Raw genomic sequence first — 57,671 nt, forward strand, 5'->3', positions numbered from 1 at the left:
GGTACTCCATTAGGGAATTGACTGTTTCAGTGATTATTATGTGCAGCGGACAGTTTAAAATAGATGGAGAATTTTGACTTACGGAACACGCTTATAGGAAATGGATAGAGGAGAGGCTGTGACATAAGTCTCTCTGTTTTGTGTGCGAATGGGTAAAATTTTGCTTGTGACAAACACGTCTTTAATGCACAAAAAAACAGGATATCAAAGGATCAAAGTCGATCATTGACATTCTGCTTCATTACAAACTCTTTAATTGTATATTATATATTGGCTTGAAGAATTTCTCTTCCATGTGAACCATCGTCAGCGGCTATTAAACTTACTTCCTTATACTCACCGCTATTTGTTACGATCACGAATGTTGATGTGTCATAACCAGCCTCTTCTATCCCGTTGAGATCAAATTGAATTAAGAGCTGTCCGGCTTTAACAGTCTCGCCTTGTTTGACTTTGGCGAAGAAATGTTTTCCATTCAGTTTTACCGTATCAATGCCGATATGAATTAGTAGCTCTGTACCATTTTTTGAGGTAATACCAATTGCATGATTTGTTTTGAATAACATAGTAATAGTACCATCGAATGGTGCATAAACTTTGCCATTTGTTGGGTAGATAACCATTCCTTGGCCCATTGAACCAGATGCAAATGCTGGATCATTAGCTTCCGCAATATCGGCAACATGTCCGTCTAAAGGTTGCAGCACGACTTCATTTGATAGTTCCTTTGCATTTCCAACTTGGTCGGTGCTGACTTTAGTGCTTTCGACTTCATCGATACCGATTACCAAAGTAACAATCAGCGCAACTGCGAAACAAATAACTAAGCCGATTATATAAGAGACGAAGGTACTGCCGACAAAGGCTGGTAAGGTTGTTAAACCACCGAAAACAAATGCAAAGGCTTTAACATGCAGGCCTCCGATGAACGCACCACCAACTGCACCGCCAATAACAGCTCCGATTAGAGGTTTTTTGTACTTAACACCAATACCATAAATAGCAGGTTCTGTGATACCAGCGAAGAAGATAGAGAGCAATGCAGATATTGAATAGGCTTTCATTTTAGTGTCCTTGGTTCTGAAAAATGTGCGAGAGTAGCTCCAGCCATTCCGAAGTTAGCGGCTGCAGTCAAAGGAACGATAAAGTCATAACCTAACTTACTAATGTTCTGGATCATTACGGGGTTGACAGCCCATTGTAACCCGAAAATCACAAACAGGTTCCAAGCTCCGCCGACAATCGCACCAGCAATCCAACCATTTGAGTTCATCAAGATATTAATTCCATTGGAGATCCATTCGCCTAAGTAGACACCGAAAGGTCCAAACGCCCCTGCTGTTAACGGAACCATGATAAACAGTGATAGTAGGGGGACAAAAAGCAATTGCAAGCTTTCAGGTATATATCTTTTGAGATAACGTTCAACATAAGAAAGACACCAGATAGATAAAATTGCAGGAATTACAGTTGAGGTGTAGGACATCGTTACAATCGGGATACCAAAGAAATGAGTGATGACACCGTTACCATGATTTCCCATGATTTGGGTGAATTCAGGCATAATTAAGGCACCCATCACGGCAGCAGCAACATATTTGTTAACCTTAAATTTTTCTGCGGAGGTAATTGCTAGAAGAACTGGTAGAAAGTAGAAAACAGCGGTTGAAGCTGCTGTCAGTATATGATAAGTTCCTGATGATTCTGGCAGCCAACCAATTTGGTTTAATAAGAGAACGACACCTCGCAGTACACCTGAACCTGCAAGCAAGGGAAGCAGGGGGGTAAAGATACCTGCTACAACATCTAAAAAGCCTGATATCAGGCCATGCTGATTTTTTTCGTGGTCGTCATTTTGATCTGTTTCCTGATTTAATTGTGTTCCAGCAAGTAATTGATCATATACGTCAGCTACAGCTGGACCAATGATTACTTGAAATTGGCCTCCATTTTCAACAACACTGATTACACCGTTTAAATCTTCGATTTCAGCTTTATTCTTGTTTGCAATCTGATCATCTTTTAATAACATTCTTAACCGTGTAGCACAGTGAGATATACCTTGGATATTTTTTTCGCCACCAACTAAGTCTAATATTTTTTTGCCAAGTGGTTTCTCATTGTTCATAAGTGATCACCCTTTCATCGATTTGAGCAAACGATTTCTCAAAACAAGTCTAGCATGTGATCATATTTACGTCAATATAATATTTTTGGGGTTTAAAAAACTTGAATTAAGGTATTTGACGAGATAAAAAATAGATGCTATAGTTTTATTTGAGCAAACGATTTCTCAAATATAGAATTTAAGAGGTTGATGAAAATGGAGCGTTTAATTTGTCCTTCACTAATGTGTGCAGATTTCGCAAATATCAAAGTTGAGCTTCAGAACTTAGAAAGGGCCCATGTGGATGTTTTTCATATGGACGTTATGGATGGTAATTTCGTTCCAAACATGGCACTGGGATTGGAAGACTACCAAACTGTCAGAAAATTATCCTCTGTTCCAATGGATGTTCACTTGATGGTTCAAGATCCACGAAGATTTATTCATATGTTTTATAATGCTGGTGCTGATATTATTTATATCCATCCCGAAGCAGATCAGGTACCCACTAGCACTTTGCTAGAAATTAAGGAGTTGGGAATGCACCCAGGGATTGCAATTAATCCAGGCACTTCGATTGAGTCAATTAAGGAGCTTTTGCCATTAGTTGATTATGTATTGGTCATGACTGTAAACCCTGGATTCGCTGGACAGAAATTCTTGGATTTTGTAATTCCAAAAATTAAGAGATTAGCTGATCAAAAGGACAAAGATTCTTTTAAATTAATGGTTGATGGTGCAATCTCACCGTCAAAAATTGAGCAACTGTCTAATTTAGGTGTTGATGGTTTTATTGTTGGAACTTCTTCTTTGTTTGGAAAAAATAAATCCTACAAAGATATTGTTAGTGAATTAAAGGGGGAATAAAGTGATGGGAAAAACAAAAATTGCTTTTGGATCTGATCATGTTGGTTTGGAATTAAAGCCAACAATTATGGAATATGTGCAATCTCTCGGTTATGAAGTTCATGATTTTGGCGCATATACAGATGAACGTACTGATTATCCGATTTATGGGAAAAAAGTGGGACAGGAGGTTGCGTCTGGCAAATATGATTTGGGAATTGTTATTTGCGGAACGGGGATCGGAATATCTCTTTCTGCAAATAAAGTACCTGGTATTCGTGCGGCAAGTGTGAGTGAACCATACTCAGCACAATTGTCACGGCGGCATAACAATTCGAATGTTCTTGCATTAGGTTCAAGGGTCGTTGGATCAGAGCTCGCGAAGATGATTGTCAAAGCTTGGCTTGATGCTGAATTTGAAGGCGGACGGCATCAACGCAGAATTGACGAATTAGCTGCAGAAGATGAGCACAACGAGCAAAAATTTGATAGAATTGTACACGATGACAGTGGTAAATATTCTGATCAAAATTAATTTAGGCTTGTTTAGTTTCATACGTGGTATTCCACTCTCATTGATATAAAATATGATCATTTTGGGAGTAGACTATGGGCAAGAAAATGTCAATCAAAGAAATCGCAAAATTAAGTGGAGTGTCTGTCTCAACCGTATCTAGAGTTATTAATGATAATGGTCGTTTTTCGGAAGATACGCGGCAACGTGTTTTGAAAACGATCAAAAAATACAATTATCAGACTAACACCCTTGCTAAGGGCTTGAGAATGAGAAGATCGAACACGATTGGGATCATTGTACCGGATCTATCGAACACATTCTTCTCCTCATTAGTTGAAAAAATGGAGAATCAGTTTTTTCGAAAAATTATTCCACGATTATCTGTGATACGGGAAGAAACTCTGATAAGGAAGAGGCATATATTCGAATGCTGGAGGCAAAACTGACAGATGGGTTAATCGTAATTTCTGGTAAGAAAACCTTTGATACGAATATTCTTAGCCGCCCGATGCCTGTTGTTTGCATTGATAGAAAACCTAAAGGAAAAAAAACGCTTTTTGTTAGTTCAAATCATTATCAAGGTGCGGTAATCGCAACAACCGAGTTGCTCAAAGCAGGAACTCAGCCAACTCTTTTCAAAGTATCTAGGAATTCTTCTTCTATTTTGGATAGAATACGCGGCTTTAAGGATACAATGAAAAAAATGGGGGCGGAGCTGCATAATAGTTCAATTATTAGCTTAAGCTCTGATTATCGTGCAGGCTCAGATGATAGAAGATTGGAGATTAGAAATAAATTACGCAAGTTGATAAATGCAGATAAATTACCGCTAGGAATTTTTGCGACAAGCGATACACTAGCTGCAGACATTATGATTGCAGCTAGAGATCTGCATCTTAGCATTCCTGGGGATTTAAAGATTATTGGTTTCGATGATGCTCCAATTTCTAGGTATTGTTATCCCCAATTAACAACGATTCGTCAGGATATTTCACAGATTGCAAGTCAGGCTAGCCAGCATTTAATAAATGCAATTAACAACACAGATGATGATGCGGAGGATTCTGAGGACACTATTATAGATGTTCAGTTAGTTGAAAGATCCACTGTTTAATGCTAATTAAACGCGCAAAAGCTACTTAACTTAAATAGCTCCATTGGAAAAAGATGTGCTTTTTCTGATGGAGCTATTCCAATGTTAAGCGTAACAGCCTGACTTATGGAACACGCTTATACGAAATGAACATAGGAGCTGGATCAAAAATTATTTTTGATCCAGCTCCTATGAGTTTGTGAAGTATTCAGGTACGCTATTAAAATAAATAGCTTAATATAACCATCTTTACTGTGGGTATGTTTACAATGCACACAATGTCCGTTGGGATGCTCCTCTAATGATGAAGTTCTAACGGCCGAAGGTTTAGTCTTGGTAACCTATGCTTTCAGCTAATCTTTTTAATGCATTTAGATTCTGCTTGAAAGAATGTTTTGCGATCGGAGCCAGTATCCCTGTTGGCAGTGGCAAGGATGGTTGGTCCGTAAGCAGCAAAGTCTGTTCAACAATGGTTTTACGATCCGTGGCGGTTATCTTGAAGAGAGCATCATATGCTAAACGTCCGCCAGTACTATGGTAGGTAATGCTATCAGCAGTCGTGGCAATAGTCAGAACTTCCTGCTGGTTGAGGGCAGAGGAATCACGCTTGATCTCAAAGCGATTATGGTCTGCGTTAACGACCTGAATTTCCGGCACCCATTCAAGCAAGTGCTGTGGATTTTTGAGAATGTTTTGAATAACCTCTGGTGCAGTGTTGATAGTGATTAGGTTCGTAAATAATTCTTTCATAATGATGTAACTCCTTTCAGTTGATGATCTAAGCATAGTTGAAAGAAGTTGCTGGCAAAAATAAGAATTCTTATATTTTAGAACTTGGTAAAAATCTTTTCAGCGAAGAGGTCCTTAAAAACAGCAGACCTTTGCTCAGCTTCAGCTTTTTTGTTGGTGTCATCCATTTTTTGAGCTGCTTTAGCCATCAAATAGTAACTATTTGCAAGCATATAGTGTGAGTCATGAGCTGTAATGAAATCGATGCCCGTTATTAATTGCTGCACACATTTTCTGTAGTTCTGATTTTGATAAGCAGAGAATGCACACAAGTAATAGAGAATGTTGAGATTAGGCGCATAAGGCGCATTTTTCAATTCAGCAAATCCTTGCTGATATAAGCGCTCACTTTCTTTTTGCATGCCAGTGCTGCTTTTGAAAAATGCCAGACTGGCTAAACAAAGGCGATCGAGCGTACTCAGAGGTGTTCCGCTTTTATGGTCTGCCAATGCAATTTGGAGATCTTTATAGGCATTTTCAATTTGACGTGAGGCTTGAAATTCTGCTATGGCTAAATAATAGTAATATGACTGCGTTTGTGCAGGGGTTTCAATGGCAGACAGTATGGCAGACGACTGTAAAAATAGCAGCATTTCAGTATAACGATGCTCGTTGCACAACACCTCTAATCTGCTATTAAGATCTGCCTTCGTTGAAACAGCGTAATTTTGCGCTAAGCTCAAGCTTTCAAGGCTGAGTGCTAGTCGTTGGCAAAGTGCGATGACTAGCTCAACGTTTGGACTGTATTTATCATGCTCAATACTTGAAAGCATTGCTTGGGAACAGATACCTGCGCTGACTTCTTTTTGGGTCAACCGCTGTCGTTTACGTGTGTCCAATAATATTTTTCCAATAGTTGTTTCCGTTTGAATCACCACCAAGATCTTTTTGACTATTATAACAGTTCAAGTAAGGTAAAAATAAACACTTAGAATTTAAGTTTAACAAATATGTTTCAATAAGCTATTTGTTGTATAGCTCAAACCACTTAAAGTCTGCGACCGCTGTTGCACTTTTCCTTCTTCAGGGCGTTGTAACCTGCAATATATGCAGAGATTTCAGATATACGTCCGTCAGAAAATTTGTTGATTAAAGCAGTTGTTTTTGCGGGATAGTGACGAAATGTGCGGTTACTATTGTAATCTTGGACGGCTTGTTGATAGCCAAGACAGTAATCGCTGCGGGTATCCCGTTGTTCTTGGCCTGTGCTATAAGTTTTAGGACGATAGTATTCAGGGTGTTCCTTAGATGAATAAAAGTTTCCTTGCTCGTAATTTTCTTTTATAAAATCATGCAGTTGCTGTAGCATTGCTTTACCTCGCTTTCTTGATCAGCTTGAACCAAAGTATTCCAATGAAGGGAAGAGTTGTAAGACAAAATGAAATGAAGAACTTTGTCAATTCGGTACCAATTGGAGCATGTGCAAGCAAATGTGTGCCGATGGAGTATAGATAATAACCCGGGAATACTTTTTGAATAGCAGTTATAAAATGTTCGAAACTATTATTAGCGAATGTGCTGAATGGTACAATAAAGAGCGCGGAAATAAACATCAGCGGTGCACCGGCAGCATCCAGCACTGCACTTTCCATGGTCAGACCTAAGACGAAACCGATAATACTGTAATAGATACCAAAAGCAATCAAAAGAATTAGTGAAATCAATAATGCGGCATTCAAGCTGAGTGTTCCAAGTGCTAGCCCCACAAGAACGATGATTGCCATAATCATACCGTTTAGAACTAACTGTGTAATAAGCTGATCGACCATAAAATGCCAGATTGAATAGTGGGAGAGGTTGGCTTTAAGCCGATAGAAACGGCTGCTATTACTGATACGCTTGCTGAAAGTTACGATCGAATTTCCTGTGATCCCCATTAGACAAGCAACCAGAAACCAGATATATTTTGTTGTTAACGGAATCTGCTGATCTGTGTTCGTGAGTTTGAGCATGAATAAGTACCAGAAGCATGGAATTAGAATTGTAAAGAAAAAGAAGCGCCGATTGCGTAAAACTTGTTTTAGTTGAATCCATCTGATCATTGTATTTGTGCCTCCCCATCATTATATTGCCGATACCATTGTTCAATGGTTTGATTGTGACTGTGAATCGTGTCAACAGCAACATCCTGTGCTATTTTGCCGTCTTTTAGCAATAAGACACGTGAAAAATATTTGTCGATTTGGTTGAAATCATGCGTGATCGTGATAACACAGCCCCCGATGTGGTCTAAGTAGCGCCAGAAAAAATCGATTGAACTCAGATCCATGCCGACAGTTGGTTCGTCTAACAGCAACAGCTTAGATTCACGCAAAAGGGCGAGCAATAATGACAAACGCCGTTTTTGACCGCCAGATAACTTACTGACATAGGTATTTTTTTGTTTTTCTAAACGAAATTTGCTGATCATTTGTGCAATGAATGCTTTAGAATAAACCTGATCGATCAACGCGGCGAGTTGAACATGCTCAATTACTTTCAGATCGCCCATCAGCACATCTTCTTGAGGCATAACGTTTAAACTATCTGTATTATTGACATGACTTGTGATGCTGCCGCTGTCTGGCGTCAGTTCGCCATAGATCATTTTGGCAAGCGTTGATTTACCTGCACCGTTGCTTCCAAGCAATGCGATCCGGTCTTTACCATAGATATTCAAGGTGATACCATTCAAAACAGGCTGCGTGAATGATTTCTTTAAATCACTAATTTTAATTATTAGATCGTTAAGGTTTTCCTTGCCTAAGAGCAAGAAATCCAAATCAACGCCTAGAATTTCGGATAAAGTGATCAATTTATCGATCCCAGGTTCCGTTTCACCATTTTCCCACTTTGAAATAGATTGGCGTGAGACATAGAGTTTACGTGCGAGATCATTTTGCGACAGATTTTTACGCCGGCGCAATGTTATTAATTGGTGCGAAAAGATATTTTGCATACTATGTATTAACCTCCTGTTGAGTACTTAATTTATTATCCATTAAAATAGTTCTAAGTAAATATATCTTCAGGCCACTTATAGATGCTGAGTACGCAACGTGAGGTTGCATTGTTGATTTAGCAGCTCTAGGAAACGCTAACTAACTAAACGGCAAGATGATAAAAATAGACCTAAGTAGGTAAATAGAAAGAATCCTTGAGCTAAATGTTTTTCTTGAATAGGAAACAATGTATCAGTAGTTTGGAAATTAACCACATATTCCAGATATAGTCTGGGTTTGAATATGGGCAATTTTGTGGTAAGCCCAATTTAGTATATGCCGTGCAGCTTAAAATAGATGAGGACCACAGTTTAATAAAGCAAAAAGCAGTGATTTGAAAATAACAACTTGACAAACTATTTAGCAGAAGCTAGAATTTTAAATCAGTGAGAGAATAATAATGTGATGCGATGAAAAGATGAGTAGCTGCTAAAATTATGCTAAGAAAACTCATGTGTTGCTGAAAATGAGTGATAGTTAAGTGGTGAAAATGGTCTTGGAGCTGTACGTTTTCGAGCCATAGTGTAAGAAAATGTTGTTTGGTACCCATTAATGTACCAGAGTACAGTACTTGTTGCTATACTCTCAGAGTTGTCTAATGCAAGTTAGGCAAATAAAAAGGTGGTACCGCGACCAGTTCTGTTCGCCCTTGGAATTTTACTTATTCCAAGGGCTTTTTTTGCATTAAAAACAAAGGAGAGATTTTGATGACAAACGCAACTAGTGTTAAAAAATATCCAAGCAGGTATGATATTGCAGGTAGCTTTTTAAGACCAGAAAGATTAAAACAAGCACGTGCAGCCTTTCAACAAGGTAATCTCGAACGTGCGAAACTGACTGCTATTGAGGATGAAGAAATAAAGCGAATTGTTGCTAAACAAGTTGAATTAGGGTTAAGAGATGTAACTGATGGTGAGTTTAGACGCAGTTGGTGGCACTTAGACTTTTTTGATGGTTTAAATGGTGCAAAGTTTTTTGAACCGGATCATGGTTTTGTTTTTAACGGGCAAGAGACCAGAAGAGGCGGCATTAAGATCGAAAATAAGCTTACCTATAATCCTGAGCATCCTTTTTTTGCAGGTTTTGAACATCTCAACAGCATTGTGCCCGATGGAGTAGTCGCGAAGCAGACGATTCCGAGTCCTTCTGTTTTCTTCCCCAATAAAGATGCCGAAATTTATGATGAATATTATCATTATGATTTAGAGGCGTTTTTAGCTGATGAGATCGAGGTCTACAAACAGACAGTGCAGCATTTCTATGATCTGGGCTGTCGTTATCTCCAAATCGACGACACTTCATGGGGAATGTGGGCAAGTTTTTCAAAAAATGTTATTAATCCTGAATTAAAGCCATTATGTGAGGCAGCAGTCAAAGCAATAAATGCCATTGCAGATAATAAACCAGATGATTTAGTGCTAACAATGCATGTTTGCCGTGGCAATTACGATTCAAATTGGGCAGGTGCTGGTGCTTACGATCCAGTAGCAGATTATTTGGCGCAACTGCATATTGACGGTTATTTCTTGGAATACGATGATGAACGTTCAGGTGGGTTTGAACCTTTAAAGAAAATCGCTGCTAATGGGCGCTCGCAACGAGTAGTCCTCGGACTGGTTACTACCAAGAAAGCAGAGCTTGAAGATAAAGCTTTATTAAAAGAAAGAATTGCTGCTGCAAGTCAATATGTTCCACTGGATAGTTTGTGTCTGTCCCCCCAGTGCGGTTTTGCTTCGACTGAAGAAGGAAATCACCTGACAGAAGATGATCAATGGAAAAAATACAATTAATTGTTGAGACAGCAAAAGAAGTTTGGTCCGATTAAGTGAACAGGGATGTTTTTGGTAATTATTCTAAATTGAGGAACTTTTAAGGTGTTTTAGGCGCTTCTCTTTTATTTCGTATAAACGTGTTCCATAAGTCAAAATTCTCCGTCTAGCTTCGAATTACTCATAGCAAAGTGCTCGCTATGTTCGTAATTTCGAGTTAGTACTAAAATTTTCCCGACTTTGTACTGCCTTAAAAAAGTTGGTTGGAGCATAGAATGGTTGCAGACACACCTATAGGCTCAAGCCGCTTTACTCGTCATTTTATGAATTGAATGACATAATATAGGTGCCAAACGATGAAGTATGAACAATACAGAGGTATAGAGGAGGAATTCTATGTCGATTTTGACTGATACATTTACTTTAAATAATGGTGTAAAGATTCCCAAGGTTGGGTTTGGTACCTGGCAGATCCCAGATGGGAAACAAACATATAATGCGGTCGCAGCTGCTCTGAAGGCAGGTTACCGGCATATTGATACTGCGAAGGTTTATCGCAATGAAAAAAGTGTGGGGAAAGCCATTCGCGATTCGGGTATTAAACGTGAAGATATTTTTCTGACATCCAAGCTGCCCGCTGAAACGAAGACATATGATGGTGCAATCGCGGATTTTCGCTCAACGATGGAGACGCTTAATGCTGGCTATCTTGATTTATATCTAGTCCACGCTCCATGGCCATGGGCTGAAAAGGGCGCTAACTATGATAAGGAAAACGTTGAGGTTTGGAAGGCAATGCAGGATATCTATGCTAGTGGCAAGGTCAGAGCAATCGGTGTTTCTAACTTTAATGTACACGACCTGCAAAATATTTTGGCACGGGCTGAGGTTAAACCGGCAGTTGATCAGATTCGTTACTTTGTTGGCTATACTGAGCCAGAGATAACCAAGTTTGCCAAGGAAAATGATATCTTAGTTGAAGCATACTCACCACTAGCGACCGGCGGTATTCTGCAAAACGCAGCTATCAAGAAAATTGCGGCTAAATATAATGTCAGTGTGGCACAGTTGGCGATCAAATTCGTGTTGCAAAATGACGTTCTGCCACTGCCAAAAGCTGCACACGAAGAGCATATCAAGAATAACGCTGAATTGGACTTTACGATTTCAGCAGAAGATCAGCAGAAGCTAAATGATTTAACTGGAACTGACTAGCTGGTCTGGAAATTGATATAAAATGTTCCATTGCGTTACAGATTTTGTGTATACGAGTTTAAACAAAAAAGTGACTATTGCAATACAACATGTAGAAGTTGAATTGAAGGACTGAGCCAGATGAAATGGTAACCAGTCCTTTTTGTTTTCACTAAAACAACATTTTTGACACTGCTTAGGGTAAACGCTATCCTAGGCATAAGATTCAAGAAAACAGTCAACTTGCCGGTAAGTATAAAAAAGGGGAGATACCGAGATAATTCTCGACTTTTCAATAGTTGAAACTGTCAGCTCAGGTATATGAGGGTATTTTTTTATAAAAGCTTCTATATATTAGTGTGAATGAGATAGACCATGCATCGCAGAAGGGAAGGGGCGTGCGGTAAGATGGAGACGCAACTGGACTATTTTTTAAGACTGATCGAGGCAGTAGCATGCGGTGGGCTAGTTGGTTATGAACGACAGCTCCGTTTAAAATCAGCGGGTATTAGGACACATATGCTGATTGCTCTTGGTGCAGCGTTGATGATGATAATTTCCAAGTATGCTTTTTTTGATGTGTTGGCTTACTCACAGGTTGATCTAGATCCTTCAAGGGTGGCATCTCAGGTTGTCAGCAGCATTGGATTTATCGGAGTTGGGGCGATTTTAACTTATCGCCATGGAATTGAGGGCCTTACTACTTCAGCAAGTATCTGGTGCGTGACGGCTATTGGACTAGCTATCGGAGCGGGTATGCATTTATTAGGATTTTTCGCGACATTATTGATTTTAGCGGTTCAAGTATTATTGCATCATCGCCATTTCTTAGATGGCCTGCCGGGGGCATTGGAAGGACGATTGATCGTACACCTAAAGGGAGATACAGCTATGATGGAAAGGATTGTCAATGAATTGGCAAACCAGAAAGTCAAGAAGCTCCAAGCAATCGTCTTAGCCTATGACTCTGAGAATCTGATCTTCAAACTAAATTTTGTTATTCAAAAAGAAGAAGAATTAAGCTTCATCGTTACCTTTCTTAGCCAATATAAACAGATTACAGAAGTAGAGAATGTAAAGACGCTATGAGGAGCGAAGCCGGAAGCTTGCGGCAGTTTCAAGAAGTGGTGGCAGAATAAAAAACACCAACCGTCATAAGAGGTGCTTTACCGGTTAGGTGCTATTTGTGCTGTTCTACGTTTGCAATATGTGGTTAATGCCCGAGAGTGGCTAGTTACTTATAGACTCCTATTGCTCATTAACTAAGCATTTTTGTGTTTGTAGATCAAGTACAGCGCATATCCGATCAGGCCGAAGAGAATTGGACCGACGATCTCGAGGAATAGATCCCAGTACTGGTTAGCTGAGATAGAGGAAACGACGGTCGCACCAATACCAACAAGCAGCAGAATGTCTGTTAGTCCAACAACCAAGTAGGTCAGCGTACTGCTCTTAAAGAAGATAAAGTCCTTCTTGAGCGGATTTTTGTACTTGTAAAGAGCAAAAGCCGTTACTAGGAAGAGGTATGGCAAGGTTGATGAGATATTATCCATCAAGGTCAACACGTTATAGAAACTGACAGCAGTCTTGCCGCCAAATGAAGTCAATGCCAGCAAGATTGAAACAATAACTGCTTGGCTCCACATGGCATTGGCAGGCATCTGATGACGGTTGAGCTTAGTCAGTGAACGCGGCCATAACGCCTTAGGTGTTCCAAGGATAAATGATTTGATCGGCATGAAGGCGATTACGAAAAAGGAACCGCAGTAGCTCAACAGCATCATGAAAGCCGCAAAGCGTGCACACCAGAAACTGAAGGTTGGAGCCAAGCTATCCAGTCCCAGAGAGACTGCCAGTGTATAACCGAGATTACTCATCAGAACATAAGTCGTATTGCCAAGGTTGACAGAAGAATCACTGAAAGTCTTGCTCCAATTCGCTGAAAAGCCCCACATAAAAATGAAGAGGGCATAGACGGCGGTGATTGCAAGAGTTCCTAAGCCCATTGCAATTGCAAAGTTCTTTTTGGCATTCCGCATGCGATCAGAAACACCGCCCAGGGCTTCGATCCCGGCGTAGGCGTAAACCGCGAAGATAACAAAAGAAACTGTCTGACTCAGTGACTGGTAGTTTTTCCGCGGAGAAACGAAGAGGCTGCGCGGTAGGTGAACAGGTTGCGCCAGTTCAAAATGATTCGCAACGAGTACAACCAGACTGACGACGAAGAAAAAGACAGTGATCGCAACGGCTGCTAGCCCACCGATCGCTGCTAGATGAACGACTTTACCAAGACCTCTAGTTGATATAAAAGTAATCGTGCAGAAGAAGAGGATGCTGATCAGACCCAGTGTTGTCGTCGAATCAAGGTTAAGAAGGTGCCATTGACCAGTTCGATCAGCACCGGAAAGCGTTGTTGACAGCATGATCCAGATCTTAGAAACAGTCGAAACAATTAGAATAATCCACGAAGCGATCCAGACGAAACCGCCAATGAAGGCCCACTTAGTGCCTAGAGAATTTTGCAGCCATGAATAAACGCCGCCAGCTTCATGATGCAGCGCAGAACCGAATTCGGCGAACATCAGGGAAGAAGGAACGAAGAAGAGCAGTGCGGCAAGAATATACCAGATGATACCGGCATAGCCCATTGTGTAGTATGCGATCGAAGTATTGTCGAAGGCAAAGGTTGATGTGAAGATCATCAGCATCATGCTTAGCAGGGTCACTTGCTGCGTCGGAGTTGCTTTTTTTGTCAAAGGATCCACCTCATTATAAAAATAATAGCTTGATTAGAAGAAAGAACGTAAAAATCACCGTTTTTTCATTATCATGCTCAAATTTTACACTAACTAGATGCATAAATAAACTTTATTTTTAAAATAAATGCCTTTTAAGCGTTTAAAAATTTAAAAAATGTATAGCTATAAACAAACTCTAATTAGTTAATGCTCCAAACATACGAAAAATCTGCAGCAAAATGTCACTTTACTACAGATTCTTCGCTGTACTTTTGGTAGTTCTGATCAAGCCGATAATGACTTGCTAGCAGCTGAGTCATCTGCGGCAAAAATGATTTTTGCTTTTCGTTGAACACCAGTACGCCAATTGTAGACACTTTGGCGTGAAACACCGTGCATTTTCGCGATCTGCGTAATTGGACGCATAAAAAGGAAACTTTCCCGTAGATATTTGGCTTCATTTTCTGTGCATTCTTGTAAGAGACGCTCGTAGAGTTCGCAGTTCACAGTTTCTTCTTCCGTATCACGGGTCGCGGGATCAGCCAAGTCGAAACTGAGCGGTGCATCACTCTCATCGTTAAGCATGCTATCCATACTTTGGCAGTTAGAACGATGCTGCTGTTCCTTGCGCAGCATGTCTAATAGACGCCAACGAATTCGTTGGTATGCGAAAAGCATTAGATCGTGTTCATTCTCCATGGTTGGGTGACGTTTCTGGTACGCAAGGTAGGCCTCAACGAAGATAATGCGGCTTTCTTGCAAAAAATCTTGATATTGGGGATGAAGCGGGGTGAGATGAAGTCGTTTAAAGACACCATAAATCAAGCGTTCCCGTTCATCGGATAGTAGAAATTCAAATGCAGCTGTTGTTGTCACAAGCATATCCTCCAGTATAGTTTATCGTATTTTTTAGGTTAGATTCGGGCCCTGAATCATTTTCAGGGTATAATAATGAGCAACAGGATAAAACACGTAGAGAAAGCGATTGAATTGTTAGAAAAAAAGTGTAAATACAAAAAATATTATTAGCTAATAATTTATATTTATTGTATAATGTAAGCGCACTCAAAAAATTGAAGGAAGTGACATCAGAATGGGGCAAGAAGTTAAATGGTTAGATGCAAGTAAGATCGAAGATGTTATTGCGCTAGGACAATTCGACGAGGACATCGAGATGAGGGCAGATAGTACACTGCTTATTCTGGATTGCCAGCAGTCTAAAATAAAGAATGTCAAATCAATTATTTTTGACATTAATAAGGGAATTTGCTTGTCTAAATATGAGACAAAGAAGCTGGTTAACCGGTTTGTCGAGAAGAATCCGGTAACCTTCGCGTTTAACCGGGCATTAATGCAGTTTGTGGGAAACAAGGGTGTGATGCCATATGTGTATGGTAGGGTTATGCTGATACCGCTGACAGGAGTAACACAGCGTTCTACTAACTGGTTTTTTGTGAACAATGTTTCAAGCTATACTTTCGATAGCATTGCCGGCAAGATCATCCTTAACTGCGAGAAGGTCTTCAATGAGCCGTATAAGATTGCTGTTAAAACCAAACCATCTTTTTGCAAGCGTGTGATCACGGCTGCGCAGACCTTGCATGACCTTGAACACGAGGTGTCCCTGCAACTTATTGTTGACCACTGTTCTGATTCCCCACAAGCAGCGGCTCACTATACCATGGATGTAAATCACGCAATCGTCGCTAAAATGCTCAAGCTCAGAGAGATCTACCATAAGCAGTTTGTTAGGTGCATGCTACAGACGCAAGAGTACGCTGATCCGTCAGACGATCTGGTTGATGAGGTCTATAATGATGTAATAAGAAAATTCGGCAGGTTAACGTAAAAAGTAAAATAATAACTATAGTAAGGAAAAGGGAGCTGACCAAAAGGTAAATTTTGGTCAGCTTCCCTCTTTTACTCCGTATAAACGTGTTCCATAAATCAGTCCCTAAATAGAGGATATTTGAGCAAGAGGGGATAATATTAAACTATGTTTCCTGATAAATTTTGCCGCTTTACTGTTAAGCTCTGATGATGGTATTTTAGAATGATTTAAATTAAATTTTCTTTTATTTAAAAAAGTGGTAGAATCAACCTGTGTGTTTGAAATAATTGATGATTAATTTTAGTTTGGAGTGAGTTTTTCTTGGCAAAAGATGAAATTAGAAGACATCACCATCATCATAAAAAAGGAAAGCGCAAGGTATGGAAGTATATCATAGCCTTTCTGCTTATCTTTTTTGCGGTTGATGCGGTGATTATATTCAAGATGTACAGTGATGCAAAACAAGCAGTTGATACAACCTATAAGAAGGTAAAACACGATAGCGGACGTGATAATGCAAAAAACATTAAAGAAGGCAAGCCGTTTTCGATTTTACTTTTAGGAACCGATACTGGAGAATACGGTCGTACATATAGGGGACGGTCAGATAGTATCATGGTGGCGATTGTTAACCCCAAGACCGAGACAACAACCTTAGCAAGTATTCCACGAGATACTAAAGTTGCAATTCCGGGGCATGGCTTCAATAATAAGCTCAACGCTGCCTATGCCTACGATGGGGTTAGTGGAGCTATGAGCATTATTCAAAGTTACTTGAATGTGCCAATCGACCACTATATTGAGATGAATATGGGTGGCCTAGTACAGCTCTCATCAGCATTGGGGAAAATTAAGGTCAATAATGACTTAGACTTCACTAACTTGGGTGTGCATTTCCCTAAGGGAGAAATTACAATCGATAAGGATAACATTCTAGCCTTTACACGGATGCGACATGAAGATCCACGAGGCGATTATGGACGCCAAAAACGCCAACGTGAGGTCCTAGCTGGATTGGTTAAGAAGATCACAACTGTGAATGGTGTAATGAAGTACCAAGACATATTGTCCGCACTTTCAAGCAACATGAAGACAGATATTACCTTTGACCAGATGAAGACGATCGCAAGTAAGTATCGCCAAGCAGATAATGTTAAACAGCTTCAGTTACAGGGGGACAGCCAGATGATTGATGGTGTTTCTTACGAAGTTGTTCCCCAGGCTAATCTTAACAAGGTTTCGGCACAACTGCGTGCAGCATTGGAGTTGAAGAATTAGAGTTTACACAATAGCATAAATGTTAGTCGATGGAGTGCTACTTGATGGTGGCACTCTTTTTTAATTTTATCCAATTAATTATAGGCTTATTTTAGAAGGTATTTACACGGCAGAAATGTTTTTGTGAATAAAATTTAATATTACTGAACTGTGTAAGTTTACAGTTTTCGATACATATTATATTGTGGTATAGTGTTTTTTTTGCACTTAAAACAGGGTTAAAGAGTCCAAGGTTGATTTTTTTAATGATAATTGTATAATTTTTTGTTAAAAAGGGTATTTAAATAAAAAGATTGAACGTGTATAATCAGAACTGTATTGTTGTTTAATGTATAAAAATTAATCTTTGGGGGAGCAGTGCTTATGCAGAGAGGTCAACTTGATGAATACCAGACCATTCATTTAGACCGTGACCGAATTGATCACAGGTATATTTATCGGTCGCTAAAACGTATCGTGGATTTTTTTTTCAGCCTCGGTGGTTTGATACTTCTTTTGCCTTTGTTCTTGATAGTAGCATTGTTGATCAAGTTAGAAGATCATGGGGCTATTTTTTATAAGCAGAAGAGGCTGGGTCGTGGTGGTAAAGTCTTTTATATGTATAAATTCCGCTCAATGTGTATGGATGCTGAAGAAAAACTTGCGGAATTAAAAAAATATAACGAAGTAGAAGGCGCCATGTTTAAGATGAAGCATGATCCTCGTGTTACAAGAATTGGCCGTTTTATCAGAAAAACTAGTATAGATGAGCTGCCACAGTTGTGTAACGTTTTAATGGGTCACATGAGTTTGGTGGGACCGCGCCCGCCTCTACCCAATGAAGTTGCTCAGTACAGTGATTATGATAAGCAGCGTCTTTATGTTACTCCAGGCTGCACGGGCTTGTGGCAAGTAAGTGGGCGTAATGAAGTAGGCTTTAATGAGATGGTAACACTGGATCTCAAGTATATTCAAAAAAGTAACTTATTATATGATTTTGCAATTATTTTAAAAACCATTAAAATTATGATTGTACCTAATGGAGCATATTAAAACAGATATAGGTACGACCAAATTTAAAATTGCAGTTTTAAAAATAAAGGCTAATAAAAAAGGATGTGAATAGGTCTAGTATTGAAGATATGAGTTTTAATATTTTAGTTGAAGGGGTAAATTAATGATTGAGCAAAATAATAATGAAACACTGATTGATATTCGACAGTTAGGGAGGCTGTTACGCAAAAATATTATTAGCCTAATTATGTGGATGGTGGCTGGGGTGCTGGTGTCGCTTATAGTTTCGTTTGTGTTTATGTCACCCAAATATAGCGCCACAACTGATCTTTTAGTTAGTCAAAAAGTCAATAATGAGCAAATTCAGTTTAATATACAACAGGCTGATTTGCAGGCAATTAATACGTATAAAGATGTGCTAAAAAAAGATGTAATATTGTCACCGGTTTTAAGAGAAATTCGGCGTAATAATAATTATAGTGGAGATTTAGAAGACTTAGCCAAAGCTATTTCAATTGAAAATCAAACTAATTCTCAGGTTATAAGCATAAGTGTTACTGACAAAAATGCTTATACTGCTGCAGATATTGCTAACACAGTGGGAGATGTTTTTAGCAAAAAAATAAAAAAAATGATGAAAGTTGATAATGTAGCAGTTGTTACTAAGGCTACTGTTGATACTGAACCTGTTTCTCCTAATAAAAAAATTAATACATTAGTTGGATTGCTTTTAGGTCTAATTATAGGTGTAGCTATTATTGTCGTTCGCAGTTTACTTGATACAACAGTGAAAGATGAAAAATACTTAACTGATGAGATTGGGTTAGTTAGTTTGGGAACGATTAGCCATATGAGTAAAAAAACAAACAGACACGCTGTTAGTGTTTTGTCTAGTGGTAGTAAAGTTGCACCTCGTAGACGCGTTTAAAGGAGAAAACGGATGAGATTTTTTACTAAGAAGAAAAAGAAATTATCAAATGATTCCATGGAAAATGGAGTTCATATGATTGCAGCAGCAGATCCTAGCTCAGTCATATCAGAACAGTTTAAGACGATTCGTACCAATATTCAATTTTCTAATGCAGATAAGACTTATAAGTCTTTAATGATGACATCTAGTTTTGCTTCTGAAGGTAAATCGACAGTTGCAGCAAATTTGGCTGTTACATTTGCAAATCAAGGATTAAAGACACTTTTGGTTGATGCAGATATGCGACGACCGACAATTAATGCAACATTTAGTATTGCAAATCCTAAGGGCCTGACGAATTATTTGACCGATCGTGATTTTGATATTAATGAAGCGATATATGAGACATCGACCGATAATTTATATGTTATGCCAAGTGGTCCTGTTCCTCCCAATCCTGCGGAATTACTCAATTCAAAAAGGATGGATGTTTTAATTGATTCTTTAGAAAAACAGTTAGACCTTGTAATTTATGATGCTCCGCCAGTTCTTTCTGTAACAGATGCTCAGGTTCTCTCCACCAAAGTGGATGGAACGATTTTAGTAGTTCGTCAAAATGTTGCTGAGAAGGAAGCAGTTCGAAGGACTGTAGAACTATTGAGACATGTCAAAGCCAATATCGTAGGTGTACTTTTGAATGATACCGAAATTTCAGGAGGAAACGGTTATTACGGGTATTATGGTTACGGGTATTATGGAAAAAATGAAAAAAAATCATAAATATGTTTTTTAGAGTATTACTTTGGAAAGGAAAATTAAAATGAAGAGAGTTATTACTTATGGAACGTTTGATTTATTACATTATGGTCATATAAATTTGCTCAAAAGAGCAAAAAGCTTAGGGGACTATTTGGTAGTCGTACTCTCCTCTGATGAATTTAATTGGGAAAAGAAACAAAAGAAGTGTTATTTTTCATATGATCAAAGAAAATTATTACTTGAGTCGATAAGGTATGTTGATATTGTTATACCTGAAATAAGTTGGGATCAAAAGAGGGAAGATGTTCATAAATACAATATCGATACATTTGTTATGGGAGATGATTGGAAAGGAAAGTTTGATTTTCTAAAAGAAGAGGGCGTTGAAGTTACCTATCTACCAAGAACACCAGAAATCAGTACAACTCAAATAAAAAAGGATTTGAAACAGAGGAATTTGATTTAATGCAAAAAAAAAGAATTGAATATTTCATAAAACACAATAGCCTTTTAAAAAAAATGTATATTTTTGTTGGAAGTTTGCTTTTGAGGTTATTAGGCATTTTTGTCAGCACAGATAAAAATTTAGTTTTAATCGTTTCAAATTTAGGGAAAAATTTCAAAGGAAATAGTCCTTATGAAATTTACAAACATACAAAAGAGAATTCTAATTTACAACATTTGAATTTTGTGTGGGCTTTTGATAGTAAACAAATAGAAAAAAATCCTGAAATTAAATCTGTAAGGATAGATTCAATCAAATATTTTTTAACTAGTTTAAAAGCAAAATATTGGATAACAGATGTTAACATAGAGAGAAGTCTAAATTATAAAAAGAAAGCTACGATTTATTTGAATACGTGGCATGGTGTGGCTTTAAAGAAGATAGGTAATGATGACAAAAATTCAGGGAGATATGATTATTCGGGCATAAACTATTTGTGTGTTTCTGGGAGACATGATGAAAAAGTATACACGTCCGCTTTGAATGCTAGCTCAAGATCTTTTCTTGAGGTAGGAATGCCAAGAAATGATAGAATTTATCATGCGACAAAAGAAGAAAAAGATGCATTGAAAAGAAAATTCAAAATAGATTCTAATAAAAAGATTATTTTATATGCTCCAACTTGGCGAGACAGCAGAGATAGTGGAAAAGATTATGATTTTGAAGTACCAATTAATTTTGAAAAATGGCAAAAGTTATTAGGCGAAGATTTTGTTGTCTTTATGAGAGCTCATGATAGAACTAGTAAGTTATTAAATGTTAAGTTTAATAACTTTGTGAGAGATTTTTCTGAGTATGAAGATTTAAATGATTTATTGATAGTTGCGGATTTATTAATTACAGATTATTCATCCATACTTTTTGATTATTCTATTCTTTTAAAACCGTTTATATGCTACTGTTACGACTATGAAGAATATTCGAAAAAAAGAGGCTTTTATTTTGATCCTAAAGCAGTATATCCAGATGGCGTAATGGAAAGTGAAGAAGAAGTTTTGAGCGAAGTAGGGAAAATTAACTATGAAACCAAAAGTGAAAGTGCAAATTATGTAAGAGATAAATTTATGGAATTTACCAAAGGAAATGCTACTGAACAATGTACAAAAGTCTTATTTGGAGGAGAATCTGATTGAATTTAGAAAAAAATGTTCTAGCAATTGTTGTAACGTATAATAGAAAAAAGTTGCTTAAGGAGTGCCTTACCAACTTGTTTTCTCAAAAATATGATTGTGATGTATTGGTAGTGGATAATTGTAGTACTGACGGAACAAAACAGTATATCAGAGATTTTTTAGAAAATAAAAAGTTAACGTATGTTAATACGGGAGCAAATTTAGGAGGGGCAGGTGGATTCAATTTTGCTTTAAAGTATGCTTCTGATTTGAATTATGAATACTTTTGGATTATGGATGATGATACCATGCCACCTAAAGATTGTTTATCAAATTTAATAAATGCAGCAAATGACTTAAAAAATGATTTTGGATTTCTATGCAGTTATGCTAAATTTACGGATGGAAACGCATGTTTAATGAATGTTCCACTGATTTCGGATGATTGGTACAATGGAAATAATATACATAATTCATTGATAAAAGTTAAAAAGGCTACATTTGTATCGTTCTTCTTAAAAAAAGAAATCGTTGAAAAAGTTGGATTACCAATCAAAGACTTTTTTATATGGGGTGATGATTCTGAATACACTCAAAGAATATCAAGAAAAACTGATAAGTGCTATATGGTTTTAAACAGTTTGGTTACCCATAAAATGAAAAGCAATAAACAGGGTGACTTTAAAGCATTTTTGGGAGAAGAAGGAGAAAGAGAAAAAAGATTCTTCTTTTCAGTTAGAAATAGGTTCTTTATAGCTCGGCAAAAGGGTGGAAAGGAAGTTTGTATAACATTGTGCAAAACATTGACTATGTTAATGTTAGTACCATTTTTAGCTAAAAGTCATCGAGTAAATAAGCAATTGATAATTCTAAAAGGAATTACTAAAGGAATGAATTTTAACCCTAAGATTGAGTTTTTGGGGAAAGCAAAATGAATTATTAGAAAGGGAAAAAAATGGTAAAGCTGAAGTTAAATCTTTTTTCTACTCTGGAATACTTAGTATCTTTTTTTATAATTTTGGAATGTCGCTCAGTATATTACCTATCAATAGGTAATTCAAAAAAGATTATCATCGTTATGCTATTAGTTTCTGTATCTATATTATGCTTTTTTACAGTGCTTAGGCCGGACTTTCATGTTGATTTAAAAGAAACAATCTTTCTGTCTTTTTGGAATTTATATATGTTTGTTTATATTGTTGTTTCTGGCGGAGAGATTAAACAAGTGATTTTAAGATACTGCTTGTTTTTCTCTTTAATGTATGTTTATTTTTATTATTGGAAAATTGAGCACTCAAAGGATTTTTTAAAAAGATACTCGAATATAGTTACTATCATCGCAATTATTTCTTTAGTGTTTTGGTTTTTTGGTTCGTTACTTAACTATTTAGAGCCAAGTGGCATTGTCAATATATATTGGGGGAAAGATATTGTAGTATCGAATTATCACTACGTATACTTTCAATGGCAAAATGATGCGGTGCTTTTTGGCAAAACTTTTTATAGAAATATTGGAATTTTCTCAGAAGCACCTATGTATGTAATTCACCTTTCTATTGCGTTTATGAGTAGTCTTTTCAGTAAAGAAAGAAACACATTCAAGTTGTGTGTATTATTCATAACTATGATTACTACCTTTTCTACTGCAGGGATAATAATAATTTTGCTTATGATAATTTTAAAAAGAGCAAAAAAGTCTATAAAAAATTTTTTGTGGACAAGAAGGGAAAAATCTTGATTTTTTCGATGCCACTAATGCTAGCGATTCTTATTTTTATTGTCAAAGAATTAGTTTCGAACAAGCTGGCGACTAATTCTGGATTTAGTCGGTTAAATGATTTTTATTCGGGATTCATGGCATGGAAAGATCATCCCATTTTTGGAGCAGGCTATGGTGACATAACATCCAGACTTAAATATGTAAGTTCATTCAGATTGGCAAGAGCTGAGACTGGTTTTACCAATTCTCCCTTTGAGGTTTTAGATGAGGGGGGAATATACTTATTTCTACCATTTTTTATGTCGTTTGTTTTTTGTTTAAGATATGGGCTAAAGAAGCATAACTATGAAGTTATTTGCTTTTTGGTGGGATTAACGTTTATATTTGTTGTTTGCATTTTTTCACGGACTTTTTTGATTCTTACTTTCTTAGCTGCTTCACATGCTCTCTTTGGTATAAAAAAAGATTAAATGTGTTTTTTTAAATCAATATACATTAAAGGGTATAGCAATCTATAAAGCTTGTAAGAAAATATCTCTCACTGAGTAATTAATAACACTTCAGTTGATAATTAATTTGTGGAAAATTTATATTTAATTTCGTTGGGATACTAGGGCGAGGAGCTTTTATGCAAATTGTTAAAAACTATCTTTACAATGTCAGTTACAATTTATTAGCAATAATTTTACCGATTTTTACGATACCGTATATTACTAGAGTATTGAATCCACGAGAGGTTGGGATAAATTCGGCTACTAATTCTGTCATTACATATTTTTTGTTGGCAGGAACTTTAGGAATTACTATTTATGGTAATCGGGAAATAGCTACTAAAAGAGATGATCACACAGCAAGATCACAGACTTTTTGGGAAATAGAATTTTTGCAAATTACTACTATTGCCGTCTCTTATATAGCTTTCTTGCTATATTTATCGCTCCAGCATGAGTTTCGCATCTATTTCTTTTATCAGTCTTTTTGGATTATCGCGGGAGCTTTTGATATTTCCTGGTTTTTTATGGGAATGGAAAACTTTAAAAAGACAGTGGTCAGAAATATGTTGGTTAAAGTAATATCAGCTTGTTTGATTTTTACCTGTGTGAAATCACCAGATGATTTAGGGATTTATATACTGATTCTTTCTCTTTCTCAATTGATTGGAAATATAACACTCTGGCCGTATTTACCTAAGTTCATAAGGAAACCGATTTTTAGCAAATTGCATCCTTTACGGCATTTGCGTCCGACTTTGACATTATTTATCCCACAAGTTGCTATTTTGATTTATGTTTCTTTGAATAAAACGATGCTTTGGAAGCTTGATTCTGTCACTGCGTCAGGTTTCTATGACTATACTGATAAGATCACTAAGATAGCTCTTTCAGTTGTTACTTCTTTAGGAACCGTTTTATTACCTCGTATGTCGCATCTATATGGGAAGAAACAGTTTGATAAGATCAAATCTTACTTAATTAATTCTTCAAGTGCAATGTTGTTTATGGGGACTGCGTTAGCATTTGGTATTAGTGCAATTTCAAATAGTATTGTACATAAATTCTTGACGGTCAAATACCAACCGGTGGGAACACTGCTCATGATAGAAGCACCTGTCTTGATATTGATAGCTCTTAGCAATTTGGTTGGGCAGCAGTATCTACTTCCATTAAGAAGAACTAAGCAGTATACCAAATCGGTTACTTTAGGAGCTGTTACGAATATTGTGTTGAATATACCGTTGATATTATTGTTAGGCGTTAAAGGCTCAATGATATCTACGGTTGTCTCCGAGGCTGTTGTCACAGGTTATCAGTTGTGGGTTATCCGCAATGACATAGATGTCATACGTTTGTTTGATGGCTTTTATAAATATGTAATAGCGGGTGTTTGCATGTTCGCAATAGTTTTCTATTTGGACAATTATTTAGTTCCAAGTTATCCGCATATGGCGCTTGAGATTCTAATAGGGGCTGTTGTTTATTGTTTAGTTAATTTTATTTTGAGAACGCCAGTAGTCAAACTGGCAAAAGAATTTTTGGCGACAAGGTAAGTTGTTGTTATTAAAAATATGGGGTGAAGAAATGAAAAATTATTTAGTAGTAGGTGCGGGTTTATTCGGAGCAACATTTGCTTATGAAGCGGCTAAACGCGGACATCAAGTTAAAGTAATTGAGAAAAGGGATCATATTGCTGGTAATATCTATACTAAGGAAGTTTCTGGTATTCAGGTTCACCAATACGGCGCACATATTTTTCATACTAATAAAAAGGAAATCTGGGACTATGTTCATCAGTTTGCGGAATTCAACCGTTATACCAATACGCCAGTTGCTAATTATCATGGTGAAATCTACAACTTACCATTCAATATGAATACCTTTAATAAGTTATGGGGCGTGGTGACACCGCAAGAAGCGCTAGCGAAGATTGATGAACAGCGAGCAGTGCTAAAAGGAAAGAAACCAGAAAACTTAGAAGAGCAGGCTATTTCTCTAGTTGGAACTGATATCTATCAGAAGTTGATCAAGGACTACACTGAAAAACAATGGGGACGATCAGCTAAAGATTTACCTTCTTTCATTATTCGACGTTTACCAGTGCGTTTAACGTATGACAATAACTACTTCAATGATCCTTATCAAGGGATACCTATTGGTGGATACACGCAAATCGTTGAGAAAATGCTCGCTAGTGACTTGATCACAGTTGAAACTAATACAGACTTTTTTGAACATCAGGCTGAGTATTTGAAGAATTATGACGAAGTAGTATTTACTGGTATGATTGATCAATACTTTGACTACCGTTATGGAGAGTTGGAGTATCGCAGTTTGAGTTTTGAAACTGAGGAGCTGCAACAAGATAATTATCAAGGCAACGCGGTTGTCAATTATACTGATGCGCAAACTAAGTTTACAAGAATTATTGAACACAAGCACTTTGAGTTTGGTAAGGGTGACAAGAACAAGACCATTATTACACGTGAATATCCTAAAACATGGCATCGTGGTGATGAGCCTTACTACCCAGTTAATAATTCTGAAAACAATGCGTTGTACAAGAAATATAAAAAGCTTGCTGATGCTGATGCTAGCAACGTGATCTTCGGTGGTCGTTTAGGTCAATACCGCTATTACAATATGGATCAAGTTATTGGAGCAGCATTAGTTACGGTTAAGAATGTCCTGGACTAAGAGGGAAGATATACTGATTCTCTAATCAATGAGGAGTCTGATTATTAATTGGGCTCCTTTTTTGGTGTTTTGTAATGGGATTTAATACATTCAAAGATTTGTTTTTTCTTATCAGGCTATTGAAGAAATGTTTCGTTGTATATATGTAAAAAAATAGTATTGATGTTATTTTTCACCAATACTAAAGATGTTTGGCCTATATCATAATATGAAAAATCAACTAGATTCTAAAAAAAGCTTTGATTAACAATGCAAACAATATCCAAAAAGCAAGACTTGGTAACAGACTGTATTTTATTCCTCTAAATAATGCCATGTTCAAGACCCCCTTGCTTGAATACAGTATAGCGTTAATGTGTAATCTTTTGACAAAGACATGGTAAAGGTTGTGTAAACTTTAAAATATAGAAAGAATTATTTTTGTAATTATATAAAAGCTCAGGCTAAGACAGCTAGATTTGGTCTAGATAGTGGACTTTAGGAAGGAAAACTATTAAGTAAAAGCAAAGAATATAAAGAAACTCTTTAGATCATCATTGAAAGTCGATTTTTAAGTTGTATCATTAATATATAACAGTATTTGGAGGTAATAAGGAATGAAAACTTGTCCAAAATGTCTTTCAAAGATGAAAGACGACGTTAATTTCTGTACTAATTGCGGTACGAAGTTAACTGATATTGAATCACAAGTGACAGTAGAGGCTGATGCTGCACAACAAAAAACGCAAGGCAACAGTAATACTTCGCAGGGAAATGCTGCTAAGCAAGCCACCGCAGTCGATACACAAGCCATCCAAAGTGCACTCCAGGGCTATTGGTCATGGCTGCTTGGATCATGGAAAAGTCCTTTTAAAGCCCAGAAGACGACAAAATACGCTGGTATACTAACTTTGTTTTTAGAAAGTTTGTTTTTTACTTTAGGTATTGGTCATGGAGCGCAAAAAGCAGCTTCTGCAGCAACGAATGCAGCTAATGACTTTTTAGGAGCTTTTTCCAACTCTAATTCATCAACTTACAATTCAACATATTCTGTTGGTTTTGGTTTTTACTTTGCCATTATTTTAATAATTCTGGTTGCGGCTGTAGCAATGATCGGAATCGCTTTTTTGATTCATCGCGCAGTTGGCGGATCTGCAGTAACTGAAACATTTATTGATTATTTGAATCGCCTAGCGCATTACAGCAGTTCGATCTTACTTTTGACTTTTGTATTTTTCTTAATTGCTGTATCTGGGACAGTTGGTTTGGTGTCAATGTTGGTTATCAGCATACTTCTTCTTTTAATTTCACTTGTCTGGACTATAACGATTATCTGTGGAGTCGTTCAGCTTGAGAACGGAGGCCAGTTGGATAGGATTTATGGAGCTGTTATTACTGGCGCTATCTGTATGCTTATTGAAGGAATTGCAGTTTCCTTGGTAATCTCCAAATTAGGTGATACAGCCGGTTCTTTCATCTCGTCAATGTTCAGAGGAGGTTTATAGATGGCTGAAGAGATGTTTTGTCCCAATTGTGGAACAAAAGTTAAAACAGGCGAAGCGTTTTGTCCCAACTGTGGTTATAAGTTAAGTTCAACAGCTAAATCAGCTGCATCTAGTGAAAGAAATGAAGACACATCTGCAACTTCTGTTGAATCTGAGCAGTCTTTACAGCGCAGCACAGCGGCTCAGCCACAAAGGCCGCTTAATAAACCCTTGATTATCGCTGTTGTTGCGGTCATTGTGGTTTTGGTAGGTGGTTATTTAGGATTAAAAGACTACTATCAACCGCAAAAGCAGCTTGATCGAATTATTTCAGCTATGGGAAATACAGATGCGAATGTGGCAAAGTATGTCAAAACTGATGATCCAACATTGCAACATAAATTATCAGAAAAGAGTTTAAAGCCCACGCAGAAGTACTTCGAAAGTAATAGACAAGATTTAGCTGACTTAAAGAGTTCGCTTCAAAAGGAAAATGCGTATGATAACAGTACCTATTCGATTGAACAGAGCGGTAATGCGTGGTTGTTTTTCCCACGCTACAAGTTGAACATCAAGGCAGCTTATGTAACCTTGTCTAGTAACCATAATGGTGTAGCATTCTATCAAGATGGCAAGAAGATATGGACAACAACAAGTGACAGCTCAACTAAAAAAGTTGGGCCGCTCTTTCCCGGTAAATATACTTTTAAATCTGTTGGAAAGATCGCTGGAAGAAAGCTGGGCAACACTTCAACCAATGTTTTGACCTCTGGCACACAGAACGTATCTTTGAAGTTGAGGATAGCAACGTTCACTGTCAAGGGACGTCAAGGAGCAGATGTTTATCTAAATGGTAAGAAGGCAGGTACGCTCAATAACGAAGGAAAACTGAAATTTAAGGACTATCCAATCAGTAACGACCTGAAGGCTTCAATTGCGATTCCAGTTTCGGGTCAAACTTTGAGGTCGAAATCAGTCGATGTTAACGCTAAATTGATGTATGGGGAAACCACTATTACTCCCGCCTTCAAGGGCGTGGTATCCAAGTCGGATGCAGAAGAATTATTGGAAAGTGCTTTTTCAGGAACTCAGTCTGGCACTGAAGATTCATCAACTGCTGAACTGTTTGATGGACAGGAAAGCAATTCAAGTTATAATGATTTGTTGAAGTTCTTTGATTCCTTTAAGACTAATGACAATATCGATGATTATACAGCTGAGGTTTCAAAAGTAAACTCAGTTACGCCAGCAGGCAAAAACAAGGCAACCGTTTCTTACTCAGTTAAGTATACCTTTAATAATAGCGGTGATGCTGGAGACTCGACAAAGGTTCAGCAATTTACCTATCCTAATGCAGAAATCATCAAGCAAGGCGATGACTATAAAATTAAGACAATTGGTGTTACTAAGTCGGCTGACTGGGAGAAAAATTATTCCAATGATGATTAAGTAAAACATAAGTTTTGAAAATTAGTTAAAGAATATTGAAAGCAAAGCTTGCAAATATGACTTTATCTAATAGTTATGATATATTTGACTCGTGTTATATAACATGTGAACAGCACTACAGGCTAGGCTATGATAACGCCTAGTCTTTTTTATTTTGTGTTCATCAAAGCAGGGGAAAGTCTGCCAATATTTGTTAGTTTTTGATAATAACTACAGCTTTTAGGAAAAATTTTATTGCAGATCAAGTTCTAAATAAGGCTGGGTACTATAGTTATAAAGAGCAGAGAATATTATGTATGAACCCGCATTTTAAGATGGAGCAACCTTTTTTTGATAGTCAGTAGTCAACCAATCTAAAAATATCAAAAAAACATTGAACGTAATTATTGCTTAATAGCTCTGACTAAGTTTTAGATGCTGTTAGACAATAATTATATATAAGAGACATTTTAAAAAATAGATAGTATTAAAAAGTCACAGCTTATTCGTAGAGAATAGTATCTTAGTTGGTGCAATGAAAAAAATCTCGCCTCACTACATGTATGGGGGGGGTAGGCTATCTATGAAATCGTCGTTTTTTTAATAAAATTGTTCTAATTTTTTGCATTATTTTTTTAGGCGCGCTTAATACTACACCATATATTTTTAGAAAAAGATTTTATTTCTTTAGGAGATAAGGTCTTTTTTTGTATATAAAAGTTATATTGTAAGGCTTTTTTTATTTAGCATATTATATGGATCACTTTTTATATTTGTTTGTTTATTCTGTTTAAATGTGTATAATAATAATCGTAAATAGTTACTATTAACTTTTTATATTTTATTATCGGGAGTGATGTGGAATATTTTACATTTAGGTGTCTTTGAAAATTTTTATTATGTTTTGGAAAATAAATAGTCTATTTTAGTGCTTTTGATCAGGAGGGGGTTTAGTTTGGTTAATTATTTGATTACCGGTGGTGCTGGGTTCATTGGTTCCAATTTAGCAGCTGAGGTTGTTAAGCGAGGCGGTAAGGTGTCACTAGTCGATGATTTGTCAATGGGAAAAGAAGAAAATATAATTCATTTGAATAAAAAAAGAGTCACTTTTTACAAGAAATCTATTACTGATCATGATTTTATGACTAATCTGCTTATTAAAGAGCATTTTGATTACATTATTCTTCTAGGTGCAGTTGCAAGTGTAGCTAACTCTGTCCGCATGCCTTACGAGACACACGAGGTTAATCAAGAAGCGAATATAAACATTCTTGAAACCATTAGAAAGTTTGGGTTAAATGTAAAAAAACTGCTTTTTGCTTCGTCTGCAGCAGTTTATGGGAATAATCCACAACAGCCTAAAAAAGAAGGTTCTGCGATTGAACCAGGTACACCTTATGCGATCGACAAATTCGCCAGCGAACGGTATGCATTGACATACGGCGAGTTGTATCAAATTCCAACAGTGGCGACGCGTTTTTTTAATGTTTATGGACCAAGCAAAATCCAGATTCGCCGTATTCAGGTGTTTTGTCAATCATCTTTGACTGCTTAGAAAATAATAAACAATTTAAATTATTCGGTGATGGATCGCAAACAAGAGATTTTACTTATGTCAAAGACGTTGTGAATGCTGTTTTACTACTGTTATACGATTCAAAAGCTGTCAATAGTGTTTATAACGTTGCAACTGGTAAATCAGTTTCATTAAAAGAAGTAATCGCCACTTTTGAGAAGATTTTAAATAAACAGCTTGAAATTGAGTATTTGCCTGAAAGAATAGGGGATGTTAAACATTCAAGTGCAAATATCAGCAGGTTAATGGCTATGGCTTTAGGCCGGATTACGACATCGTTGCAGGACTGAATCTATACATTAATGCTGGGGTGGCAGGTATTTAAGGGGGGATTACATGAATGGAAAAAGTAGTAATTGTTCTGGTAAGTTTCTTGGTAATATAGGTTTTCATATCGTTCAGGTCAGCAATCTGTTACTCATGACCGCTTCCTTTGCATTTGTCTGGTACGTTTTCTATGCTAATAAAATTACCGCTCCATTGTACAATCGCAATAGTCTTTTGTTTTTATTAGTTTTTGCAGTTATTTATTTCCTCTACGGGAGAATATATGACGCTTTTGAGGTTAATATTTCAAAAGTTTCGGAGTTAACTTACAGTCAGTGCCTTGCGGCATTGCTATCGGATGGCATTTTGTACATCATGATTAGTCTTTTAGCACACAGGGTTATAAGCATTCTACCAATGGTACTCTGTTTCTTTATTCAAACAGTAGTTGCACTAGGTTGGAGTACCACTGCCAACCGAATCCATAAATACCTTTTTCCAGCAAAGAAAACTCTTGTAATTTACAATGAGCGGACAGAGTTAGAAAAACTAAAATTAAATAAAAAATTAAGAGCCAGTTTTATGATGCAACGTTTTTTGCATGTGACAGACTGTGAGAACAAGCTAACGCAATGTTTTGAGGGAATGGATGCTGTGTTTCTAATTAACATTGACAGTCAAAGGTGCAATCAGATAATCAAGGAGTGCGCTGCAAGTAACATGGCTGTTTATCTATTGCCACGCATTGGGGATGTAATCATGAGCAGTGCGGAAAAAATGCATATGTTACATTTGCCGATTCTGCGAGTATCTCACTATGATCCGCAACCTGAATACATTATTTTAAAAAAAGCTTTCGATCTTTTTTCAGCTGGAATTCTTCTAATTTTGACTTTGCCGCTATTCATTGTAGTGGCTGCGGCGATTAAGCTGGATGATCGTGGCCCGGTTTTCTATAAGCAAAATCGGTTGACACAGGGGGGAAAGGTATTTAAAGTCCTAAAGTTTCGTTCAATGAGAATGGATGCAGAAAAGGATGGTGTAGCGAGGTTGTGTACAGGAGATACTGATAACCGGATCACACCAGTTGGTAAGTTTTTACGCAAAGTACGTTTAGATGAACTGCCACAGTTAATCAATATTTTAAAGGGTGAAATGAGTGTGGTCGGTCCGCGACCAGAAAGACCAGAAATCGCAAAAGAATATGAAAAAACGTTGCCGGAATTTTCCCTACGGTTACAGGCAAAAGCTGGGTTAACTGGTTATGCGCAGGTCTATGGCAAGTACAATACGTCTCCATACAATAAGTTGGAAATGGATTTAATGTATATTGCGAAACCGCGTGTTTTAACGGATCTAAAGATTATTTTTGCAACGATTAAGATCTTATTTATGTCCGAGAGCACCGAAGGAGTATCCAAGGAACAAGCAATTGTAGCTGGAAAGGCAAATGGCAGATAGCATGGCAGTAGAGAGTGGAAATTATAGTATTTTGTTGTCTGTATATGAAAAAGAACAACCAGCATTTTTTTTAAAGGCTTTGGAAAGTGTATTGGAACAAAGTGTATTGCCAAGACAGCTTGTGTTGGTTGAGGATGGTCTGCTGCCAAAAGAATTAGACACCGTAATTATGAGCTTTAGTACACGTGCTGCATTTGAAGTTACACTTGTTAAGCTAGACCGGATTTACGACTTGGGGACAGCATTGAACATAGGATTGAAACATTGTCGCTATGATTTTGTTGCCAGAATAGATAGTGACGATATTAATCTTCCCAACAGAATGGAAAAGCAGCTTGACTTTTTGAAAGAAAACCAAACAGTTGCGGTTGTGGGAACATATATTCAAGAATTCTATGAATTGAACGGAAATATAAAGAAGTTAAAAATACGAAAAGTACCGCTGACCCCAACTGAAACTGCACGTTTTTCAAAGAAACGCAACCCAATGAACCACATGAGCGTCATGTTCAGAAAAGAATCCATTGTTAACTCTGGTGGATATAAGAAAATGCTTCATTTTGAAGATTATTTCTTATGGCTCAGAGTACTGGACAAAGGCTATCAGCTTGCAAATTTGGCAGAAGTTATGGTTCTTGCTAGAACTGGGGATAAATTTTACGCAAAGAGAACAGGTTGGAAATATTTTTGTGAAGAAGTCAGCTTTCAAAAGACAGTTTTGGCGCATAATTTCGTCAGTCTACAGCAGTTTTTTATGAATGTAATGACAAGAGGGATAGTTCGGTTGCTCCCAGCTGGAATGATAAGGCTGGTTTATAAGCTGATTCGCAACTAGTTCTTGAAAGGAAGTATATTGTGGGAAAGTTTAAGCAAATTCGGGTTTTACAGCTACCGGACACGATTTGTAGAAGCAATGGCAGAATGCATGTCATTATGAATGCCTACCGGAACATTGATCGCAAGCGGGTTCAGTTTGATTTTGCCTGTACCACTGCTGCAGGGGCAACTTTTGAAGATGAAATAGCTGCATTGGGTGGCAAAGTCTATTTCTTGGATCAGAGTAAAAAAATGGATTTACCCTACACATACCGGTTCATAAAGCATTTACTGCTGTCACAGCAGTATGTCGCACTTCACTATCATGCAACTTCACCTTGGGGAGTTGGAATTCGGGCGGCGAAGAAAGCAGGAACCCCTATAATTATAATGCACTCACATAATAGCATGTGGGGTTCAACAAGAATTAAGGGCTTTAGAAACTATCTGTTCAGTATCGGACTAGCTAGAAAAGCTACGGTCAGGCTAGCCTGCTCAAAGAATGCAGGAAAAACACTTTTTGGGAAAAAAGAGTTTCTGCTGCTGAACAATGCAATTGATACGCATAAGTTCAAGTTTGACCAACTGAAACGAGCTAGTACAAGAAAGAGTCTTAAAATTGCAAATGATACATTGCTTTTGGGACAAGTTGGGCGACTCTCTAAGGAGAAAAACCAGTTGTTTTCTCTGAAACTGCTCAAGAAACTCACTGAAATAAATCTTAAGGCTCAGCTAATTTTTTTGGGAGAGGGTTCCATGCGAGATGAGTTAAAAAAAACGGCAACAGAGTGGGGAATTTGCAGCAACGTAATTTTTGCTGGACAAAGAACTGATTTGGAGTCGTATTACAATGCGATGGATGTTTTCTTAATGCCTTCGCTGTATGAAGGCTTACCGGTTGCCGCGATAGAGGCACAGTGTGCCGGATTGCCAGTTTTGATGAGTGACCGAATAACAACTGAAGCAAACGTTGGCTCCGCTGAATTTTTGGGGATTGATAATACCGATGAGTGGATACAAAAAATAAAGGGTCTTGGAGGAAGTCGATCTGGCCGTGAATTAGGTGAAGAATTAGTTGTTAAGAATGGTTATGCCGCAGCTATTGAAGCAAAAAAATGGGAGTCTCTCTACAGGTGATCTGTTCGTAATGTTTGATGAAGAGGGAGGATGTAATTTTTTTGAATAAGTTAGTTTCCGTGATTATTCCAATTTATAATGCAGCAGTTTATTTAGAACAATGTTTAACTAGTATTCAAGAACAGACATACAAGGAGTTAGAGGTATTACTGATTAATGATGGCTCCACGGATAATAGCCAATCAATTTGTAACCATTTTTGCAGGAAGGACAGTAGATTTTCTTTAGTAAACATTACCAATCAAGGGCCTTCAGCAGCGAGGAATCAAGGATTAAAAATGGCGCGCGGCGATTACATTTATTTTGCTGATGCAGATGATTTACTTGCCCCTAATCTAGTTGCCAAAGTACTAGAACTCTTTGATTGTTTTAAATCTGAGATTGTAGCATTTAACTATTATGAACTTTATGGAACGCAGAAGACAGCAGCAGGATATCACAATCCAGAGTTAGGAGAAGTTAGCGCAGTCGCTGCTCTTGCTGCACTTTTTCAAGGTGCATTTGGCAACTATGTCTGGAAATTTATTGCTAAGCGTGAACTTTATATTAAAAACAACCTTTTTTTCCCCTTAGGGCGAAATTTTGAAGATGTTGCGACGACCTATAGAATATTTGGAGCTGCCACTAAAGTATATTTTACGGCTGAACGGCTTTATTTCTACAGACAAAGAAGTTCTTCCGTTTCACATGGCTACAACTCGAAAGATGTTGATGATTTGGTGACAACGATTGCAGAAATGGAGTGCTATACCGACCATAATTTCAAAGTCTTACGGGGAGAATTGCGAAAATTGGAGTTCAATCTGCTATTTATGAGTGTAATCCAAATGAATGGGTGGAAACCGACTACACAGTTAATTTCAGAAAAAGCAAAAAAATTGCGGCTCAATAGTAATCTTGAGGATGCACACAAACTAAGAAGTACATTAGAAGAAATTCACCGCAAAACACCTAAAATAGACAAAGAATATGTGCGGCAAGGACTTAAGCTGGGAGCGTGGAAACTTCATGTTTTTCCCGTGCTCCTGCAGGCAAAAAAAGCAGCAAACATACTTTTAGGCAGAAGGTGAGCAAGATGGGGACGAAAAAAATATATGTTCTGCAGATTGGTATGACTCCTAACCCAGGTGGAATAGAAGCGTACGTGATGAATTTGTACAAAAAAATAGACAGACACAAAGTCCAGTTTGACTTTGTTGACTGGTGCGGGAATGAGGACATTGCGTTTGGAGCTGAAATCAGGCGTCTGGGCGGGCATATTTTTAAAATTCCCAGCCGCCAAGATAACTATCTGGAGAACAAAAGGGCGGTTAATAAACTTGTTGCTTCTGGAAAGTACAGCTACACCTATAATAACCTTAATTCACTCAGTAATATTACGGGGATTACTTCTACGTACGGTATTGCGAATGTGACTCCAATTATTCATGCTCACAATGATAATATCGAAGAAGGAAAAATGATTGCTAAATTTCTTGATAAAGTTCATAAACCCTATGTGAACTTTAGAAAAGGTGTCCGATTAGCATGTAGTCGCAATGCAGGTAAATGGATGTTTCCCCACAAAGAATTTAGTGTGGTGGCTGATTCAATTGATACATTGGCTTTCAAGTATACGGATAAAACGAGAAAATTGTACCGTCATGAACTTGGTTTAGAAAACAAGCTGGTTGTTGGCAGCGTGGCTCGTTTTGGCCCACAGAAAAATTTACCTTTTCTCATTAAAGTTTTTCAGCAACTTTGTGAAACTGTTGAAAATGCTATTTTATTGTTAGTAGGTGCGGGTGAACAGGAGGAGCAACTGAGAAAACAGGTTATAGAAACTGGATTGAACTCACGTGTTCATTTTTTAGGAGCTCGAACTGATACGGCGAATCTGATGCAAGCGATGGATCTTTTGATTGCACCTTCCATTTTCGAAGGATTTGGAATGTCGGTTTTAGAGGCACAATGTGCTGGACTGCCATGTTATGTTTCTGAGGCCTTTCACCCAGAAGTGCTGCAGACGTCATTAGTCAAGAAAATATCATTAGAATTAAGCCCTGCCTGCTGGAGTGATTGTATTCGCAATGATTTGCAAGTGCGAGCAACCCAGAAAAGATTAGCGTTTGACGCTGTTATTAAGGAAAAGGGGTATGACAGCCGTGAGAGTGCTGCTAGGCTTCAAGATAAGCTGTTAAGTGGTTTTCGAGAAAAGGGTAATTATAGGGGGGAAAGTTATCAGTGAAGTTATCTATTATCATGCCAATTTATAATGTAGAAGATTGCCTTGAAAGAACAATTGCGCTTACTGCAACTCAGATTTGCAATAAGAATGATGTTGAACTGATTTTAGTAGATGATGGTTCTGAGGATCGGAGTCCTGAGATCTGTGACAGGTATAGTGCACATTATGTGAACGTGAAGACGCTGCATCAAAAAAACGCGGGAACAGGGGCAGCGCGGAATGCTGGTATTAAAAATGCGCGAGGCGAATATCTTTACTTTGCAGACCCAGATGATTATCTGGCAGACGACACAGTTGCAGCAATTCTAAAAATGATAACCAAACAGGCAGAACTGTTTATTTTTAATTATTGGAATGTTGACAGTCTTACTGGGAAAAAAGAGCGGAAGTTTTTAGGTGTTAATGCCTTACTGAATAAGGCAGATTTTAGAAGTGATTTTGTAAAGTTGTTTAAAACAGAGATGTTGTACACTGTGTGGAATAAAGTATATCAGAAAAAATTTTTGCTTGAGCATCGACTTTTATTCGGAAACGCACCCATGGGGCAGGATGTAAGGTTTAATTTAGCTGTTTATGAAAAAGTTGACAGTGTTTACCTTTCTACTGAATGTTTGTATTACTACGTTCAAGACCGAATTGGATCCTCAACAACCAAATATCGTTCAAACCGGTTTCAGTTAAAGAGCGAAGAGGTGCATCTTTTGCAGAAATTGTTAACTGAATTTGGCTTAGAAGCACCGGACTTTATAGAACTTCTGTACCGAAACGTTTTTCTAGATGTTTCAAGACACATTGTAGATTGTAACCTTTCCAATAAAGAGAAGGTTAAAGAACTGCAACGATTATGCAGTTCGGAATTATTTGCACATTTAGAAAAAACTGAGTTTAAACCGAGCATCAGCTGGCTGCTTTTGTATAAGGGATGGTATGATTGCTTGATTTGGTATGTGAAGTCAAGATTGTATCTGCAAAATAGATTAGCTGTACTTACGACTCACAAGCATATAACCTCTGCGTCAGACTAAAGGAAGAATACCTTTACTGAACAACTTTTTATCGGCGCACAGAAATAGATAATAAAAAGACAGTACGGGGGGCAATCCATGACTTTTATAATGTTTCTCATTAGTCCAATACTAGGATTAATCTCTGTTATTGAGTCTTTTGCGAAATACAAAAACTTGAATAAGTGGATCGTAATTACAGTGACGGTAATTGTTTTTTTCTTCCTTGGATACAGTGTAAGACTGACCAATGTAAATGCTGACTTGGTCAGTACTTCAGCTGGTTTTCTAACTACGAAAATATGACTTACAGCTTCATCCTTAGTGAAGCAGTCAGTGAGAAAAACGTTTTTGTTTTACAGCAACTGATGCTGACATTTTTTAGTAAATTGCATAACGAAAACTTATTTACGGGTTTCATTGTTGCTGTTTTCTATGCGTGCTACATGTATATTGTGACGACTTACCTTCGGCAATTTTCTTCCGCCAAGTTCGGCTTTGAGAAGAAAAGGATGGCCATTAATTTCGGATTATTGATAATTTCATTCGGCTGGGTACTAACTAGTGTGCGGAATCCAATGGCAAATGCACTGATAGCTGTTGCAATTTTTAGAGATTTGTATATGCATAAAAATGGCATACTTACTCTTATATTTTACTTTTTAGGACTCTCAATGCATATTGCAGTACTTCCAATCATTGTCTGTAGAATTCTAGTTGGAATTATTTTCTCCAGATCTTTACTGCGTCGCTGTTTCAGTATTATTTTGGGAGTCATATTAATGTTAGCTGCAGTAGATTCTAATATTACCAGTACAGCTAATGATAAGTTTAGTATGTATGGGTTAGGTTCGAGTGGCGGGGGTTTCGCTGAATATGCTCGCTCTAGCTTTTATTACCAGGTCAATAGTTTGTTTCTATTGTGGTTAATGGTTTTAAATATTTTGCTAATAATGATTGTCAAAAAGCAGCATGGTTCTTTAGATAGAACCTTCCGACGCTTTTTAACTACTGTTTCGGTACTCGCTATTATAAGTTATTTTTCACCAGCACCCTTGATTGACCGATATGGAATGTTTGTTGAGATCTTTATGCCAGTTGTGGTGGTTAACGTTGATTTTAGAAGAATTGCGATGGGAACGCGAAAGGCTCTGTTATTGATGTTGGCAGTGACTGTAATTTTCGGTTTTTTGTGGCAACTAGCTTTTTTAAAGTATCAAATCGATATTTTAAGCTTTATGTTTACGGTAATTATGGGCTGGTTGTCATTGCTGTAGCTCTCAATTAATTGGGATAAAAGTATAGGAGGAATTTGATGAACGAAGAAGTAAATGGTGAGGCTTTAATTGATTTAAGTGGCTTGGTGATATTAATGCGAAAGAGTTTTTGGAACATTGTTTTGTTGGGAGTCACTGGTGCAGTACTTGCAATGCTGTTCTCATTTGTCTTTATGACACCTAAGTACAATGCGACAACTGATCTGTTAGTTAACCAGAAAGCTAGTAATCAACAGATGCAATACAATATGCAGCAGGCAGATCTTCAGGTCATTAATACATATAAAGATATTTTAAAAAGGGATGTTGTCCTAACGCCAGTTTTAAAACAAATTAAGCGGCAGGATAATTACACCGGAACCCTTAATTCACTGCGTGACTCAATTTCTATTACTAACCAAACCAATTCTCAAGTTTTAAGTGTTACTGTTAAGGATAAAAATGCTTATACTGCTACGGAGATCGCTAATGCAATTGGAAAGGTTTTTAGTTCACGAATTAAAAAAATGATGAAAGTTAATAATGTCACGATCGTTACAAGGGCAACACCACAGTTAAATCCAATTTCTCCGAATGTAAAACTTAATCTTTTGATTGGGATAGTTGCCGGACTACTACTAGGAATAGTAATTGTCGTTATTCGTGACCTTACAGATACAACTGTCCGTGATGAAAAGTTCCTTACGGAGGAATTGAACTTAACAAGTCTAGGAGTTGTCAACCATATAAATGATTATGATAATAAGCGGCATGCTGTTAGTGCATTGCAAGATTCAATTGTGACGGAGACACGGCGAGTCTAAAAAAGGGGGTAGAAAATGTTTGATTTTTGGAAAAAGAAAAAATTAGGACTTTCAACGAATTCAATGGAGAATGGGGTTTATATGATAACAGTTGTTGCACCTAGTTCTGTAGTTGCTGAACAGTTCAAAACGATTCGGACTAATATTCAATTTTCAAATGTTGATCAGCATTTGAAAACTTTAATGGTGACTTCTTCTATAGGATCCGAAGGAAAGTCAACTATTGCGGCTAACCTTGCAATTACGTTTGCGGACCAAGGTCTCAAGACACTATTAGTAGATACGGATACGCGTCGACCGACACTGAGTGCAACGTTTGGTATTAGCAATCTCAATGGGCTGACTAACTATTTAACAGATTGTAATTTTGATATTAATACTGTTATTTATAGGACGACAATTGAAAAGATGTTTGTACTGCCGAGCGGACCAGTTCCGCCCAATCCTTCTGAACTCTTAAATTCACAACGAATGGATGCACTCATTAAGCAGCTTTCAGAACGGTTTGATCTGGTGATTTACGACGCACCGCCAGTCTTATCATTTACGGATGCGCAAGTACTTTCTACCAAGATAGAGGCTACGATCTTAGTGGTGCGTGAAAACGTAGCTGAAAAAGAAGTCGTTCGTCGTTCTGTGAACCTCTTGAAGCATGTTAAAGCACATCTAATAGGAAACATTTTTAATGATCATGATACTTCGGGTGGTAATGGGTACTACGGTTATGGATATTATGACAAGGATGATTAAAAAGAAAGGAGCTGACAAATACGGTTTTTTTATTAGTTGAGTTAGGCATAGTGGGAGTCAAAAATACAGGATCACATAGGGGTTTGTATCTTGAAAAAAATTTTTAAAAACTTTTTGTATCAAGCAACATATCAGTTGCTACTTATCATATTGCCATTTGTTACAATTCCTATTGTTTCTAACGCTTTGGGGGTGAAGGGGATCGGAATTTACAACTATGTAAATTCAATCATTACTTACTTTACTCTTGTGGCAGGCTTAGGATTGGCTAACTATGGCATTAGAGAAATTGCCTCTGTTCGGGAGAACAAAAATTTACTCAACAAAAAATTTTCAGAACTGCTCCAGTTTAACATCATTATTTCGTTATTCGTGACGGCGTTCTTTGTCTTCTTTGTATTAGTGCTTAGCCGATATCAAGTTTATTTTCTAATTGCCGGTTTGTCGATTATAGCTTGTGTGTTTGATATTTCATGGTTTTTTGCTGGAATTGAAGATTTCAAAGTTGTTACCCTTAGTAACTTTGCCATCAAGTTGATATCACTTTTTCTAATTGTCGTTTTTGTAAATTCCACTGATGATTTATTCAAGTATCTATTTATCCAAGCTGCAAGTTCAGTTATTTCTAACGTTTTGATGTTTTTGTTTTTAAAGGGAAAGGTTAAGTTAGTCAAAGTTACTTTAGGAGAGGTTTTCTCACACTTCAAACCAGCAGTTAACTATTTCTATGGCAACGTTGCAATTACTTTGTATACCACGTTAAGTAAGACCTTTCTAGGCTTAATGGTCAGTGTTGCAATTGTTGGTTTATATAGTAACAGTATACAGTTAACATCAATTGTTGTAGTCATTATTACCACATTAGATACTGTATTAATGCCCCGATTGACTTACTTATTTGAGTCAAATAACTTTGCCAAGATGATCAGTGTTATCGAACAGACTTTTCATGTGCAGTTATTTTTCTCTATTCCAGCAATGTGTGGTCTGATTGCAATTAATAATAAGTTGATTCCTTGGTTTTTTGGCAAATCATTTTCGTACCTAACGTACACGGTTCCGGCATTGGCACCCTTAGTAGTGATAATTCCCTTGGGAACTTCTGTCATGAGACAATACCTCATGCCTAAAAATGAATTTCGTAAATTTAATTTTTCCGTATATGTGGGAGCAATTATAGGAGTAACCACTAATCTGATGCTGATACCAATTTTTAAAATTTGGGGAGCAGTAATTGCTTCTCTGTTGGCAGAAGTAGCCGTTACCTATTTACGGTTACGATATCTCTTCAGTGAAACTTCCTTTACATTTTCGAAAAAGAAAATTGCTGGATACGTATTTTCCGGTATCGTGATGGGAGTTGCAATTTATACTTTGACTGCTAAAATGCCGTCGGTAGCCATGACTACACTCATTCAAATCATACTTGGTGGAATAATTTATTGTATCTTGACCCTATTTTTAAGAGTCAATCCCTTAATTCAGATTTTTAAAGATGTATTCAAAAAATAAAATTTTAAGGAGATGGTTAGTTTGCTAAAATATCATTTATACCAAAAAAGTTTACAATTGCTAACGATTATTAATCCAAAATGGAACGTTGAAGTTTCATACAGGCACACTATGAAAAGTAAAATTAATTTAAAAAATCCTCAAACGTTTAACGAAAAAATTTGCTGGTTGAAACTCTACGATTACCCTAAAAATAAATTAGTGATCAGGTGTACGGATAAAGTCGAGGCACGCGATTATATTCGTGAAAAGGGGCTTGAAGGACTTTTAAACGAAATTTATCAGGTTTGTGATGATCCGGAGAATATTGAATTCAATAAACTGCCTGCGGAGTATGTGGTCAAGTGGGGGCATGACTATGGAAGTACAATTATCTGCAATAGCACTACAAATACTGAAAAAGTTAAGCAAAAATTAAAACGTCTAAAACACAGGAAGTTCTATTTAAACAGTGCAGAAATGCACTATAGTAAAATCAAACCCAAAGTAATTGTCGAGAAGTTGTTAAAGGATACAACTCAACCAGAACTCTATGATTACAAGGTTTTTTGCTACAATGGAGTGCCACGATTTATAATGGTTTGTTTAGGGAGACAAGAAAATAACACCAAGTTTTACTTTTTTGATACTCAGTGGACTTTCCTACGGTTAAACAATGATGGTAAGGAAGCACCTAAGAATTTTAATATTCCTAAACCAGTGTGTTTTGAGGAAATGCTGAAGGACGCACGAAAACTGTCAGAGGACTTTAAGTTTGTCAGAGTTGATTTTTACATTGTTAACGATAAACTGGTTTTTAGTGAATTGACATTTTCACATGCAGCAGGTATGGATAGGGACATTCGCGGGAGTTTCGATTTGTTGCTGGGGAAGTACCTAACGTTGTAGATTTTGCGGTCTCAAAATCTCAAACTAGGGCACTTTTTAATCTCTTGTTGATTCTATTGTACTTTGGCTTATTAGTTTTACTACACTATCTACAGAGTGAGTAGTTATCGGGAATAGCCCAATATTCTAATATTTCTAGCACAGCACTTACCATAGTTAAAATAATTAGCAATAGTCTCTTCTTGCTCAATCGAGTAGTTAGTTTTCCTGTTTTACTTTCCCTTTAATTCATCAGTGTTTTTATATTCTTGATACCAGTTGTTTAAAGCTTCAACAGAAGAGTAATTTATCAATTACTGCTGCAAATGAAATTATAAGATGTGTAGAATTAAAAATAGCATCATGAGTTAAATTGTGATAACACTAAATTTTGTTGGCGCAGTTGTAAGTTGAAAATTTTAGGATGAGCAGACAACATTAGACTTTAGGTATATTATTAGATATAATGCAATTGATTTTATTTTCCAGGAAAGAAGCGTTCTAATGATTACGAAACAAGAGATATTCAAAAAGCTTCAGGTTGCTGCAACTTCCAATAAAATTTTATTACGTAAAGGAAATTCAACAAAAGTACCGGCGTACATATCAAGTTGGTTATTGTTCGATGAAGATTTCAAAACTTTGCATGATTACCCTGATGATTATTCAAAAGTTGCTCATAAATTATCACCACACAATATTATGCTAGGACTTAATGCTGGTGAGATGTCTCAAATGACATCTCCTTGGTTTTTCTTTCATGCTCGTATTGATGAAAAAACTGGTAAAGTTACATGTAAGCGAAGCGAAACAATTTTAAAAAAGGTTTACAGTCAAGGCTTTGTTCAAGATGCACTTGGCGGTGCATACATGACTGATATTTTTAAGTATAATGAAATTACAGAAGACGGTTTGTTGCGACTTGGAATTGAAAAAAATTCTAAGAATGTTAAATTGTCAAGTGCTGTAAAAAAACTAAACTTTAGCATACTCTATAATGAACTGAAATTAGCTGCAAAATTGGCGAATACTGAAAGTGTTAACTTAGTTCCATTGGGTGGAGATGCTTATAAAGGAGCACTTGATTTTTTAAATTCTATTGAGGATGTTGATTTGAAAATAAACATATTGACTGATGGCAACAATAAACCATTGTTCCACTACTCTTCCAGAAAATCCTGGCAAGATTTCAATGAACAACTCAAAGGATTTATTTTAAAAAATAAGGAAAAACTCACACGCTAAGAGCAGTGTGGAGACAGAAGATTTCAATATCTAAATATGGCGAAATTGTTTTTGAAAAGTATAATTTTTTCAGGCTCTTCGTCAACTGTGTTGGTGAATCCAAATATTAGAGTTCTAATTACTTTGTGATTAGGGCTCTTTTTGTTTTAATCCGAAAAGCATATAGCACCCGAATCCTAAATCTAAAGAAGCTGCGGTAACCAAAACTGGCGCGCTTAATTGTCTTGATTTTATTATTGGATCCTTCTAAAGGACCATTTGAATACTGCGTGATGAAGGTATGATGGATCTTCTTGTGATGCATTTTAATAGTGCTTTTCATCTCCTCAGAACAATCTTCGGCGCCCCAAAAAGATGCATTGTAGTTATTCCAGTCTCTGTGTTGAATAGCTGTTTGCACGTGGTTTAGAATTTCATAAGTTTTTTTAAGTTCAGGATCAAGTGACAACAGCTGGTGAACCACATCTGTGGCAGTGATCCAGTAAGAAAAATTGGTCCATTTATGAAAATGTTCAAAGTCTAGCTGTCCAGCAGGTACTAACAATAGTTTCCAGTAGCGTTTAAGCGCGCGAAATTCACGAGAAGAAGGAGCAAATGTTTCATTAGTCTGACTCTAGTCTTGTTAAACGCACGGTTAAGGGCGTTGATGATGTGGAATTTGTCTACGACTACGATTGCATTTGGGAAGACTGTTTTAGCAAGTTTAGGATAGGTATAATTCATATCCGTCACAATAATTTTAACGTTTTCCCTAGCACCATCCGCAATTTGGATATGAATATCTTCTATACCTAGCAACAATTTTGTAGTATCATTACGCATAAGGACATTTCCTTCTTTCTCTAGAATCTTCGTTGTGGTTGGTTTTAATGAACGGACAGGAAATGTCCGCTTTTTGTGTCTAAGAATAATATACAAAAAATCTGTCATTAGTGATAGATAAAATCTATTACCAACAACAGATATTGTAGAACCCATAAAGCAGGGGAAAGTCTGCCAATATTTGTTAGTTTTTGATAATAACTACGGATTGTGAATAATTGCTTGATTGACAGTATGAGTGATTTCGTGGTTGAGTGGAGAAGACTGGTTGTTGAAAAAATGCTAATTCACATGTTGCAACTTAAAACAAAATAGGCGGGGCTGAGTCAAAATTATTTTTTTGACTCAGTCCCGCCGAATTAACAATTCGCTAAGAATATATTATGAAACGTGTGTTTTCTATCAATGCAGAGTTTGATCCTATAAAAGCTTAAGAAAAACAGAAGCGATAATAACTGAGGCCACTGAAACTGTTGCAAATCCACCAACAAGCATTTTTGGAAGAATATTTTCTAAAAGATAAGCTTCTTCCTTTTTATTTCCGGCCACGCTATGACATATCTCAGTTGTCAGAATGTAATCAGCCGGGAACCCGAATAATGCAGTCAATGAACAGGAAAACGCCATTGGTCGGCTCATTCCAAAGGGTTTAGCAAGGATCCATGATGCAATGAACATCCCCAGTAAACCTAAGAAAATTAAAACAACGATTTGTAAAATGATGGTACCCATGACAGCTGGCGTTGTTAAGTTCAACTGTGCAAACACATAGGCTAAAAGGCCATACATTAACCAGTTGAAAACACCGGCCTGTTTCAAAGCATTACTTTCTAAAAATCCAAGCTGATGTGCTATGACACCAAAGATCAGGCAAATTACGTTAGGGTTGATAACATTATGTATCAGTAAGGCGAAACCATTGCTTATAAGTGCTATGATTGCTACTCTAACGAGAATAAATGCAGGTGTTTGAAATTCTTTGGGTAGGTTTAAAATTCTCGGACTTTCATTAGAAAGTGTTGTTAACGGTGAATTTTCATCTATCTCAATTTTTTCCTTTCTAAACTTTGCAACCAGTCGTCTGCCTTCTTTTTTTAACATATATGAAGTTAACGGATAGCCCACAACTGAATGTAAGACAAACATTGAAACTGGCAAAGCTACAAGGGTAGTAATCCCCTCAGCTTTAAGACCATTTGTCATTAAAAGGGCAGCTACAAGTCCGCCTGTCAGTGGAGGAACAGCGGCGACAACTGTGTGCCAGTTAAAGATTAAAGATCCAATGAGTAATGTTAGGATAAGTGTTCCAGCTACACCTAATAATGCAATACAGACTGCTTTCCACTGTGCAACCAATTCACGCAAATTCATAAGTGTTCCTAAGTGAACCAGTAGTAAGGATACACAAATAGTAACGAAGTTGGGACCAAATGATGCCTGTGTAACAATATCCTTAGGAAGTACGGTCCAGAAGCCAACTACAAAAAGAATAGCAGTCACAAAAATAGAAGGAATGTATGCTTTAGTAGCAGCGGAAACCCATTCTCCAATCAGCATAAAAAGCATAACAATTGTAAAAAAAATAATAAAGTTCATAGTAAATGAACCTCCTCTAAGATTAGAATAAAATTATAAAAAGCGAATTAAATATTATATTATTACAAAATAAATTAATTTTCAATAGTGACTTTCAAACTATTTAGTGTTAAATTTGGCATAATACCAACAAATGATTGCTGTATTTTTGGTAGGAGGTTTTATGTATATTTCTAATCTAAAATTAATCAAGGGGATGCTCTATATGACTAAATTTTATACTAATTTTAATTTATTTAATGGTGTTGAAGCTGAAATTGTATCTGATTCTTGGATGGAAGTGGATGAAGAGAGTGGCAAGGTAACGCGTATTGGCCACGGAACAAAAAAAGTAAGCGGTGAAAATATTGATCTTAAAGCAAATATGTCATGCCGGGTTTAATAAATGTTCATACTCATATCATGATGAATCCACTTACTAATAAGTTGGAATATCTTTCTGAAACAGAAGTTGCTTACCAAGCACTGAAAAACTTAAAAGAATTATTGAAATCAGGCGTTACATATATAAGAGATTGTGGGTGTGCATTCGATGTCGATATCAAGTTGGCTAAATTACAAAACGAAGGGGTTTTCGATGGTACAGAAATTATGCCCTCTGGACGACCAATGTCAATGACAGGAGGGCATGGAGATTTTGTTGAAGGTTGGGATGGAGAAACTACATGGGGATATTTGACTGATTCACCGGATGACATGCGCAAGGCTGTACGTCAAGCGTTTAAGATTGGTGCCAAGAATATAAAGCTAATGGCAACTGGTGGTGTCATGTCTGCTACAGATCAGATTGATGATATAGAACTTAGTTTGGAAGAATTAAAAATTGCTGTTGAAGAAGCTCATTCAAAACATATGACTGTATCAGCTCACGCAGAAGGTGAAAAAGGAATTCATAATGCGGTTTTGGCAGGTGTTGATTCTATAGAACATGGTTCATATGTCTCTGATGAGGATATTGAATTGATGCTTGCGCAAGGAACGTTTCTGACACCAACTTTGATTGCAGCCTATACAATTCCTAAGTATGGTAAAGGAAAACTTCCACAATATATGTTGGACAAAGCGAGTGCTTTTATGGATAAGTACTTCGAAAGAATCGGCGCTGCTATTAAAGCTGGTGTCAAGATTTCATTTGGAACAGATGCGGGAACACCTTTCAATGGGTTCAAAGATACGACTTTTGAACTTGAACTCTTGACGAGTGTGGGTGCGTCTAACGAACAGGCACTGTTTGCTGCTACAAAAAATGCTGCGGAGTTGTTACACATTGATAAAGAATATGGTTCATTAGAAGTAGGCAAGTATGCTGACTTTATTGTGTTAGATGCAGATCCTCTGGAAAATATAAAAGCAGTTCAACAGGAAGATAAAAGTGTCTATAAAAAAGGTATCAAAAAATTCTAATGTTTGACTTAGCTCTTAAGAATGCAATATAACTTTAGAAGGAGAAAATAATGGACACTATTTTTAAAAATGTGACCCTCTTTGATGGTAAAAAGCCTGAGATCCAAAAAAACATGTGGTTTGAAGTAGATGATATTTCCGGCAGAATAAAGGGACTTGGAACAGGTACTGTTCCGGCAACTGAACATGTCGTCGATGTGCGGGGCAAATATGTCCTTCCCGGTCTAATTAATGCACACACACATATCATGATGAATCCTGTCACCAACAAATTGGAATATCTTTCAGAAACTGAAGCAACGGTAACTGCTTTGAAAAATTTGCAGGACTTGCTCAAGGCGGGTGTTACCTATATTAGGGACTGTGGTTGTGCTTTTGACGTAGATATTAAGTTAGCTAAACTACAGCAAGAAGGGGTTCTTGGCGGAACAGAGATTAAACCTTCAGGACGTCCAATGAGTATGACTGGTGGGCATGGTGATTTTACTGAAGGGCTTTACGGAGAAGATACTTGGGGACATTTAACAGATTCCGAAGATGCAATGCGTAAAGCCGTACGTCAAGAATTTAAAAGAGGATCCAAAAATATAAAGGTAATGGCAACTGGTGGTGTCATGTCAGCAACTGATGAAATTGATGACATTGAACTAAGCATTGGAGAATTGAAGGTAGCTGTTGAGGAAGCTCATTCAAAACATATGACGGTAGCGTCGCATGCTCAAGGAAATAAAGGCATTCAGAATTCCTTGGATGCCGGAGTTGATTCTATTGAGCATGGGATTTACGTTGATGAAAGACAAGCCAACTTTATGAAAGAAAATAATATTTTTCTCGTACCTACGTTAAATGCCCCCTCAGCGATTTCGCAGTATGGACGTGAAAAATTACCGGATTATATGTTGCGAAAGAATGATCTGGTTAAAGCTGATTTCTTTAAAAATGTATCTATGGCAATAAAGAAAGGTGTAAAAGTAGTTGTAGGCACAGACGCAGGGACTCCCTTCAACTATTTCAGCAATGGTACTTGGAATGAGCTGAAGCTACTGGTAAAGTTAGGTGCTTCACCTGTGCAAGCTCTTTTCGGAGCAACAAAATATGCAGCCGAGCTGCTCAAAATAGACGACCTTTACGGAACCTTAGAAAAAAATAAATACGCGGATTTTTTAATTTTAAACAATAATCCATTAGAAAATATCAGTGCAATAGAAGAAATCAAAGCTGTTTACAAAAAGGGCAAGAAAATAGATTAAGGGTGTGATTTTTTTGATTGAAAAGCAAAAACTAAAAATTTTTGCCGAGAGTGAACTGGATTCGTTCACGGATTACCTAAAAATCCCAAGTGTTTCTGCTCAAAATGCGGGCATAAAAGAAACTGTTCGATGGCTAGAAAAAACATTTAGCGAACTTGGAGCTGTAGTAGAGGTTTGGAATGATCAGGGGGGCAATCCTGTCGTTTTTGCTGAGTTGAAAGGACAGTCTTCTAAAACGGTGCTTTTCTACAATCATTATGATGTTCAGCCCCCTGAACCATTAGATGAATGGGAAACCTCTCCTTTTGAACCTACGATTGTCGACGGAAAATTATTTGCACGCGGAGTTTGTGATGATAAGGGTGAATTGATATCTCGCCTAACTCTAATCAAATATTTTCAAAAAAATGGCGGTCTGCCTGTAAACATTAAGTTTCTGATAGAAGGAGAAGAAGAGCTGGGAAGTCCGCATGTGGATTCGTATGTACACGCACATGCCGACAGATTGACTGCTGATGTCTGCATTTGGGAAGGCGGGGGAAGAAATGAGAGTGAGCAATTTCAGATTACTTGTGGTTTGAAAGGAATTGCCAGTTTTGATCTTGAAGTTACTACGGCTGAAAGTGATCTTCATTCTTCGCTTGCCAGCTATGCAGATAATGCTGCATGGAGATTAGTGCAGGCTTTAAGTTCATTGAAGGGTGACCATGGAGAAATCTTGGTAGACGGTTTTTATGATGATGTTGTTCCATTGGATGAACCGACTAAAAAGGCTATCAAGGACATTAAATTCGATGCGCAACGAGTAAAAAAAGAGTTTGGTATAAAACGCCCTTTTGTATCTGAAAATCCAGCGGAAGCCTTAGTAAACGGTTCAACTATGACTATCAACGGACTTACTTCTGGTTACGAAGGAAGTGGGACTAAGACTGTAATACCAAGGAAGGCAGTTGCTAAACTGGACTGCAGACTTGTTCCTAATCAGGAACCAGAAAAAATAGCTAAAATTGTTCAAAAACAGTTAATTAAGAATGGCTATGAGGATGTCAAAGTAAAGTATAATACAGGTGAGCGTGCATTTAGAACGAAACTAGATGACCCATTTATAAAGTTAAATGTAGACGTAGCCAAAGAAATTTACGGTGATCAAAATTACGTTGTGGTTCCAAATATGCCTGGTGGCGGGCCTGCAAAACAATTTGTTGATGAGCTGTCTGTACCGATTGTAATGGTTGGGATTCACTATGCAGGAAGTGGTCCCCATGCTCCAAATGAGAATATCAGACTTTCTGATTATGAACAGGCAACTCTTTATTTAGGGAAACTTTTAGAAGCCTACGGTAAAGCATAATATACTAAGAGCATATTGGAATGGAGTATATACAAAAAGACTAGGTTTATAAACCTAGTCTTTTTGTACACCTCTAAAAAATAGCTCACGCGACTTTTTTGGAAAGTATAGTGATAAAGTGAAGTTTATAGGATGTTAAAAAGCTAACCTAAAAAAGTTTTTAAAAAAAACACATTTTACTATGCAGATTGAGAAGAGTTCTGGTTTAATTAAAGAGTAAGGGATGGTTACAATGAAAATAATTTATTCATGTTAGGGGAAAAAGTGATGGATGAACAATTAATATGCTCTGAATGTGGTGCTAAGACCAGACAAGGCGATGCCTTCTGCCAAAACTGCGGTCACAAGTTAGCAGCAGTTGTGGGACAAGATGAGGATGGTACTGATTCTGCAGTCGCGGATACACGAAGAGGCTATCAGCGTACCTCAAGTCAACCACCTAAGTCGTTTAACAAAAAGCTGGGGGTTTTGCTTGGTTTGATCGTATTGGTCTTGCTTGGTGTTTATTTGGGGTTGGACAGTTATTATCAGCCGCAAAGGCAGCTTGACCGAGTAGTCACTGCCTTGGGGAGTCCTAGTGAGGGACTAGCCAAATATACCACTACTGATGATCCTACCTTGCAAAATGATATTACTGATAAAAATTTAAAACCAACACAGAGGTATTTTAAAGAAAATCAGCAACAGTTAGCGGCATTGAAAGCAGCATTTAAGCGGAATTCTACTTACAAAAACAGTTACTCTTTTGAAAAAAATGGTAATGCATGGCTATTTTTCCCACGCTATAAGGTTAAAATCAAGGCAGCCTATGTTAAATTACACGTCAATCATGCGGATGCCGAAGTTTATCAAAACGGTAAAAAAATCGCAGAAACAAGTCAAAAGCGCTCTGTCAAAAGAATTGGACCGCTTTTTCCAGGAAACTATACTTTCAAGGTTTCAAAGGTACTTTCAGGCAGAAGAATAACCACTAGTTCAACTACAACTATCTTTGCAGGTTCCAAAAACATCAGTTTGAACATAGAAACGGCGAACTTCACGCTTCATGGTGATCCTGGGGCATTAGTTTATCTGAATAATAAAAAGATTGGAACCTTTGCTGGTGATGGTCAGCTGGAAGTTACTAACTATCCACTCAAGGGCAAACTAAAGGTTTATTCGATCAATACCTCGAAAAAGAAGTCAACAACTGTTAACATCACTAACGAGCTGAGAAATGGTATTCGTGATTTTTACCTTTCGGCTGGTAATGCTGAAAATAATACAGATGGTTCAGCCACTGATACTGCTTCGAGTGATGTTTCAAGTTCGGACACTAGCGATTCAGATACAAGCACCAACTCACAGGTGGACACCAAAAACTTGACCACTGAACAGGTTAATGATTGGGTTCTTGTTCATCTCAAACCAAACTATGACTTCCAAGTTACCGAAGATGACTTTATTTTCGAACAACATAAAAACGACGATGGGTTATTGGAAATCCATGTGCGCGAAAATCACGACAGCGATAATATGCGAGCGCAAAATGCCTCTCCTGGTCATAATCCCGGTGTTGGTTCTTATGTGATCGATGGCGCTGGAAATTTACGAAACAGTATAACTAATGAGGTTATTGCAACTCAATATGGTAAGTAATTCAGAATAAGTAGTCTTTGCCGCAGAAACATTATGAAGATGGGAATGCTGCATAAATTGGTAAAATTTGAGTACTATCATGACGAATATAGCGAGTACTTGGCTATGAGTAATTCGAAGTTAGACGGAGAATTTTGATTTATGGAACATGTTTGTACGGAATAACTAGAGGAACTGGGTTGAATTTTTAACCCAGTTTATTTTTTATGCTACGCCTAAGTCCGCTAGCTCTTAAATGTTTTGTCTGGCTTTACTTATTTTATTCCTTTATGATTATTTAGCGATGTATCATAGATATGTTTTTATAAAAACGGAATATATATGATACTATTACTTAAGAGGGATATTGGAGTTCTTTTGCGTTAAAGTAATGACGCGGGGAATCCCAATACAGTTAAACTACATAATTATTGAACAGTTATCATTAGGGGGATAAGTAAGGATGTATATTTTATGAAAAAAAGAACGTTTTTTGAAGTTGTCGTTACGCTTTTATTAGCCGGAGCGGCAGTATTCAGTCTCACGCTCACCAGCCCGAAGCAGGAGCACTATACTTTGGATCATCGGCGAATCGTGTATGATGGTCGGGTAGTGAAGAATAAGTTCGATGGTCACGGCAGGTTACAGCTTGCTAACCACGATCGTTATGTAGGACATTTTGCAAAAGGCAAGTTTTCTGGTCAGGGAACTTTTAGATCGCATGAAAAGTGGCAGTATAGTGGACAATTTAAAGAGGGGGCTCCTGATGGTAGCGGGGTTCTGACTACAGCGGATCACCACGAATACCACGGCGTTTTCAAAAAAGGGGTGCTGCTTCATGCGGATTAAATGGTTTAGTTTTGTTCGAATTGCTGGCCTAGTCTCAGTGTTAACATATCATTTTTTTAAAAATGCATACCCAGGAGGATTTATAGGCGTTGATATATTCTTCACCTTTTCAGGGTTCCTAATTACTGCGTTAATGATCGATGAATTTGCGGCACATGGGCATTTTAAACTTCTGGCATTTTATCGGCGACGCTTTTATCGTATTGTTCCGCCATTAATTTTGTCGATCTTGGTGGTCATACCACTAACATACTTAGTCAATAAAGACTATATTACTAATTTAGGAAGACAAGTCGCAGCAGCGGCAGGTTTTGTGACTAATTATTTTGAGATTTTAACAGGTGGGAACTACGAGAGTAAGTTTATCCCTCACTTATTCGTACACACTTGGTCACTAGCGGTTGAAATGCACTTTTACTTGGTTTGGGGTCTGTTGGTGGCGCTCTTTTCGAGCATTATCAGCCGTATGAACTATACGGCAACAAGAAAAAGTCGTATTTTACGCTGGGTCATCGGAACCTTATCATTGATATTGGCAGGTGAAAGTTTCTTAGCAATGATGTCTAGCAGTGCGGGATTAACTGATTTTTCAGCGGTGTACTTTTCAAGCTTGACCCATATTTTTCCTTTCTTTATTGGTGCAGTACTTGCTAGTTTAACAGGGATCAGTTCTACCACAGCAGCCTTTGAGCGGCTGATGCACCATGTCAATGCCAAGAGTGTAACTTGCGGCTTGTTGTTAAGCTTTGTTGCTTTAGGCTGGTTGGGCTTGCACTTGCAGTTTGCTGCGCGTATTACTTACACAGGCGGAATCTTGGCAGCCAGTCTTCTTGCAGCAACAGCAATTTTGCTTGCACGCATGCTGCATACCGTCACTCCAGGTGTACAGGAGCCGCGCTGGGCGACCTTCATAGCAGCCATCAGTTACAGCATGTATTTGTATCACTGGCCGTTATTTGTAATCTTTTCGCATCTTGTCAGTGTTTCACAAGCGGTAGCATTAACTCTGATTCTGAGCATTCCGCTTTCAGCACTATCTTATTATGTACTTGAACCACTGATAGCTGGCAAGCACCCACGAATACTCAAGCCTGATTTTAATGTTTCACGCTTAAGTTACGCAACAGCAATTACTGGTGGCATATTGCTGCTATTAGCGGGACATACAATTGCCCATGCACCGCGTTTAACTGGTTTGGAACGTCAGCTCTGGGTCAGCGATTTATATCAGTCCACTGATAAGATGGATACAGCCAAGCAGGTTATCATGGCTGCGGCTGCGGCTGCAGCAAAAGCAGCAGCTAAGCAACACCAGAAATTGGCCGCAATGATTCCAAGCGGTGTTTCTATTATTGGTGATAGCGTGACTCTGGGTGCGCGCGATTATCTTAGCAAGCATATCGCTAATAGTACTACTGATGCTGAGGGGGAGCGGACGATGGATCTGGCTTATCAAGTTATGATGACCGCACAAAAAAACAAGGTCTTGCGGCAGAATGTGGTCATCTGTATTGGAACAAATGCTTTAGACAATACTGACCAGCAACTTGAGAACTTGATTCGTGATCTTGCACCAGGACATCATTTGATTCTGATGACACCATATGACCAGCGGGCGGATCCTAGTTGGAATTCATCTAAACTGGCTGTTTTCGAACGCACCTTACCAGCCAAGTATAATTTTATTACCATAGCTGATTGGCAGCAATTGGCCGCTAAACATCCTGAGGTTTTTAAAGGCACTGACGGTGTTCACTTCGCTGGGCGACTCAGCGGTAATATTATCTATGCGCAAGCCATTAATGACGGCTTAAATGCAGCGCGTCAAACAGCTTTAAAGAAATGATAGTCTGAATAAGTGCACTAATAACTTGCACGCTAGAAAAAGTTTTATATGGGGAGCTGTGCCAAAAGTGAAATTTTGGCACAGCTCCTCTTTTATTCCGTATAAACGTGTTCCATAAGTCAAAATCCTCCGTCTAACTTCGAATTACTCATAGCCAAGTACTCGCTATGTTCGTAATTTCGAGTTATTACTCAAATTTTCCCGACTTATGTCACACACTCTCTTTTTAGTATGCATATTATTAATTGTTTCTTATATGAAACAATAAACATGTATTCTTTTTAAATGTTAAAAAATGATGGCAAAATAACTGTAGATTTTAAGGATATGATAATAAAAACACCTAAAATAGTTGATTATAAAATCTATTTGAGCGTATAATTATTTATGTTATTAATTAATACATATGGAGGGGAACTATTATGGGGAAAATTTCTGTTACTCCTGAAGAGCTTAAATCGCAGGCACGGGTGTACGCGAGTGCAGCTGAACAAATCGATGATGATTATTACTGGTGACCGATCTTTAGCAAAGTATGGATCAATGGTTGCTTTCGCTATCAGCTATTGTATAGAGCGGTATCTTATTTTAAAATATAGAAGGCATAAAAAAGCAAAGAACAATTAACTCAAAAAATAATTCAGTCTTAGCTCCATTTAGAAATTGATAATTTAGTTTCTAAGTGGAGTTTTTATTTAATATTTGTGAATAAACCACTATTTTTACTTATGCGAGTGGAAAAGACTTTTTTTGCTGAGAACAGTAATAAAATCTCAAGAATTTCCATTTTCATACAGTACTATTCCACTACCGACAAGTTAAATCAGTGCTAATCGTGATTTATAAGGTCTCTTGTATTTAACATAATATAGTGTGTCGGTTGTGACAAAAGGTTATTTTCTTTATGCGCTGTTCCATGTATGTTGAAAATGCGGAATGCTTTCTTAGCTCTCAGCGTTATTGTCTTTTCTTCATACGAAGAAGTTAAGTGATTAGGGTAATATTTTTATTTTGTGGTTCAGGATGCAGTATCTGCAATTAAATAAAGGTTAAATCTAGCTTTGAAATACTGATCAATTCAGATTTCTGGGCTAGATTTTTTGCTTTGCATTAATTTTGATACTCTACTAACACCTTTAAATGAGAATTTGTGGATAATTAGAATAATATAATACACTTAACTATGTGGACATAAGTAAAATTATAGACTTATATTTTTGATTTAATAAAAAAATCACTTACAATAGCACTATTTCAGAGTTATAAAGAGCCCCCTTTAAACAACGCTTTTTGGCATTTGTAACATTTTTACATATTTTAGTGTAATAAATTAAACGTTTTGCACTAAATTATGTTATCATGATTTTGTTAAATGTTAAAATTCGTATTATGGTTCAAAAGGAGGACTTTTTTTGAAAGATTCTAAGCTTCATTACAAAATGTATAAGGCAGGAAAAAGATGGATTTTTGCGGGAATAACTATAATCACAATAGGAATTGGGGTTGCTGGTTATGAAACACCTATTCACGCTGATACCCAAGAAAATGTAGCAAAAACGAGTACTAGTTCGGCTGAAAATACAAAGGTGGACAGTACGAGGGTATCTTCGAGTACTAGTACATATAGCGCAAAGGATGCCACAGATACAGCAGTAACAAGCAGCAGTGCTTCAAGCAATGAAGCAACCGATGCATCAACAAGCAGTGGAGTGTCAAGCGCTGAACCAGATAGTGCACCACTAAGTAGTAGTGAAGCGTCAAGCACAAAAGCAACCAGTGAATCGACAAACAGCGAAGCATCGAGTACAAAAGCAAATAGTACATCGATAAGTGGCGATACAACAAGTACAAAGGTAGACAGTGCCTCAACAAGTAGCGAATCGACAAGCGCCAAAGCATCGAGCACAAAAGCAGATAGTGCATCGATAAGTGGCGATACAACAAGTACAAAGGTAGACAGTGCCTCAACAAGCAGCGAATCGACAAGCGCCAAAGCATCGAGCACAAAAACAGATAGTGCGTCGACAAGTGGCGATACAACAAGTACAAATAACACGGAGAAGAACAACAATACTGCCCAGATTTCGTATAAAGATCTTATCCAACAATTTTACAGAACTGAAAGTACTAGCAGAGATGCTGTAAATTTAACTCAAACGCATGTTAACCAAAAAAATTTTCTTGATTACTTTGAACTCAACGGACAAAGGGATTCTGATGGGAACCTTATTGATGTTAAGTACGATCCTGAAACTGGGATTGTGACACTTACCCCAAATGAACAGGATAAAGTTGGTAATTTTGCTCTTAAAAGCAAAATTGATATGAATAGTAATTTTACTTTGGTAGGGCAAGTTAATTTGGGCTCCGATCCTAGCGGTGCCGACGGTATTGGTTTTGCGTTTCATAACGGAAATACAACAGATATCGGGAACTCTGGTGGTAACTTAGGTATTGGTGGATTGCAAAATGCAGTTGGTTTTAAACTTGATACTTGGAGTAATGGCTATCAAGCACCAAGTTCAGATCAAGATGGTAGTCAAATTGATCCAACCAATTCAAATGCTTTTGGTTGGAATGGTGATTCCATGAGTGCGCCTTATGGTACATTTGTGAAGACAACCGATAAAACGATAAAGACGCAAGATGGTAGTTTAGTTCAAAGATGGTGGGCAGAGGACACTGATACACCGCAATCATTGAGTAAAAAGGACATCGATGGGAAATTTCATGATTTTATTGTTAACTATGATGGCAAAACTCGTAATTT

General features: G+C 37.3%; 49 protein-coding genes and 4 pseudogenes (1 of these 53 cut by a window edge). 42 read left to right on the forward strand and 11 right to left on the reverse strand.

What is annotated here, in order from left to right; genetic code table 11:
* Nucleotides 1–263: 263 nt before the first annotated feature.
* Together JCM15457_RS11660 and JCM15457_RS11665 are read right to left on the reverse strand one after the other, a co-directional pair.
* Nucleotides 264–1,064 (reverse strand): glucose PTS transporter subunit IIA, encoded by an 801-nt coding sequence (locus JCM15457_RS11660; protein ID WP_051993296.1) that lies wholly within the window; start codon nt 1,062–1,064, stop codon nt 264–266.
* Nucleotides 1,061–2,128: a PTS transporter subunit EIIC gene (locus tag JCM15457_RS11665; protein ID WP_051993297.1), complete on the reverse strand. Its 1,068-nt coding sequence runs from the start codon at nt 2,126–2,128 to the stop codon at nt 1,061–1,063. The genes JCM15457_RS11660 and JCM15457_RS11665 overlap by 4 nt, the downstream gene beginning before the upstream one ends.
* Before the next feature lie 195 nt (nt 2,129–2,323).
* On the opposite strand from JCM15457_RS11665, the gene rpe reads away from it, so the two are divergent.
* From rpe to JCM15457_RS05190, 4 genes are all read left to right on the forward strand, one after another.
* On the forward strand, nt 2,324–2,974 hold the full coding sequence (rpe, locus tag JCM15457_RS05180; protein WP_034988264.1) for a ribulose-phosphate 3-epimerase: 651 nt from the start codon (nt 2,324–2,326) through the stop codon (nt 2,972–2,974).
* Nucleotides 2,975–2,978: 4 nt separating this feature from the next.
* Nucleotides 2,979–3,488 carry a ribose 5-phosphate isomerase B gene (gene rpiB, locus JCM15457_RS05185; RefSeq protein WP_034988265.1) on the forward strand — a complete coding sequence of 170 codons (510 nt, stop codon included), beginning with the start codon at nt 2,979–2,981 and terminating at the stop codon, nt 3,486–3,488.
* Nucleotides 3,489–3,562: 74 nt separating this feature from the next.
* Nucleotides 3,563–3,916: a LacI family DNA-binding transcriptional regulator gene (locus JCM15457_RS11670; protein ID WP_051993298.1), complete on the forward strand. Its 354-nt coding sequence runs from the start codon at nt 3,563–3,565 to the stop codon at nt 3,914–3,916.
* The gene (locus JCM15457_RS05190) at nt 3,892–4,584 is read left to right on the forward strand and encodes a substrate-binding domain-containing protein (protein ID WP_235725592.1); all 693 of its coding nucleotides are present in this window, start codon (nt 3,892–3,894) and stop codon (nt 4,582–4,584) included. The genes JCM15457_RS11670 and JCM15457_RS05190 overlap by 25 nt, the downstream gene beginning before the upstream one ends.
* A gap of 306 nt (nt 4,585–4,890) precedes the next feature.
* Here JCM15457_RS05190 and JCM15457_RS05195 read toward each other — a convergent pair whose 3' ends face one another.
* The 5 genes from JCM15457_RS05195 to JCM15457_RS05215 all read right to left on the reverse strand — a co-directional run bounded on the left by JCM15457_RS05195 (nt 4,891) and on the right by JCM15457_RS05215 (nt 8,290).
* Nucleotides 4,891–5,313 (reverse strand): hypothetical protein, encoded by a 423-nt coding sequence (locus JCM15457_RS05195; protein ID WP_034988266.1) that lies wholly within the window; start codon nt 5,311–5,313, stop codon nt 4,891–4,893.
* A gap of 77 nt (nt 5,314–5,390) precedes the next feature.
* Nucleotides 5,391–6,227, reverse strand: a complete 837-nt coding sequence (locus JCM15457_RS05200) for a helix-turn-helix domain-containing protein (protein ID WP_235725583.1) — start codon at nt 6,225–6,227, stop codon at nt 5,391–5,393.
* A gap of 113 nt (nt 6,228–6,340) precedes the next feature.
* Nucleotides 6,341–6,661 (reverse strand): hypothetical protein, encoded by a 321-nt coding sequence (locus tag JCM15457_RS05205; RefSeq protein ID WP_034988267.1) that lies wholly within the window; start codon nt 6,659–6,661, stop codon nt 6,341–6,343.
* 4 nt (nt 6,662–6,665) lie between these two features.
* Nucleotides 6,666–7,394, reverse strand: coding sequence for a hypothetical protein (locus JCM15457_RS05210; RefSeq protein WP_034988269.1), 729 nt, complete (start codon nt 7,392–7,394; stop codon nt 6,666–6,668).
* Nucleotides 7,391–8,290, reverse strand: coding sequence for an XRE family transcriptional regulator (locus JCM15457_RS05215; RefSeq protein ID WP_034988270.1), 900 nt, complete (start codon nt 8,288–8,290; stop codon nt 7,391–7,393). Before JCM15457_RS05215 ends, JCM15457_RS05210 begins: the two co-directional genes overlap by 4 nt.
* 750 nt (nt 8,291–9,040) lie before the next feature.
* Between JCM15457_RS05215 and JCM15457_RS05220 the strand changes: the two are divergent.
* The 3 genes and pseudogenes from JCM15457_RS05220 to JCM15457_RS05230 all read left to right on the forward strand — a co-directional run bounded on the left by JCM15457_RS05220 (nt 9,041) and on the right by JCM15457_RS05230 (nt 12,385).
* A pseudogene (locus JCM15457_RS05220) lies at nt 9,041–10,158 on the forward strand (5-methyltetrahydropteroyltriglutamate--homocysteine S-methyltransferase).
* Between the two features lie 340 nt (nt 10,159–10,498).
* Nucleotides 10,499–11,317: an aldo/keto reductase gene (locus tag JCM15457_RS05225; protein WP_034988271.1), complete on the forward strand. Its 819-nt coding sequence runs from the start codon at nt 10,499–10,501 to the stop codon at nt 11,315–11,317.
* Between the two features lie 387 nt (nt 11,318–11,704).
* Nucleotides 11,705–12,385 (forward strand): MgtC/SapB family protein, encoded by a 681-nt coding sequence (locus tag JCM15457_RS05230; protein ID WP_034988272.1) that lies wholly within the window; start codon nt 11,705–11,707, stop codon nt 12,383–12,385.
* A gap of 173 nt (nt 12,386–12,558) precedes the next feature.
* On the opposite strand, the gene yjeM is transcribed toward JCM15457_RS05230, so the two are convergent.
* Nucleotides 12,559–14,061: a glutamate/gamma-aminobutyrate family transporter YjeM gene (gene yjeM, locus JCM15457_RS05235; protein ID WP_268870106.1), complete on the reverse strand. Its 1,503-nt coding sequence runs from the start codon at nt 14,059–14,061 to the stop codon at nt 12,559–12,561.
* 258 nt (nt 14,062–14,319) lie between these two features.
* A complete protein-coding gene (locus JCM15457_RS05240; RefSeq protein ID WP_034988274.1) occupies nt 14,320–14,910 on the reverse strand; it encodes a sigma-70 RNA polymerase sigma factor region 4 domain-containing protein in 591 nt (196 codons plus the stop codon).
* A gap of 217 nt (nt 14,911–15,127) precedes the next feature.
* Between JCM15457_RS05240 and JCM15457_RS05245 the strand changes: the two genes are divergently transcribed.
* The 28 genes and pseudogenes from JCM15457_RS05245 to JCM15457_RS05380 all read left to right on the forward strand — a co-directional run bounded on the left by JCM15457_RS05245 (nt 15,128) and on the right by JCM15457_RS05380 (nt 44,166).
* Nucleotides 15,128–15,883: a hypothetical protein gene (locus JCM15457_RS05245; protein ID WP_034988275.1), complete on the forward strand. Its 756-nt coding sequence runs from the start codon at nt 15,128–15,130 to the stop codon at nt 15,881–15,883.
* A 303-nt stretch (nt 15,884–16,186) separates the two neighbouring features.
* Nucleotides 16,187–17,143: an LCP family glycopolymer transferase gene (locus tag JCM15457_RS05250; RefSeq protein WP_034988276.1), complete on the forward strand. Its 957-nt coding sequence runs from the start codon at nt 16,187–16,189 to the stop codon at nt 17,141–17,143.
* Between the two features lie 363 nt (nt 17,144–17,506).
* Entirely contained in the window at nt 17,507–18,175 is a 669-nt protein-coding gene (locus tag JCM15457_RS05255; RefSeq protein WP_051993300.1) for a sugar transferase, read from the forward strand.
* A 124-nt stretch (nt 18,176–18,299) separates the two neighbouring features.
* Entirely contained in the window at nt 18,300–19,064 is a 765-nt protein-coding gene (locus tag JCM15457_RS05260; RefSeq protein WP_034988278.1) for a YveK family protein, read from the forward strand.
* A gap of 12 nt (nt 19,065–19,076) precedes the next feature.
* Nucleotides 19,077–19,826, forward strand: a complete 750-nt coding sequence (locus JCM15457_RS05265; protein WP_034988279.1) for a CpsD/CapB family tyrosine-protein kinase — start codon at nt 19,077–19,079, stop codon at nt 19,824–19,826.
* A gap of 40 nt (nt 19,827–19,866) precedes the next feature.
* A complete protein-coding gene (tagD, locus tag JCM15457_RS05270) occupies nt 19,867–20,271 on the forward strand; it encodes a glycerol-3-phosphate cytidylyltransferase (RefSeq protein ID WP_034988280.1) in 405 nt (134 codons plus the stop codon).
* On the forward strand, nt 20,271–21,443 hold the full coding sequence (locus JCM15457_RS05275; protein WP_034988282.1) for a CDP-glycerol--glycerophosphate glycerophosphotransferase: 1,173 nt from the start codon (nt 20,271–20,273) through the stop codon (nt 21,441–21,443). The genes tagD and JCM15457_RS05275 overlap by 1 nt, the downstream gene beginning before the upstream one ends.
* The gene (locus tag JCM15457_RS05280) at nt 21,440–22,357 is read left to right on the forward strand and encodes a glycosyltransferase family 2 protein (RefSeq protein ID WP_034988284.1); all 918 of its coding nucleotides are present in this window, start codon (nt 21,440–21,442) and stop codon (nt 22,355–22,357) included. Before JCM15457_RS05275 ends, JCM15457_RS05280 begins: the two co-directional genes overlap by 4 nt.
* A gap of 20 nt (nt 22,358–22,377) precedes the next feature.
* Complete coding sequence (locus JCM15457_RS05285; RefSeq protein ID WP_034988286.1) at nt 22,378–23,160, forward strand: hypothetical protein; 783 nt, start codon at nt 22,378–22,380, stop codon at nt 23,158–23,160.
* Nucleotides 23,157–23,612, forward strand: coding sequence for an O-antigen ligase family protein (locus JCM15457_RS05290; protein WP_034988287.1), 456 nt, complete (start codon nt 23,157–23,159; stop codon nt 23,610–23,612). Before JCM15457_RS05285 ends, JCM15457_RS05290 begins: the two co-directional genes overlap by 4 nt.
* A gap of 158 nt (nt 23,613–23,770) precedes the next feature.
* A complete protein-coding gene (locus JCM15457_RS05295; RefSeq protein ID WP_034988288.1) occupies nt 23,771–25,189 on the forward strand; it encodes an oligosaccharide flippase family protein in 1,419 nt (472 codons plus the stop codon).
* Nucleotides 25,190–25,220: 31 nt separating this feature from the next.
* Nucleotides 25,221–26,333 carry a UDP-galactopyranose mutase gene (gene glf / locus JCM15457_RS05300; RefSeq protein ID WP_034988289.1) on the forward strand — a complete coding sequence of 371 codons (1,113 nt, stop codon included), beginning with the start codon at nt 25,221–25,223 and terminating at the stop codon, nt 26,331–26,333.
* 596 nt (nt 26,334–26,929) lie between these two features.
* Complete coding sequence (locus tag JCM15457_RS05305; RefSeq protein ID WP_034988290.1) at nt 26,930–27,817, forward strand: zinc ribbon domain-containing protein; 888 nt, start codon at nt 26,930–26,932, stop codon at nt 27,815–27,817.
* Nucleotides 27,818–29,245 (forward strand): zinc ribbon domain-containing protein, encoded by a 1,428-nt coding sequence (locus tag JCM15457_RS05310; protein WP_034988291.1) that lies wholly within the window; start codon nt 27,818–27,820, stop codon nt 29,243–29,245.
* A gap of 934 nt (nt 29,246–30,179) precedes the next feature.
* Nucleotides 30,180–31,125 (forward strand): annotated as a pseudogene (locus JCM15457_RS12725) (NAD-dependent epimerase/dehydratase family protein).
* A gap of 11 nt (nt 31,126–31,136) precedes the next feature.
* Complete coding sequence (locus tag JCM15457_RS05320; RefSeq protein WP_034988293.1) at nt 31,137–32,528, forward strand: exopolysaccharide biosynthesis polyprenyl glycosylphosphotransferase; 1,392 nt, start codon at nt 31,137–31,139, stop codon at nt 32,526–32,528.
* Complete coding sequence (locus JCM15457_RS05325; protein WP_081778194.1) at nt 32,518–33,363, forward strand: glycosyltransferase; 846 nt, start codon at nt 32,518–32,520, stop codon at nt 33,361–33,363. The genes JCM15457_RS05320 and JCM15457_RS05325 overlap by 11 nt, the downstream gene beginning before the upstream one ends.
* A 20-nt stretch (nt 33,364–33,383) precedes the next feature.
* The gene (locus tag JCM15457_RS05330; protein ID WP_034988294.1) at nt 33,384–34,481 is read left to right on the forward strand and encodes a glycosyltransferase; all 1,098 of its coding nucleotides are present in this window, start codon (nt 33,384–33,386) and stop codon (nt 34,479–34,481) included.
* A 41-nt stretch (nt 34,482–34,522) separates the two neighbouring features.
* Nucleotides 34,523–35,551: a glycosyltransferase gene (locus JCM15457_RS11675; protein WP_051993301.1), complete on the forward strand. Its 1,029-nt coding sequence runs from the start codon at nt 34,523–34,525 to the stop codon at nt 35,549–35,551.
* A gap of 5 nt (nt 35,552–35,556) precedes the next feature.
* On the forward strand, nt 35,557–36,708 hold the full coding sequence (locus JCM15457_RS05340) for a glycosyltransferase (protein ID WP_034988295.1): 1,152 nt from the start codon (nt 35,557–35,559) through the stop codon (nt 36,706–36,708).
* Complete coding sequence (locus JCM15457_RS05345; RefSeq protein ID WP_034988296.1) at nt 36,705–37,733, forward strand: glycosyltransferase family 2 protein; 1,029 nt, start codon at nt 36,705–36,707, stop codon at nt 37,731–37,733. The genes JCM15457_RS05340 and JCM15457_RS05345 overlap by 4 nt, the downstream gene beginning before the upstream one ends.
* A 78-nt stretch (nt 37,734–37,811) precedes the next feature.
* Nucleotides 37,812–38,018, forward strand: a complete 207-nt coding sequence (locus tag JCM15457_RS05350) for a hypothetical protein (RefSeq protein ID WP_034988297.1) — start codon at nt 37,812–37,814, stop codon at nt 38,016–38,018.
* Nucleotides 38,015–38,989 carry a hypothetical protein gene (locus tag JCM15457_RS05355; protein WP_034988298.1) on the forward strand — a complete coding sequence of 325 codons (975 nt, stop codon included), beginning with the start codon at nt 38,015–38,017 and terminating at the stop codon, nt 38,987–38,989. The genes JCM15457_RS05350 and JCM15457_RS05355 overlap by 4 nt, the downstream gene beginning before the upstream one ends.
* A 38-nt stretch (nt 38,990–39,027) precedes the next feature.
* Nucleotides 39,028–39,792 (forward strand): YveK family protein, encoded by a 765-nt coding sequence (locus tag JCM15457_RS05360; protein ID WP_034988300.1) that lies wholly within the window; start codon nt 39,028–39,030, stop codon nt 39,790–39,792.
* A 15-nt stretch (nt 39,793–39,807) separates the two neighbouring features.
* On the forward strand, nt 39,808–40,542 hold the full coding sequence (locus tag JCM15457_RS05365; RefSeq protein WP_034988301.1) for a CpsD/CapB family tyrosine-protein kinase: 735 nt from the start codon (nt 39,808–39,810) through the stop codon (nt 40,540–40,542).
* 90 nt (nt 40,543–40,632) lie between these two features.
* Nucleotides 40,633–42,054, forward strand: coding sequence for an oligosaccharide flippase family protein (locus JCM15457_RS05370; protein WP_034988302.1), 1,422 nt, complete (start codon nt 40,633–40,635; stop codon nt 42,052–42,054).
* 111 nt (nt 42,055–42,165) lie between these two features.
* A complete protein-coding gene (locus JCM15457_RS05375) occupies nt 42,166–42,942 on the forward strand; it encodes an ATP-grasp fold amidoligase family protein (RefSeq protein ID WP_161633663.1) in 777 nt (258 codons plus the stop codon).
* A gap of 483 nt (nt 42,943–43,425) precedes the next feature.
* On the forward strand, nt 43,426–44,166 hold the full coding sequence (locus tag JCM15457_RS05380) for a hypothetical protein (RefSeq protein ID WP_034988304.1): 741 nt from the start codon (nt 43,426–43,428) through the stop codon (nt 44,164–44,166).
* 118 nt (nt 44,167–44,284) lie between these two features.
* On the opposite strand, the pseudogene JCM15457_RS05385 reads toward JCM15457_RS05380, so the two are convergent.
* Both JCM15457_RS05385 and JCM15457_RS05390 read right to left on the reverse strand, forming a co-directional pair.
* A pseudogene (locus tag JCM15457_RS05385) lies at nt 44,285–44,925 on the reverse strand (transposase); the annotation flags it as partial.
* Nucleotides 44,926–45,408: 483 nt separating this feature from the next.
* Complete coding sequence (locus JCM15457_RS05390) at nt 45,409–46,584, reverse strand: hypothetical protein (RefSeq protein ID WP_034988305.1); 1,176 nt, start codon at nt 46,582–46,584, stop codon at nt 45,409–45,411.
* 205 nt (nt 46,585–46,789) lie between these two features.
* Here JCM15457_RS05390 and JCM15457_RS05395 point away from each other — a divergent pair.
* The 7 genes and pseudogenes from JCM15457_RS05395 to JCM15457_RS05425 form a co-directional block, all read left to right on the forward strand.
* Nucleotides 46,790–47,988: pseudogene (locus tag JCM15457_RS05395) on the forward strand (metal-dependent hydrolase family protein).
* 50 nt (nt 47,989–48,038) lie between these two features.
* Nucleotides 48,039–49,238, forward strand: a complete 1,200-nt coding sequence (locus JCM15457_RS05400; RefSeq protein ID WP_034988306.1) for a metal-dependent hydrolase family protein — start codon at nt 48,039–48,041, stop codon at nt 49,236–49,238.
* A 13-nt stretch (nt 49,239–49,251) separates the two neighbouring features.
* Nucleotides 49,252–50,589 (forward strand): M20/M25/M40 family metallo-hydrolase, encoded by a 1,338-nt coding sequence (locus JCM15457_RS05405; RefSeq protein WP_034988307.1) that lies wholly within the window; start codon nt 49,252–49,254, stop codon nt 50,587–50,589.
* 267 nt (nt 50,590–50,856) lie between these two features.
* Entirely contained in the window at nt 50,857–52,227 is a 1,371-nt protein-coding gene (locus tag JCM15457_RS05410) for a TcaA 3rd/4th domain-containing protein (RefSeq protein WP_034988308.1), read from the forward strand.
* Nucleotides 52,228–52,782: 555 nt separating this feature from the next.
* The gene (locus JCM15457_RS05415) at nt 52,783–53,055 is read left to right on the forward strand and encodes an MORN repeat-containing protein (protein ID WP_235725584.1); all 273 of its coding nucleotides are present in this window, start codon (nt 52,783–52,785) and stop codon (nt 53,053–53,055) included.
* On the forward strand, nt 53,045–54,901 hold the full coding sequence (locus JCM15457_RS05420; RefSeq protein WP_034988311.1) for an acyltransferase family protein: 1,857 nt from the start codon (nt 53,045–53,047) through the stop codon (nt 54,899–54,901). The genes JCM15457_RS05415 and JCM15457_RS05420 overlap by 11 nt, the downstream gene beginning before the upstream one ends.
* A gap of 1,412 nt (nt 54,902–56,313) precedes the next feature.
* Nucleotides 56,314–57,671, forward strand: part of the annotated coding region (locus JCM15457_RS05425; RefSeq protein ID WP_235725586.1) for a lectin-like domain-containing protein (this coding region is incomplete at its 3' end). The annotated region continues 413 nt past the right edge of the window; 1,358 of its 1,771 annotated nt are in view.

The sequence above is a fragment of the Liquorilactobacillus sucicola DSM 21376 = JCM 15457 genome, assembly GCF_000612445.1.
Taxonomy (GTDB): Bacteria; Bacillota; Bacilli; order Lactobacillales; family Lactobacillaceae; genus Liquorilactobacillus; species Liquorilactobacillus sucicola.

Coding starts and splice junctions, on each gene's coding strand:
- JCM15457_RS11660 (WP_051993296.1), bottom strand. CDS start 1,064: ATGAAAGCCTATTCAATATCTGCATTGCTCTCTATCTTCTTCGCTGGT.
- JCM15457_RS11665 (WP_051993297.1), bottom strand. CDS start 2,128: ATGAACAATGAGAAACCACTTGGCAAAAAAATATTAGACTTAGTTGGT.
- rpe (WP_034988264.1), top strand. CDS start 2,324: ATGGAGCGTTTAATTTGTCCTTCACTAATGTGTGCAGATTTCGCAAAT.
- rpiB (WP_034988265.1), top strand. CDS start 2,979: ATGGGAAAAACAAAAATTGCTTTTGGATCTGATCATGTTGGTTTGGAA.
- JCM15457_RS11670 (WP_051993298.1), top strand. CDS start 3,563: ATGGGCAAGAAAATGTCAATCAAAGAAATCGCAAAATTAAGTGGAGTG.
- JCM15457_RS05195 (WP_034988266.1), bottom strand. CDS start 5,313: ATGAAAGAATTATTTACGAACCTAATCACTATCAACACTGCACCAGAG.
- JCM15457_RS05205 (WP_034988267.1), bottom strand. CDS start 6,661: ATGCTACAGCAACTGCATGATTTTATAAAAGAAAATTACGAGCAAGGA.
- JCM15457_RS05210 (WP_034988269.1), bottom strand. CDS start 7,394: ATGATCAGATGGATTCAACTAAAACAAGTTTTACGCAATCGGCGCTTC.
- JCM15457_RS05215 (WP_034988270.1), bottom strand. CDS start 8,290: ATGCAAAATATCTTTTCGCACCAATTAATAACATTGCGCCGGCGTAAA.
- JCM15457_RS05225 (WP_034988271.1), top strand. CDS start 10,499: ATGTCGATTTTGACTGATACATTTACTTTAAATAATGGTGTAAAGATT.
- JCM15457_RS05230 (WP_034988272.1), top strand. CDS start 11,705: ATGGAGACGCAACTGGACTATTTTTTAAGACTGATCGAGGCAGTAGCA.
- JCM15457_RS05245 (WP_034988275.1), top strand. CDS start 15,128: ATGGGGCAAGAAGTTAAATGGTTAGATGCAAGTAAGATCGAAGATGTT.
- JCM15457_RS05255 (WP_051993300.1), top strand. CDS start 17,507: ATGCAGAGAGGTCAACTTGATGAATACCAGACCATTCATTTAGACCGT.
- JCM15457_RS05260 (WP_034988278.1), top strand. CDS start 18,300: ATGATTGAGCAAAATAATAATGAAACACTGATTGATATTCGACAGTTA.
- JCM15457_RS05265 (WP_034988279.1), top strand. CDS start 19,077: ATGAGATTTTTTACTAAGAAGAAAAAGAAATTATCAAATGATTCCATG.
- tagD (WP_034988280.1), top strand. CDS start 19,867: ATGAAGAGAGTTATTACTTATGGAACGTTTGATTTATTACATTATGGT.
- JCM15457_RS05275 (WP_034988282.1), top strand. CDS start 20,271: ATGCAAAAAAAAAGAATTGAATATTTCATAAAACACAATAGCCTTTTA.
- JCM15457_RS05285 (WP_034988286.1), top strand. CDS start 22,378: ATGGTAAAGCTGAAGTTAAATCTTTTTTCTACTCTGGAATACTTAGTA.
- JCM15457_RS05295 (WP_034988288.1), top strand. CDS start 23,771: ATGCAAATTGTTAAAAACTATCTTTACAATGTCAGTTACAATTTATTA.
- glf (WP_034988289.1), top strand. CDS start 25,221: ATGAAAAATTATTTAGTAGTAGGTGCGGGTTTATTCGGAGCAACATTT.
- JCM15457_RS05305 (WP_034988290.1), top strand. CDS start 26,930: ATGAAAACTTGTCCAAAATGTCTTTCAAAGATGAAAGACGACGTTAAT.
- JCM15457_RS05310 (WP_034988291.1), top strand. CDS start 27,818: ATGGCTGAAGAGATGTTTTGTCCCAATTGTGGAACAAAAGTTAAAACA.
- JCM15457_RS05320 (WP_034988293.1), top strand. CDS start 31,137: ATGAATGGAAAAAGTAGTAATTGTTCTGGTAAGTTTCTTGGTAATATA.
- JCM15457_RS05325 (WP_081778194.1), top strand. CDS start 32,518: ATGGCAGATAGCATGGCAGTAGAGAGTGGAAATTATAGTATTTTGTTG.
- JCM15457_RS05340 (WP_034988295.1), top strand. CDS start 35,557: ATGGGGACGAAAAAAATATATGTTCTGCAGATTGGTATGACTCCTAAC.
- JCM15457_RS05350 (WP_034988297.1), top strand. CDS start 37,812: ATGACTTTTATAATGTTTCTCATTAGTCCAATACTAGGATTAATCTCT.
- JCM15457_RS05355 (WP_034988298.1), top strand. CDS start 38,015: ATGACTTACAGCTTCATCCTTAGTGAAGCAGTCAGTGAGAAAAACGTT.
- JCM15457_RS05360 (WP_034988300.1), top strand. CDS start 39,028: ATGAACGAAGAAGTAAATGGTGAGGCTTTAATTGATTTAAGTGGCTTG.
- JCM15457_RS05365 (WP_034988301.1), top strand. CDS start 39,808: ATGTTTGATTTTTGGAAAAAGAAAAAATTAGGACTTTCAACGAATTCA.
- JCM15457_RS05375 (WP_161633663.1), top strand. CDS start 42,166: ATGAAAAGTAAAATTAATTTAAAAAATCCTCAAACGTTTAACGAAAAA.
- JCM15457_RS05380 (WP_034988304.1), top strand. CDS start 43,426: ATGATTACGAAACAAGAGATATTCAAAAAGCTTCAGGTTGCTGCAACT.
- JCM15457_RS05390 (WP_034988305.1), bottom strand. CDS start 46,584: ATGAACTTTATTATTTTTTTTACAATTGTTATGCTTTTTATGCTGATT.
- JCM15457_RS05400 (WP_034988306.1), top strand. CDS start 48,039: ATGGACACTATTTTTAAAAATGTGACCCTCTTTGATGGTAAAAAGCCT.
- JCM15457_RS05410 (WP_034988308.1), top strand. CDS start 50,857: ATGGATGAACAATTAATATGCTCTGAATGTGGTGCTAAGACCAGACAA.
- JCM15457_RS05420 (WP_034988311.1), top strand. CDS start 53,045: ATGCGGATTAAATGGTTTAGTTTTGTTCGAATTGCTGGCCTAGTCTCA.